Origin of the sequence: Pontibacter mucosus, assembly GCF_003054055.1 — a bacterium.
In the GTDB taxonomy this organism is placed as follows: Bacteria; Bacteroidota; Bacteroidia; order Cytophagales; family Hymenobacteraceae; genus Pontibacter; species Pontibacter mucosus.
The window spans coordinates 1-55,508 of the sequence record NZ_QBKI01000015.1; the positions used below are offsets into that span (position 1 = coordinate 1).

The following is a 55,508-nucleotide window of genomic DNA, read 5'->3' on the forward strand; positions in this document are numbered from 1 at the left end:
AAAGTGTGGCCCTGTTGCTGTAAGGATTCACACCAGTACACCAACAGGGCCAGTAAATGGAAATATAGAAATGACACAGTTTAAATTACATTCCCGACTTGCGCCATGAATGAGGGAAAGGCACAAGACATAAAGTATTAACGCTATCAAAGTATAAAAGATCACATCACCCTAATGCTGCAACGCAAACACATAGAACCCCTTATCCATACTATCCTCTGGCTGGCCGGTTACCTGGCCATTATACTTTGGGTAAACACGCTGGGGTCTTTCCGAAGCGCCGACGGCAGTATCCTGCTGCCCGTGACCATTGGCACGCTGCTCAACATCTGCCTGTTCTACACAATAGCCCTTGTCCTCATTCCGCGTTACTCTACGGATAAAAAGGCTGTTAAATTTCTATTGAGTATCCTGTTGCTTTGGGTGGGGCTGACGGTGCTGGAGACAAGTATAGATTACCTGGTTTTTATCAACTACTACTCTACCGAAGACGAGGGCTTTGGGGGGCAATTGGTGATCAACCTGCTGTTCAACTTCATCATTTTCTCGATGGCGCTGGGGTATGGTTTTACCAAAAACTGGCTCCGCAACGAGAAGCAACGGCAGCAACTGAAGGAGGAGATGCTGCAGGCTGAACTTAACTTCCTGAAGGCGCAGGTAAATCCGCACTTCCTGTTCAACGTGCTCAACATGGCCTACGCTAGCGCGGCAGGCAACGGCGACGAACGGACGGCGGGCATTATCGAGAAGCTAGCCAACCTGATGCGCTACATGCTCTACGAAAGCAACGTGGCAAGTATAGAACTGTCGCGGGAGGTGGAGTACATGGAGAGCTTTATCGAACTGCAGAAAATGCGCCTCTCGAAGGAGATACAGGCAGCTGTAAGGTTTTGTGTGGAGGGTGACTACAGCAAGTATAAAATCGCGCCGCTCATCCTTATCCCTTTCGTGGAGAACGCATTCAAACACGGCATTCGGCTCGATAAACCATCCGACATTTTAATTAAATTAAAGGTGGAAGATATGGATTTATACTTTGAAGTGGAGAACAGCATTGCCCAAGCCAAAAATGAGCTGGGCCGAAAAGCAGGAGGAGTAGGACTGGAGAATGTGAAGAAAAGGCTGGCTCTGTTATATCCCAACAACCACCAGCTGCAAATCTCGCAAAAAGATGATACCTTTCATACAAAGCTCATGCTCCGGCTGGATTGAGTTTCGGTGACAGAATTTTGAATGAGTGACTGAGTGAATGAGCGAATAGAATTCCCCCTTTTTAACTTTTTAACCTTCTAACTTTCTAACTCCCAAACTCTCTAACTCTCAAACTCCCAAACTCCCAAACTCATGAATTGCATTGTAGTAGATGATGAGCCTTTTGCTTTGGAGCTGGCGGCGGATTATGTCCGGAAAACGCCGTTTCTGGAGCTGGTGGGCACGTTCAGTAACCCGGTGAAGGCGCTGGCTTTTCTGATGGAGCGGGAAGTGGACCTCGTGTTCCTGGATATCAACATGCCGGAGCTGTCGGGGATGCAGTTGCTGCACGCGCTGCCACGCAAGCCGATGGTGGTATTTACCACGGCCTACCCCGAGTTCGGGGCCGAAAGCTACAACTATGATGCGGTGGATTACCTGCTTAAGCCCATCAACTATGCCCGTTTCCTGAAAGCGGTAAACAAGGCGGTGGAGCTGCAGAACCTGAAGAAAAAAGACAAGCCTGCGCCTGTAGAGCCAGCTATACCCACACACGATAAAGCGCATGTGCTGATTAAAAGCGGTACGCAGACCTATAAGGTAAAGCTGGAGGATATCTTGTATGTAGAGGGAGCCGGTAATTACATGGCCTTCTGCACCAAAGGCAAAAAGATACTCTCGCTGCTGACGATGAAGGAGGTGCTGGAACTGCTGCCAGCCGACCAGTTTGTGCGGGTGCACAAGTCCTACATCGTCTCGTTAAACCACCTCGACGTGCTAGAAAGGCACCAGGTAACCATCGCTGGCAAAGCCATTCCCATTGGCCTGACCTACCGCGAGCAGTTTCTGGCGAAGGCGGACAACGTATAAAACGCACAACAAGCTCCCGCTATATGGGAGCCTGCTGTGCGTTAACACCAACCACAAAGTATAAAATTATAACCTAAACAGTCGCGCCGGCCACAGCGGCGGCGGCCACTTTTCTCTGCACGAGCTTATCAATAGCCAGCACGCTGAACATGGTTACCAGGGTAGTGATTATCACTACGTAGCCAATTACGTCGTAATGCAGCAGCGCCCCGCCCGGCGACTGCACCACAATCAAACCAGCCGCCATCGTAGCCAGACCGCCCGATACCTGCTGCACCGACGATTGGATGCTCATGTAGGCACCGCGGTCGGCAGGGTCGGGTACGGCGCTCATCAGGGCGGTGGCCGATACCATGCGGGAGGTGATGCCGATGAACATAATTACGTTTAGCAGGAGTACCAGCCAGAGCGGCGAAGGACCGAGATTGCAGTAGAACGCTATCACCACTATCGAGATCACGGAGCCCCAGAAGAAGACTTTATACTTGCCCAACTGGTCGCTGAGCTTGCCTGCGAGTGGCCCGGCCACCATAGCGCATAAGCCGGTTACCATGTAAATCATGGGCAGCTGCTCCAGGCTGATGCCCAGGTTATAGACGGTAAAGGTGCTGGCAAAAGGCATGAGCATAAAGCCGCCGGTAGCCAGCAGCACGATGGCCCCAAAGCCCTTCAGGTAGTGCCGGTTCGAGACTACCCGCACCAGGTGCCAGACAGCTTTGCTTTCCGTTTGCAGCTTCAGGTGTGCGTCAATCGGCTTCATGTAAAGTATAACCGCTGCCGCCACCAGCACGCTCACGCCCACCAGCAGCAGGAAGGGCGCATGCCATCCCCAGAGGTTGGCTAAGTATAAGCTCAGAGGAATTCCCATTACCTGGCTCACGGCAAATGCCATCTGCACAAAACCCATCACGCGGCCCCGCATCTGTAGTGGAAACAAATCGGTGATGATGGCAAAGGAAATGGAGCCGATAACCCCGCCGAAAATACCCGTCACGATTCTGGCGATGAGCAGCGAGTAATAGTCCGGGGCGAGGCCGCAGAGCAGCGTGCCGAGGATAAAGCCGCTGTAGAAAACAAGCAGCAGCTTTTTACGGTCGAACCTGTCGGCAAAGCCGGCGGCCAGCAGACCCGAGGCGCCCGCACTGAACGCATAAGCCGACACGACCCAGCCAAACTGCTGCGGCGTAATGGCAAGCTCCTGAATCAGCTGCGCGCCCAGCGGGGAGAGTACGATAAAGTCCAGGATGATGGTGAATTGCAGGATAGCCAGGATAGCTACAATAAATACCTGGTACCGCGAAAAGTTTTGCGCTGCGACCGGGACTTGGCCAGCTGTCGCGGTTGTGGGTATATGTTCTTTCATAGTTGTCTGATAGAGTATTTTTGTTAAACGCTGGCACCAGCAAAGCGGGCGCGACTTCAGAAGCTTTTCCGTCGTGCCGTTGCCGTGCTCAGGCGCAATATTTTATACTTGGTTTACATGTTTTACCGGATTGGAGCTAAACTGCCATACTTCCGGAAAGTATAATGGGCGGCCATGGCGGCTGTCGTGCCGATGAGGATGGATGCGAGCACATCGCTGGGGTAATGTACCCCGAGCGCCAACCTGGAGTACGCCACCAGAACGGCCCAGGCCAGCACCGTGATGCGCAGCGGGGCATTCCGGAACATCAATGCCAGGGCTACGGCAGCGGTAAAGGCAAAAGCCGTGTGACCCGACGGAAACGAAGGGCTGCTGGCCTCCGCTATCCGCTCAATGCTGTGGTGGCCGATAAAAGGCCTGGTCCGGTTAACTGTATACTTGAGCGCGCCAATCACCCCCACCATCAAGCACATGGCCAACACGTACTGGAAGGCCTTCAGGCGCAGCGCGGCGCTTTTCCGGATATGCCCTAGCAAGTATAAGGCAACCGGAACAACTGCCCCCAGGCCATAGGCACTCATGGTTAAGGCCAGCAGAAGGATGTCCAGGTCGGTGACTCTGCTGCTGTTCAGGGCTTCGAGCGTAGCCAGGTCCACGGCCTGAAATGTATCGGTGATGGTGCTTACAAAAAGGTAAAGTAAAAGATGTTGCAGGAGAAACATGGTAAATCGTAAAATCTTCTTTTTAGCGAAGGCAAGTATAAACCAGAAGGGTTCACCTGACATAGGTGCCCTGGTGCCTTATAGCCAATGATGTAACTTAAATTGAGACAAGGGCAGGCCGCGAAAGGGAGCGGCAAAGCAGTTACCCTGCTCCAGGCATAGGAACAGGGATACTTAGAAGAACTGCAAAATTCATGGTTTTATTTTGTGTGTCGTACTTACGCGTGTTTATAACCAATTAATGCTTTAACCTACAGAAACCGGTGCCCGATGCGCTGGAGCAGCGCTTCGCGCTGGCTTCGGGCCAGGGGCAGAAGGCGGCTCCCGATGCGTACGCTGCTGCCGTCAAGTGCCTGCACCTGGCTCAGGTTAACAATGTAGGACTTGTGGATACGGAAAAACTGCTGTTCCGGCAAACGCTCTGCTACGGCTTTAATCGTCTGGTGCACCAGTAGCTTTTGGGTGGTAGTATGAATCTGCACATAGTTCTGCATGCCCTCTACATAAAGTATGTCAGCAAGTAACACCTTTTCCAGCGCGCGGTTGTGCTTCACGAAAAAGTAGTCGGCCTCAGCGGGCTGTTGTGGCGCCTGCTGCTGTTGCCGGAGCAAGTATAAATCCCGCGCCTTGTTCACCGCTTTCAGAAAACGCTCCAGCGACACAGGCTTGAGCAGGTAATCCACCACATCCAGCCGGAAACCCTCTAGGGCAAAATTGGGGTAGGCCGTGGCCAGAATAGTGAGCGGCGGGTTGGGCAGCAGCTCCAGCAGGTTCAGTCCGGTGAGGCGGGGCATGTTGATGTCCAGGAACATGAGGTCTACGGGGTGTTGTTGCAGGGCATTCTGGGCGGCCACGGCACTGTTGTAGCTGCCCACCAGCTCCAGGTAGTCCACCTCGGCCACGTAGCTTTCCATTCCTTCGCGCGCCAGCGCCTCGTCATCCACAATAATACACCTCATGAGTTTAAGAGTTTGGGAGTTAGAGAGTTTAGGAGTTTAAGAGTTAGAAAGGGTGATTTCTATTCACTCATTCACTCATTCAAAATTTGATTAACCAACGCGGCATGCAGTGTAGGTTGCTTCGTTGTTTTTGCTGGGCTTATACTTTCCGAAAGGTCTAAGTCCAGCTTCGCCCGGAAAATGCCGAACTCCTGCTGAAACTGTAAGGTATGCCGGCCGGGGTAGAGTAGGTCCAGCCGCTTTTTTACGTTTTCCAGGCCCAGGCCTCCGGCTTTGTTTGGCTGTACTACCTCTGCAGGCTCGTCGTAGCTGTTCCATACTTCCAGGCGGAGGTGCCCTTGCTGCTCTGTGCTTAGCCGGACCTGTATAAAATTGCCTCCGGCTGCCGCGCGCGATACGTGCTTAAAGGCGTTCTCCACAAAGGGAGCAAGTATGAAAGGGGCGATGGTATGCCCATACGTATGGGTGGCCCAGTCGGTATCGAGGCGCAGCTCTTTGCCATGGCGCACCTGCTCAATCTGCACGTAGTTTTGCAGGTAGCTTATTTCCTGCTCCAGCGGAATAGCCGCCTGCGAGCACTCGTAAAGCTGGTAACGCAGCAGGTCGGCAAACTGAAACAGCACCTGCGAGGCCTTCTTCGTGTCTTTGTTCATGAGCACATGGATGCTGTTGAGTACATTGAACAGGAAGTGCGGATTAATTTGGTCGCGCAGCAGTTTAAGCTCTGCCTCCAGGTGCTCGGCCCGCAGCTGCTGGTGCTTTTTCTCCATTCGGCTGTGCTCGGTGTAAAAGCGGATGCCGCAGATGGCGCTGCTCGTAAGCAAGAGCCCGGTAAACAGGCCCAGCGCCCGCGGCACAAACTCCAGGTGCCCGCCATCGAAGTTGAGGAGGCGGTAGTGCAGCAGCTGCTCCAGCCACAAATCCACAAACGCCAGTAACACCGACATGCCCGCACAGGCCAGCAACACCAGTAGTGAGAAGCGGAACATCTGCCTCCGCAGCATAAAGCGCGGCAGCGCCAGGTCGGCCAGCAGGTGGGCACAGGCGATATGCGCCGGCACCAGCACCGCCACATAAAGCAGGCTGGCCCCGAAAGGCATAATGGCCGTCATGTTGATCTTCAGCAGAATGGCGGCGGCCAGTATGCTCCAAATAAAAGCGATCAGGTGCCGGGTTGTCAGCATGGGTTTACTTATTAATTCTCCGACAAAGCAAGGAAAATAATTTTACTTCTCTCCTCTAAAAACCATAGGTTGGTGGATGAAAAGTACCGCCAGGCCCGGTTGGTGTTACCGTTCGTCAATTAAAAAGTACTGTTGGTCAAAATTTATACTTGGGAAATGGAAAGCTGGCTGAGTTGTAACCGCCAATTTGTTTATACTTAATTATTTCACCTGCCGAGGTGCAGAAATGTTTAAGATGAAAAAATGGGAATAAAGTATAAAAGGCCATTGAGGGGAGTCAACATGGCCTTTCATACTTTATTGAAGCTTAACTTAGTTTCTTATTTTTTTCTCTTTTTCTTGATTCATCACAATCCACCATGCAAATCCTTTATCCTGAAGTCGATAAGTGCCATTGGTGCCCTCCTTAGATAAAATTATACCTCTACTTCTTAGAGCACTAATAGCATTGTTTAGTGTAATTTCAGTGCCTTTAAACTTACTTTTAATATATTTTTTTGTGACCCAGTCGTCAAGCTTCTCTGCCATTATAGTTAATACTTGCCGATAGCTTTCTACCTTTATTTTATTGTAATAATCATCTCTATAATACTTATCCCCAATCTTTTCAATTGCGCCATTACTGCCAAAAGCTCCATTTAAAACGTTCTCCTCAGTAATAGTTTTACCATCTGATAAATCGAATGCGCAATAGCCGTATTGATGTATAAAATGAGGGAAACCTTCGGATAATTTTATTAATAGATCCTTAGCTGGATCAATTATGACTGTTTCATCACTATTGATTTCTTTGGAATGTTCTAAAACTCTATTTAAAACATAATTAATATCACTATCTGACAACCTGTCCAAATATAACTCTTCAAATATCCTTAAAGATGAAGGATGACTCTCAATTAAAATCTCTTTTGTTTTTGGAAGACCAGCAATACCAATCATAAGTTGCTGCACCCCTTCTTTTTGCAGGCGTTCATAAAGTAGTTTAACAAAACTACCTAATTGAAGTTCCTTGTTAGCATTATCAGCTTCATCAATAATTAATAAAATCCCATCAAAATTTGAGTCAAATCTTGAATTAGTATGCTTGTTTGTTACTCGCTTAAGTGTATCAGCTAGAGAGTATGAGAATTCTTCAAATAGCAGCTCTTCATCAACATCTTTAGACGTATTTATCTTGATTCCTGCCGCTTCAATTTTTCCAAGGAAGCTCCATATATCATTGAAAAGTTTTCTAGTAGGCTCTGTTCGGGCTAATTTCCTTTTTAATGCTAATTCAATTTTCTTAATTAAACTATATTGGCTTGTTTCCTTTGTTATATCAATCTCAATAACGAGGAAATTCAGTTTTTCCTCGTTAATTGTTGTAATTGAACCCTCCCCTTGATACTTAAGAAGATTAAGAAGAGATGTTTTTCCTATACCTCTCTGACCAAGAAGTAAAAAGCCATGCCCTTTGTTAGCTCTAGTTTGTAAGAAGATTTTTTCAACTGCAAAGATCTCATTAATGCGACCTGCAAACATTCCAGGACCTGAAGGTGAGTTTGGGGTAAAGGGGTTTATTTTCATAAATGAGTAGTGTTTTGTGTAAATATATATAATTAAATATATTATTTTAATGAATAAAATCCTGCAACACTTCGCTAAAATTCTGTAACACCTCCACCCACTCCACCTGCTACTTTTGTCCTATTCAACATCCTTAATTAAAGAATAGAACATGAAAGAGCTACAATTCAAAACCAACATCAACTGCGGCGGCTGTGTGTCTAAGGTAACGCCGGTGCTCGATGCCGCCGAAGGCGTGTGCGAGTGGAGCGTGGATACCGCCAGCCGCAACAAAACCCTCACCGTCAAAACCGACTCCCTTTCTGCCAGCGAGGTAATTGCCACCGTAGAGAAAGCCGGCTTCAAGGCAGAGGCGCTTTAGCAAGTATAATCATCGAGAGTACATCCTAAAACTATGAAAAAACAGCCCTGCTGCTGAGGCAGACGGGGCATTTATACTTTAAACTATGGGACACCATCACCACCACGGACACCATCACCACCACGGACATCACCACCACCACGCCACCAACAACATCGGCTTTGCTTTCTTCCTGAACCTGGGCTTTGCCGTGCTGGAGCTGATTGGAGGTTTTTTTGTGAACAGCGTGGCCATTATGAGCGACGCCCTGCACGACTTTGGCGATGCCTTCGCGCTGGGCGTCAGTTATTTTCTGCAGCGGAAGTCGGAGCAGGAGGGGAACGCCACCTACACGTATGGCTACAAGCGCTATTCAGTGGCCGGCGCCCTGCTTACTTCGCTGGTGCTTATACTTGGCTCCGTGTACGTGCTGCAGGAGGCGCTGGAACGGCTCTTAAACCCCGAAATGCCGGATGCGCAGGGCATGCTGCTCTTCGCGCTGCTGGGCCTGGCCGTGAACGGAGCCGCGTTCCTGAAACTGCGCGGCGGGCATAACCTCAACCAAAAGGCTGTGTCGCTGCACATGCTCGAGGACCTGCTGGGCTGGGCAGCTGTACTGGTGGCAAGCGTAGTGCTCATATTCTTTGAGTTGCCTTGGCTCGATCCGCTGCTGTCGATAGGAATAGCGGTGTTTATGCTTGTGAACGCTGGCAGGAACGGCAGGGCGGCTATTAAGGTGCTGCTGCAGGCAAACCCACTTCATACAAAGTTAGCAACCCTGCGTGAGCAGGTGCTTTCGCTGGCCAGCGTGCAGGATGTGCACCAGGTGCGGGTATGGTCGCTGGATGGCGAGCACCATGTACTGACGGCGCATGTGGTGCTGCAGCAAGAGCAGGAGTGGCCCCTTATCAAGAAAGAGGTGAAGAAAAAACTAAGGCCGTATGGCATACAGGAGGTGACGCTGGAGCTGGAGCGTGTGGGCGAAAAATGCCCGACTTCTTAACCCAGCTTAGCCATACTTTAAAAGTATAAAACGCCCTTAGCCGCAGGCTGGGGGCGTTTTATTTGGACAAAGTATACTTCACCATTTCTCTTCTCCCTTCATATCGAACACACGGGAGATGTTAAAGCCGAAGTAGATGTCGCCATCGGACCAGTAGCCGGTGTTCTGTGGTACGAAGAACTTCTCCACCATGCCCTGCGCGTTGGTAAAGATGAGCTGGAACACGTGCCCGCCCGTCTCAATATCGAACCCGAGGGAGAGGGCGTTCCGAAAATCCTCGCGCGTTTGGCTGGAGAGCAGGTAGTAATACTCGGCGTTAAACGAGGTATGTTTGGTGATTTTAAAGCGGCCCCCGGCCCCCAGGGCGTACACATCCGTATCGTCGTGGCGGGTGGGAACGAGGTTGCGGTGCACCAGCGTGGGGGAGAGCTGCAGCGAGAGCCGTTCGGTAAACTTGCGCGCAAGCAGTGCCTGGTAAGTATAACTGAACCGGTGTTTGGAGTCGAAGTTGCCGCCGGATTCCTGCGGCCAGTCCAGGGTGCGGATGGCGGCGCTGGTAAACAGCGTGAGGGTAACAGGCATGCCCATCCCTTGCCGTTGCTGCAGGAGTTTATACTTTAAAAAGCCGTCGTAGGTCTTCTCGAGCGAGCTGCGCCCGATGCCCACGTTCAGCCTATCGGTGAGGCCATACTCCAACCCCAGCCGGATGGTGGCCTGGTCGAGCCCGAAGAACTCGTAGGCGCCGCTGTTGAGGGTGCCGAAGCGGTGGGAGATCAGGAAAAGCAGCACGCCCGCCCCATTTGTCTCCACCGAGTGCCCATTTGCCAGACGCGTAGCCTTAAAGGTGCCTGTTACCAGCTCCGTGGCTGCGCTGTCGCTGCTTTCCGCCAGCTGCAACAGGTCGTCTTGCGCCTTTGCCGTGTGCAGGGCCAGGCAGCAAAGTATAATCAGAACGTATCGCTTTCGCATAACTAGAGGCTGTTGCCCTTTAATGGTTCGTAAGTGATATCCACATAAATGTCAATGCGCCGGGCGATGTTGTTGCGCACCAGCCTCGGTATCCTGATATCGAACTCCTGCGGCGTTACCGAGAAGGTGGACTTGCCGTACAGCCGGCCGTCTTTCACCTCCAGCACCCCCACCGTGTCGATGTCCTTGTTCCGGCCATGTATGTTGAGCACCCCCTGCACCCGCACTTTGTAGGCTGCGTTCTGCTGCAGGTTCACGTCCTTTATGTTGATGACCTTGCCCTTGAAGGAGGCCTTCGGGTACTTGTCCGACTCCACGTAGTTCTCGTTGAAATGGGTCTGCATCAGCTTCTTGCGGAACTGGAATTCGTTCATGGGCACCGAGAAAACCAGTTCGCCGGAGTTCGTGTCTAAAATGGAAACGACCTTGCGGTTGTGCGCCTCAATGTCCTCTAACGGGGCATCTGAGAAGAACCAGATGTGGCCTGTTTTGGTAGCGTACCGGGCCTGCGCCAGTGCCTGGGTTTGAGTGCCTAGCAGCAGAAATAAAAGTAGGAGCAAGGGCTTCATAAGTAGTTGATTAATTGTTCGGGGCGCCGGCATCCACCCATTTGCGGATTTTGGCGATGTCACATTCCGCTAGTTTGGGCGCGTCCTGGGGCATGGGGATAAAGCCGGGCGCATGCGCAATCACCCCAACCAGGTGCCCGTGATGGGCCTCCTCGATTACACCCTCGTAGCTATCCAGCACCACCCCGCCCTCGGCAATGTTGGCAGCATGGCATCGGTAGCAGTTGGCAGCAAGGATGGGCACAACAGTACCCGAAAACGTAACGTCGTCCGTGTTGCACTGCGCCAGCGGATCATCTGGCATCAGGTCTTCTTCGTTGTCGTCGGTGCAGGAAACAGCGGCAACAGCCAGCACGAAAGTCAGTACCGACAGGAGTTTTATACTTTGGCGAATCATAGCAGCTGTATGAGGTGGTTTGAAGAAATACAGGACAGGGGGGAGAGACCTGCCCGACTGCCAGTGAGCGTGCAGCCGGGCGGGTAGCTATGAACTATTGTGGCAGTACCTGTGCCCTGATCTCTCCGTCAGGGAAGGCGCTGCTGTGGATGTTGAGGAACCAGCCGCCGCTCAGCAACTCTGTCTCCTGGTCGGCTGTAAGCGCCGGGGTAGAGCCGGAGAGTGGGCTTCTGAAGGGGTTGGTGCCTGAGTAAGGGTCAGAACCCGGGTTAATCGGAATCACGATCGGGCCGGGTGAGCCCACGGCGCCCCTGTGGAAGTGCATGGCGGTAGGCGTAATGCCCTGGAAGGTGATGTTGTAGGTCATCACGCGGGTGGTCTTGTTGTAGGTGCCCCGGAAGGTGCCAGTTGCCTCCGAGGTGTTGGCAGGCACTTCCTGGGCGCCGGTCAGCGTCACCTCCTGCAGCTGGATGATCTCATCCATCGGATTCGGGTTGCCGCCATCATCGTCGTCGTTGCAGCTGCTCATGATAAACAGCAGGGGTAACATGATGGCGAACAGGGTTTTTATTGAGATTCGGTATGTTTTCATCTCATTAAAAATTAAAAGTAAGAATTGAAATGTGTGGGCAATATGCTTCTTCCTAACACACAGGGGGGCTGTGTTATCGTGGTGGTGTATTAGTGGCCGAGATTTACCTTAAAGTATAGCCTGCCTTAAAAAGTATCCCCGCACTTGTCAGTTTCACGCGTCCCGCCCCGATATCGGCAAGTGGGATCTTGGCAAAGGGCTCTGCCCCGACACTGAAGGCAGGACTCAGCTGGTGCGTGTAGCCTACCGAGAGGTTCTGCACCCCAAACCAGTGTTTGTTCTCGTTTTTCACTTCCAAATCCCGGGTGTAGGGGCGAGGCCCGCCGTAGCGGTAGGTATACTTCTCGTTCAGCATGAGGTAGCTGGAGAGCCCCGCCTGCACCGAAACCGCGTGTTTGCCGCGCGCCAGTACCATGTACTGCAGGTTCAGGGGGATGTCGAGCACCTGGCATTTGGCCACAATGGCATCAGGCGTGTGGCGTCCGTCCCAGAAACCGGCGTAGGGCTCGTATTCCCGGGCGTTGGTGTTGTAGCGCTTGGTGGCATTTACCGCCCCGGTTACCAGGCTCAGGCGCTCGGTAAGCGGCAGGCTGACCAGCAGTCCGGCGTTCATACTTACCGCATCGGCATTTTTGAACCTGACAGTGGTGAAGTCCGGTGCTACCACCAGGGCCAGGGTAATATTCCGCAGAAACACCTTCTCACGGGGCAGTTCATCTTGCTCAACCTCTGCTGGCTGTGTGGTGGAGTCGGGTGTAGTTGCCGCCGGCTTATACTTTATGACCAGGGGGGCGGCGCTGCTTTCAAGGCTATACTTTTCTATAGTCGGCGCTGTGGCCGCTATCACCGGGGAAGTGCTTTTCAGGGGCTCTGCCAGGTTGGCTTTAGGCGATGCAGGGCCAGGCGCAGCCGAAATGCTGCGCTGTGGGGAGGCGGGTGCCGCCGGGGTAAAGGAGCGGGGGGATGCAGGTAGCCTGGATTCGGGTGAAGCTATTCGTGCTCCGGCATCCCCCCGCCCCGGCAGCTCAGTTGGTGGTGTAATCAGCGCTTGTTCTTTTGTTGCTGTGCCAGGTTTCAGCTCCGCTGTGGGGGCAGCCATTTCTGTCAGTTGCCAAACGGTTACCACGCCAAGTAGAAGGCCGAGCAACAACACCGTTAGCCAACGCCTGAGGCCAGCCCCCATACCGGCCTTTCCATCCAGCCTGCGGTCCATGGCCTTCCAGGCTTCCGGGTCAAAAGGAGGCTCGTAGCCCTCGGCTGATCTTCTGAACAGGTTGTCAAGTTCTTCGTCAGACATATTGCTTATACTCTTCTATCCTGCTTTTTTTTAGCGCCTCCCGTAGGTTAGCCCTGGCCTTGGCAAGGTTCGATTTGGAGGTCCCGACCGAGATGCTGAGCATCCGGGAGATTTCCTCATGGTTATAGCCGTCTAACACGAACAGGTTAAACACCGCCCGGTAAGCTGGCGAAAGCCTTTGCACCAGCGAGATCAGGTACTCGTAGTTGATCTGCTGCACTACATCGTAAGGGTCTGCCTCCGGCTCTGCCGTTTCAAGGTTCTGGAGGTGGTATGTCCGGAGGTTGTGGCGGTAGTTATCCAGCGCGGTGTTTATCATAATCCGCCGCAGCCACAGCTTAAAGGGCTTGTGCGGGTCGTACTGTCTCAGCCGGGTGAATACCTTCATAAAGCCGTCGTTCAGCACTTCCTTTGCCTCCTCCAGGTTCTGGGAGTAGCGGGCGCAGATGCTCAAAGCGTAGCCGAAGAAATGCTTGTACAGCTTTCTCTGTGCTTCCCGGTCCTGTTTCAGGCACCCCCGAAGCATTTGGTCCAACTCTTTGCCTTCTGTCTCGCTCACTGTTCCAGAATTTGCGCTCCCATCACGGACGAAATGCCGCTACGGTTGCCTTGGCCCGAAAAAATATTTTAGCAGCTGGTTTATACTTTGCTGCACGGGGTGATCCTATACATTTATACTTGCTGCCAATGGCAAACGACCTGCATGGCAGGCTCAGCAATTACTAAACTCGCCGGAGGCCAGGTGGTATGATTGCCCTTTTGGCAAGACGTGTAGGATAAGGTTCTCGATGCAAAGTGCCTCCTCTGCTTTCGCCTTTTGATAGTTGTTTCGCAGCACCTGCCGCCCGTCGATGATGATGACAAGCCCGGAGCCGATTGTTTCGATGCAGCTGTTCTGCCGGATCAGGATACCCGTGTCTTCGCCCAGGCCTATGCCGATGTGGGAGGTGGTGGAGGCCACGGCCTCGATGAGGCGCGGGATGCGACGGCGGTTGACAAAGTGCGTGTCGATGATGATTTGCTGCAGCAGGCCCAGCCCCTGCCGGAGCTCCACGGTTCCCTTCAGCAGCGGGTCTCTTTCCAGCGAGCCGTTTATCATCAGGCCCGACAAAGCCATGGCCCCGGCGCTGGTGCCCGAAATCAGGAACATCTCCTCCTGTTCGTAGCGGTTTCTGATGATTTGCAGTGCTTTCGTGCCGAGTAGCACGTGGGGCAAACGGCTCTGGTCGCCGCCACTGAACATGATGCAGTCCGTTTTCCGGAGACGTTCCAGGTAGTCGGGGCGGACGGTGTCTTCCCGGTCCTGAAGGGGCAGGATGCCCACGTTGTCGCAGCCCAGTTTCAGAAAGGCATCGGTGTATACGTTGCCCACCTCCTCGGGAAAGCGGGTGGCCGTGGTGATAACCTCGATGCGGGTGCCGGGGCCGTAGAGCTCGTCGTGGATGCGCTTGAGGATGCCCTGGTTGAAAAAGTGCGAGGGTTGTTTGAGTTCCACGGCTTCCGGAGAAGGGGCGATGCCTTTGTCCTCGTTGCCGCCGATGGCCACAATCCTTCCTTTGGGTGATTTCATACTTTGGGGCTTTTATACACTTATACGCTTTTTCTTACTCCACCTTCACCTCACCTTTCATGGTGGGATGGAAGCTGCAGTAATAGGCAGCGCTTTTGGTGATGGCCATGCGCCAGCTGTCGCCGGAAGCCAGGGTGGGCGACTTCCAGGACGTTCCGGATTGCTCGGTGGCGTTGTGAGACACCATGTCCCTGTTTACAAACACAAGGGTATCGCCGGCGCTGACCACCAGGGTAGCGGGCTTGAACTGCATCTGGCTGATCTCGATGGTGTGTACCTTTGGCTTGGGCAGGGGCGCAAATGTCGTGCAGAGCAGCATCAGCCCCAGCAGCGACAGGTCAACCGGTAGCAGTTTCAGGGATTTCATTTTTCGTTGAGTTGATTTTGCAGCATCTGGGCGTGCTCCAGGTGGGTTTGCAGCGCCGGAACGATACTTTCCAGCAGGCCGCGCAGCTCCTCGTTCTCCGACTCCGGTATCAGCAGGTCTTCCACAGCCGAAATAACCGCCTGATGGTACGCCACCTCGTTCTCGACATAGGCTTTGTCGAAAGCGGCGCCGGATTTAGTCTTGAGCATCTTGGCTGTTTTAGCTGCGTCGTCCTGCAGTTGCTTGCCTACGGCGTTCTCCTGTGGGGTTACGCCCAGCTTCTGCACCAGGTCTGTGGCCTGCTTAATCACCGCTTCGTGGTCATTTATCATGGTTTGGGCAAACTGCAGCACAGCCTCGTTCTCAGACCGTTCCTGCGCCAGTCGGGCCTGATCGATGTCGATCTGGTTGGCGATAACGGCTACCGAGGCTACTTCGGCGTCCGATAACTTGGGGCTTTCCTGCGCGGAGGCAGGTGCCGCGAGCAGGGCAACGAATAAAAGTATACCCGTGGCCCAAAGCGTTGTTGAACTGACTGCTTTCATAGTTGTAAATAGTTTGGTTTATACATTAGAGACAGATTTCGCCAGGTCGTTACAAAAACGGTGGAGTATGTTTTCAGCCGCCATAGAACAGTCCCAGCACACCGCCATAAACCAGGTGGGCCAGCAACGTGACCAGCGGGGTGCCGCGGCCATAGTTCAGGGCCAGGAAGCCCGGCGGCTCCAGCTGGCGCGTGGGAGTCGGCCCCTGGTAGGGGCTGGCCACGCGGGGGTGCAGGGTGGTTAAAAGTTGCAGGCCAACCGTGAGCACAAAAGCACCGTGCACAAAGCCTACGGCCATCCCAAACCACCAGGTGTTCAACTGGCTGCTCTCGAAGGCAGCCCCATAGATAAAGGCAAAAAGCCAGCCCATGACCAGGTGTACCGCAAAACCGAGCAGGGGGGCCTTGTTGCGGTTCGGGGTGAAAAAAGTGCCCAGCAAAAAGGGCAAATCCATGCGCGTAAGGCCCAGCGGCCGGGAGGCGGCCATCAGCACCGTCAGTATAAGCGTGGCCGCGAAGCCCCATAATAATAGATCACTTGTATGCATAGGGCTGTTCCTGTTGCTGGTATACTTCATTCAGGGCAAGTGCCGCGTTGATAAGGCCAATGTGCGTGAAGCCCTGCGGGTAGTTGCCCAGCAGCGCCCCGGTTTCAGGGTCCATTTCCTCAGACAGCAGCCCGGCGGGGCTGGCGTGGGCGAGCATGGTATCGAATAGCTCCCTGGCTTTTTCGGGCTCACCGGACCGGGCCAGTACTTCCACGAGCCAGAAGTTGCAGATGCCGAAAGCGCCCTCACCGCCCTCCAGGCCGTCTGTTACGCCACGGTAACGGTAAAGCAGTTTGTGCTTCAGCAGCTGTTGGCAAATCGCTTTGGTGGTGGAACGCATGCGTTCAGCCGAGGCCGGGCAGTAGCCTACCAGGGGCAGGGTTAGCAGGCTGGCATCCACGTCGTTTCCATGGAAGGCTCTAGTATAGGTATGCAGTTCCTGGTTATACCCGGCTTCCTCTATACTTTCCCGGATGCGGTCTTTCGTTTCGCTGAACTTCTGCACCGGCGCATCTTCCCATTTATACTTTCGGGCGAGCTTTAGCAAGCGGTCCAGGCCTACCCAGGCCATTACTTTCGAGTGGGTGTGGTGGGCCATGTCGGCGCGTATTTCCCAGATGCCGTTGTCGGGTTGCTGCCAGCTGCGGCAGATAATTTGGCCCAAGCCCAGCAGGAAATGACGGGTGTCGCGGTCGAAGGTTTCCACCAGGGGCGCATAGGCATGCACGGCATCGAGCACCTCGCCGTACACATCGAGCTGGAATTGCTTGTCCGCCCCGTTGCCAATCCGGACAGGGGTGGAGTTCTGGTAGCCTGAGAGCCAACCCAGTACTTTCTCTTTCAGGGAGGCGTGACCGAACACCGAGTATACTACCTGCAGCTTGGGCCGGGTGAGGCGCGTGGCGTGCAAAATCCAGTTCATGTAGGCGTGTGCTTCCTCGGTGTAGCCCAGTTTTACCAGCACCCTCACGGTAAAGGAGGCGTCGCGGATCCAGCAGTAGCGGTAATCCCAGTTTCGCTCCCCACCCGGCTCCTCGGGCAGGGAGGTGGTGGGGGCCGCGACGATGGCACCGGAGGGGGCATGCGTGAGCAGCTTGAGGGCCAGCACGCTGCGCTTCACTTCTTCCTTGTACAGCCCCTCGTAGCGGCACCGGCTGCTCCAGTTCTGCCAGTAGTTTATACTTTGCAGCATCCGCTGAAAGCCGGTTTCCCTTAGCTCGGGTAGCACGGCGGGGCTTTGGCTGGAGTAGCTGAGCGAAAAGATAGCCTGCGTGCCGGGCTCCACCGTAAATTCTGCGGTGGCCATACTTTCAGTTACCCTAAGCTGACCGGGCTCCAGGGTGCTGAGCAAGGTATAGATGTTTTCGTGCCAGGCAAAGTGGACGCCCAGCTGCTTCCTATCCTGCAGGCGCGGTGTGTTTTTGCCGTAGTAGGTCCGGGGCATATACTCCAGCTGGAAGGTTATACTTCCGGAAATGGCCTCCACCACGCGCAGCAGCTCATGGTCAGGGAAAAGCGCGCGGCCTTTATCCTCCTCCGACTGCACAACGAAGGCATCCAGCAGCCGTGCCTGGCCATCGGCCGTCTCGAAAACCGTCTCTACTACGTTGGTGCCCTCCAGGTAGCGTTGCCGGGAAGTATACTTTCCTACAGGGCGTATGCTGAAGTAGCCTCCGCGTTCCCCATCCAACAGGGCGGCAAAAATGGCGGGCGAGTTGAACTCCGGCAGGCAACACCAGTCTATGGCGCCCGTGTTGCTGACCAGGGCAGCAGCGCGGGCGTTGCCTATCAATGCGTAGTCCGACAGGGGCAGGGCCATGGCAGGTTTATACTTGCTTATCGTGGGGGAGCGCCTGCAGCACCCGTGCCACCAGGGCATCGCAGCGCTTGTTGCCAAATTCAAACACATCCTGGCTCACCGACAGCTTAAACAGGCTTTCTTTTAAGTGCGCTTTGGCGCGGTGCAGCCGTACTTTCACGTTGCTTTCCGACAGGTCCAGGCACTGGCTGATCTCCTGTACCGGCATGTCTTCTACCTCGCGCAGCGTGTACACAATTCTATACTTTTCGGGGATGTTGTCGATGGCTTTTTCCAGTAGTTGCTTTACTTCCTGCCGTATCGCGAGTTGCTCGGGGTTCATAGGGTTGGTCTGGTTTAACAGGTGTGAAAAATCCTCTGGCTGGTCTACCAGAAGCGAATGGGGCGAGAGCCTTTTCTGCTCGCGCAGCCGTGCCAAGGCATTGTTTATCCCGATCCGGATGAGCCAGGTGGAGAACAGGGAATCGCTGCGGAACTGGTGGAGCTTCTCAAAAGCCTTCAGGTAGGTGTCCTGCATGGTATCCTCCACCTCCTGCTCCTGTTTAAGGTAGCTCCGGATTACGCGGTAGAGCTTCTGGTTGTGCCGCCGCATCAGAAGTTCATACAGCGATACTTCCCCGGCAAGTACCCGCTCGATGACCGCTGCATCCGGGAGGGCTGTATTTTCGGCTACTGTGGTTTGCTTCATGATTGAAAGGATGGTTTTGTGAGTTAGATGCGCTGTTTGCCAATGCGTTACAATATTTTGTAACGTTTTTGCCGGGATTTCATCTAACCATCAGGATTTAAACTTAAAGGAGGATAAACCATGGGAACATTTGCATCAACAACCAGTGCGCACAGGGCGGAACGCCCCGCGTACGACCGCGTGGCCACCGCCACCAACCTACTCAAGTATACCTACGGCCTGGTGCCCATCATAGCGGGCCTGGACAAGTTCACGCACCTGCTCACCGACTGGAACAAGTACCTGGCGCCGGTGGTGGCGGACATCCTGCCCTTCAGCCCAGGCACCTTCATGAGCATGGTAGGCATCATTGAGATTGTGGCCGGCGTGCTTGTGTTTATAAAACCAAAAATCGGGGCGCTGGTCGTGAGCCTGTGGCTGGTGGGCATTGCCCTGAACCTGCTGCTCACCGGCGAGTATTTTGACGTGGCCGTGCGCGACCTGGTGATGGCCATCGGCGCGTTTACCCTATACTTGCTCTTGCCCGACGATAAGGCGTAGCAGTGCGGCAGCACGGGCTTGAAGGTTTCCTGATATCCAGGAGTTCGGGAGTTTATTTTCAAATGACGCTGTGTGGGAAGGCAGCCCGGAGCGGTGTCCGTTCCTAAGAGAACTTACGTACAACGTACTGTTCAACAGGAAGTATAGGCACCCCAAGCAGTTTCAGGTTACTGGGCCAGGCAACTTGTTTTAAATAACTTTAACCGGTTTATAGCAAATGCCCGTGTCTATACTTTTACCCGGTCTGAAAGTATAGACACGGGCATTTGGCGTTTGTCCTCCCCATAAAGTATAGCAGGTTCTATGATGCACGATCGGCTGCCGTTATTTCTCCAGAGCTCCGGCCACGTAGGCCAGCGGGAGGCAGGTGAGATCGCTACCCACTTTACACGAAAGGAGTTCGCGAAACATGACTTTTTTCTGAAGGAGGGGAGGGTAAGCCAGGGGTACCTGCTTCTGGAAGAAGGAGCGATGCGGGCTTTTGCCTATGACACGGAGGGCAACGAGGTGACAACCGGCTTTTTTACGAAGAACCAGGCGGTGTTTGAAGTTTCTTCCTTCTTCAACAGAGTGCCCTCCAAGGAAAACATCCAGGCACTATCCGACTGCGTGGGCTGGTGCCTGACCTTTGAGCAGTTAAACCACCTGTTTCATACTATACCGGCGTTTCGGGAGTTTGGCAGGTCGGTGTTGGTGAAGGGATATGCCGCCCTGAAAGACAGAATGCTGTCAACGATTACAGAAACAGCGGAAGAACGCTATGCCCATCTTCTGGAAACCAAACCAGAGCTTTTTCATTTTGCCCAACTCCGGCACATTGCCTCATACTTAGGTATAACCGATAGCTCCCTGAGCCGCATCAGAAAAGAATTTTTAAAAAAGTAGCTGGTTCACAGTTTCTTGTCATTTGGCAAGTGGAATGTTGGCAGGCTGTTCTTCCTTTGCATCGTCACCATTACTTAATAATGCTATGGAAAACTTACCGCTCTATGTCTCAGTTGTTTTCGCGCTCACTGCTTTACTGGCAGTCTGGCTGTTTTTCAGGGCAGCACACCGATCCAAGTATGTGCTGGCTCTTAGCTTAGCCTGGCTTGTCGCCCAGGGTGGCCTGGCCCTGACGGGGTTCTATACTGTAACCAACACGCTTCCTCCCAGGATGCTGCTGTTGATTCTGCCGCCCCTTCTCCTCATCGCCATTCTGTTTGCCACCAGCAGGGGCAGGCAATTTATCAGCGGACTGGACACCGGCGCATTAACCTTGCTGCACCTGGTGCGGGTACCGGTAGAGGTGGTGCTTTTCTGGTTGTTTCTGGGGGGAGTGGTGCCGGAACTGATGACCTTCGAAGGCCGGAACTTCGATATTCTGGCGGGCCTGTCTGCGCCGCTTGTTTACTATTTTGGCTACCGTAGGAACAGCGGCGTGCCCAGAGGCTTTCTGCTGGCCTGGAACTTCATTTGCCTGGGGCTCTTGCTAAACATTGTCGCAAACGGAATTCTCTCCATTCCCTCGCCCTTTCAGCAATTCGCCTTCCAGCAACCCAATGTAGCTTTGTTATACTTTCCATTCGTATGGTTGCCTTGTTATATCGTGCCGGTAGTGTTTTTCTCGCACCTGGCTACCATTAAGCAACTGCTGGCTTACAAAGGCAAGGCAGCCGGAAAGGGAATTGATAAATCCAGAAGCCCGTTTTTACGTTCTGCTTAAATATGTAACAGATGTTCCTCCAGGATTGGTATGATGAAGCAGAAATTCAAGAAAGGCGACCACGTGCGCTGGAACTCCGAAGCTGGCTACGTGTCAGGTACGATTATCAAAGTGCATACGTCCGACTTCGACTACAAAGGTCACCGACACCGCGCCAGCCAGGAGGAGCCCCAGTACGAAATTAAAAGCGATAAAACGGACCACATCGCCGCCCATAAAGGCACAGCCCTTTCTAAAACTAAGTAAGAGCAGCGCTACGGTCCGCCACCTGATATGACAGCAAAAAGCCCTACCATCTGGACTTTCGGGCACTCTACCCGCAGCCCGGAAGAATTCGTAGCTGCCCTGCGTTCCTTCGGGATAGAAGTGTTGGCAGATGTGCGTCGGTACCCGGGATCCAGAAAGTATCCGCATTTTAATGTGGAGGCACTGCAAGCCCTTCTGCCCGAAGCCGGCATCGATTACATGCCTTTCACAGAACTCGGCGGCCGGCGCAAACCCCGTCCCGACTCTACCAACACCGTGTGGCGAAGCGAATCTTTCCGGGGCTATGCAGACTATGCCGAAACAGCGGAATATGCCGCAGGCATCGCGCGGCTAACAGAAGTGGCTACCCGGAAAAAAACGGCCTACATGTGCTCAGAAGCTGTGTGGTGGCGCTGTCACAGGGCCATTATCTCCGATTACCTGAAGGAGCGAAACTGGCGCGTGATGCACATCCTAAAAGAAGAAGTCGCCACGGAGCACCCCTATACTTCGGCCTATCTGAAAGTGCATTCCTGAGAGCAAAGTATAAGTATGAAGCTTGCATAAATCAGCTTTATACCTATACTTATACCTATACTTATACTTATACTTTGCTCCCTATTTATACTATAATTACCTTAAGGCCTTGGTAACCATCTATCTAGGTTTGGCTCCCGCTGCCGGTTGCGAGGACCTGTATGGCAGCGTTCGGGCAATCTCTTCCGATAAGTTGTTGACATGCTTTACCGATCATCTGAAAAAAGAAGAGCCTGCTGCCGAAAGTAGTATGGCTGTTAAATAAGTTTTTCAGTAAAAGGATAAGTGCTGGCACAAAGCGCTTGTATAAGTATAAAAAAACCAACTATGGAAGTAAAAAACATCAAAGCATTTGGCACAACGGCAGCCGAAGCGCCGTTAAATCAGCTAAACATCAACCGCAGAAAACCTACGCCGCATGACGTGGAGATTGACATTCAGTATTGCGGGGTTTGCCACTCCGACCTTCACACGGCACGAAACGAATGGCACGGAACCGTCTATCCCTGCGTACCGGGCCATGAGATCGTCGGCAGGGTCATACGTGTCGGCGAGCATGTTACCAAGTATAAGGTAGACGACCTGGTGGGAGTAGGCTGTATGGTGGACAGCTGCCGCGAGTGCCAGTACTGCAGAGAAGATCTGGAGCAATACTGCGAGAAAGGAAACATCCAGACCTACAACTCACCCGATAAACACCTGGGCACGCAGACCTACGGCGGGTACTCTGAGAGCATTGTGGTAGACGAGGATTTTGTGTTACGTGTTCCTGAAAACCTTGATCTGCCAGCTGTGGCGCCATTGCTGTGCGCGGGCATCACGACGTACTCGCCCCTGAAACACTGGCACGTAGGGCCTGGTCAGAAAGTAGGCGTGGTTGGGCTTGGCGGCCTGGGGCACATGGCGGTTAAAATTGCCAAGGCGATGGGCGCCGATGTGATTGTATTTACCACTTCCCCTTCGAAAGTAGAAGACGCTAAGCGGCTTGGTGCTGATGATGTGGTGCTCTCCAAGGACGAGGCCCAAATGCAGCGTTACGCCGGAAAGCTGCACTTCGTCCTGGATGCCGTTTCCGCCCAGCACGACATCAACGCTTACCTGAACCTGTTACGGGTGGACGGAACCCTGGCTTTGGTTGGGGCACCGGAATTCCCGCTTCCGGTGGCGGCCTTCAGCCTCATCCCGGCCCGAAGAAGCTTTTCCGGGTCTTTGATTGGCGGCATCGCTGAGACGCAGGAAATGCTGGACTTCTGTGGCAAACACAACATCGTGTCAGATATAGAGCTGATTAGCATTCAGCGGATCAACGAAGCCTATGAACGTTTGCTGAAAGGGGATGTGAAGTACCGTTTCGTTATTGACATGACTTCGCTGAAGCAGTAGGTATAAAGTCAGATGGTATAGGTGGCTGAGAGTTTATACTTCACTTATACCCGCTACCTGAAAACGTGAAAAGACAATGGCTTAAAATAGAAGACCTCCTGCCGTAGCTACAGCAGGAGGTCTTTGTTTATACTTGTTTATACTATAGAGAATTCAGGTCAGAAGATATGCCCGTACCTCCTTAGTTTCCATTTTCCTCCAGCCACTTTCTGGCATTCACGAAAGCCTCCATCCAAGGCGACACTTCATCGTAGCGGCCTTTCGGGTAATGCGCCCACTGCCACTGCAGGAGCGAGCGCTCGATGTGCGGCATCATCACCAGGTGGCGTCCTGTTTCGTCGCAGATCATGGCGGTGTTGTAGTCCGAACCATTTGGGCAGGCAGGATAGGTATCGTAGGCGTACTTAGACACGATCTGGTACTTATCCTCGGTGTGTGGCAGGCTAAAACGGCCTTCCCCGTGCGATACCCAAACACCCAGTGTACTTCCTGCCAGGCTGGAAAGCATCACGGATTTGTTTTCCTGAATCGTCAGCGAGGTAAAGATACTTTCGTGTTTCTGGCTGGTGTTATGCAGCATTTGTGCCTTTTGCTCATGGCCCATGGTAATGAAACCTAGCTCCACGAACAGCTGACAGCCGTTGCAAATACCTACCGAAAGCGTGTCTTCCCGGTTAAAGAAGTTCTCAATGGCTGTTTTGGCTTTCTCGTTGTACATAAAGGCACCGGCCCATCCTTTGGCCGAACCAAGTACGTCGGAGTTAGAGAAACCGCCCACTGCACCGATGAAGCGAATGTCTTCCAGCGTTTCTCTTCCGGAAATCAGGTCCGTCATGTGCACGTCCTTCACGTCGAAGCCAGCCAAGTACATGGCGTTCGCCATCTCGCGCTCGGAGTTACTTCCTTTCTCACGGATGATGGCTGCCTTTATTCTTGGCTTAGAAGGATCTAAAACAGGCTTCTTGCCGTCGAAGCTAGCCGGGAATTTATACTTCAGTTCGTGCTTCTTATAATTGTCGAAACGCTCTTTGGCACTTACCGGTCCGCTTTGCTTGATGTCCAGCAGGTACGAAGTCTTAAACCAGGTATCACGCAGCTGAGCAATATCGAAGCTGTAAGCATCCACACCGTTTTTCAGCTCCAGGGTGGCAGCGTTTGTGCTTGTGCCTATCTTGTGGAAAGGAACGCCATTCGCATTCAAGGTAACCTCTACGTCTGCCGAGGCCTGGAATACCACGCCAATATTTTCAGCGAACAGTACTTTCACGCTGTCCTCCTCGCCCAGTGAAGTCAGATCGATGGTAGCACCTAGGTTATTGTCGGCAAAGCACATTTCCAGCAGGGTGGTTATCAAGCCGCCGCTGCCAATATCGTGGCCTGCTGCTATTTTTCCTTCTTTGATCAAGCCTTGCAGCGTATCGAATGCCTTGCTGAACAGCTCGGCATCTGTAACATCCGGCGTTTCGTTGCCAATTTTGTTGACGATCTGCGCAAAAGAAGATCCGCCTAATTTATAGGCATCGTTGGATAGGTTGATGTAGTAAATGTTGCCACCGTCGCGCTGCAGCACCGGCTCCACCACCTGCCGCACGTTGCTGCAGTTTCCTGCCGCAGAAATAATCACGGTACCCGGTGCGATAACCTCCTCGTCCTTATACTTCTGCTTCATCGAAAGCGAGTCTTTGCCGGTCGGGATGTTAATGCCCAGGGCAATGGCAAAGTCCGAACAGGCTTCCACCGCCTGGTATAGACGGGCGTCTTCTCCCTCGTTCTTGGAGGCCCACATCCAGTTGGCAGAAAGCGACACGCTCTTCAGGCCATCCTTAAGCGGAGCCCACACGATGTTAGACAGAGACTCGCCAATAGCGTTGCGGCTACCAGCGGCCGGATTAATCAGCGCTGAAATAGGGGAGTGGCCAATAGAGGTTGCGATGCCCTCTTTGCCCTGGAAGTCCAGCGCCATCACACCGCAGTTGTTGAGCGGCAATTGCAGCGGGCCAGCGCACTGCTGCTTGGCCACACGGCCACCCACGCAGCGGTCTACTTTATTGGTGAGCCAATCTTTACAGGCCACGGCCTCCAGTTGCAGCACCTGCTCTAAGTAGGTATGCAGCTGGTCTTTATCGTAAGTTACAGGCTGGTACGTTCTTTCAATTGTCTGGTCGGTCATCACCATTTTGGGCGAACTGCCGAACATGTCGCTTAGCTCCAGGTCCATCGGCTTTTCGCCGGTAGAGGCTGATTCGAAGGTAAAGCGGTGGTCTCCGGTAACCTCACCCACCGTGTACATAGGGGCGCGCTCGCGTTCCGCTATCTTTTGCAGGGTGGCAATGTCTTTTTCGCCTATTACCAGGCCCATGCGTTCCTGCGACTCGTTTCCAATGATTTCTTTGGCAGAAAGGGTAGGGTCGCCGACAGGCAGTTTGTCAAGATCTATTTTACCACCGGTTTCTTCCACCAGTTCAGAAAGGCAGTTTAAGTGGCCGCCGGCGCCGTGGTCGTGGATGGAAACAATTGCGTTGTGCTCGCTCTCCACCATGCCACGGATAGCATTAGCAGCGCGTTTCTGCATCTCAGGGTTAGAGCGCTGGATGGCGTTCAGCTCAATACCGGTGCCGTGCTCGCCGGTGTCGGCTGAGGATACGGCAGCTCCGCCCATGCCGATGCGGTAGTTCTCACCACCCAGAATAACAATTTTATCGCCAGGTTTCGGATGCCCTTTTTGCGCCTGACTCGCTTTGCCGTAGCCAATGCCACCGGCCAGCATGATCACTTTGTCGTAGCCTAGTTTCCTAGGGGCCTCCATCTCATCAGACTTCTCGTCGTGCTCGAACGTTAAAACAGAACCAGTGATAAGCGGCTGCCCGAACTTGTTTCCAAAATCCGTAGCACCGTTAGAGGCCTTTATCAGGATATCCATCGGGGTTTGGTAGAGCCACTCTCTTTCCTGCGTTGCCTTCTCCCAAGGGCGGTCCTTCTCCAGGCGCGAGAGAGCCGTCATGTAAACAGCTGTCCCGGCCAATGGAAGCGCTCCCTGGCCACCGGCCAGCCTGTCTCTAATCTCACCTCCGGAGCCAGTGGCGGCACCATTGAAGGGCTCTACTGTCGTCGGGAAGTTGTGTGTCTCTGCTTTGATAGAAATAACCGATTCAAATTCGCTTACCTGATAGAAGTCAGGCACATCGGCGCGCTTAGGGGCGAACTGCTGCACAACGGGTCCTTTCACAAATGCCACGTTGTCTTTGTAGGCAGAAACGATACCGTTCGGGTTTGCCTCCGATGTTTTGCGGATTAACTTGAAGAGCGAAGTGGGTTTCTCCACGCCGTCGATGACAAACTTGCCATTAAAGATTTTGTGGCGGCAGTGCTCCGAGTTAACCTGTGAAAAACCGAATACTTCAGAGTCGGTTAGCGGTCTGCCCAATCTTTCAGAAAGCTTGTTCAGGTACTCCACTTCTTCCTCGCTGAGCGATAGTCCTTCCTGCTTGTTGTAGGTGGCAATATCCGTTACCGGCAGCACAGGCTCCGGCTCGATATGGATAGTATAGATATCCTGGTTCAGCCCCTTATACTTTTGGGAAAGCATCGGGTCGAAGTCCGTGAAATCTTCTTCTACAATTTTAAACTCCTCAATCCGGATGATTCCCTGAATGCCCATGTTCTGGGTGATTTCCACGGCATTGGTGCTCCAGGGGGTAATCATGGCGGCGCGCGGACCAACAAAATAACCGCTCAGGGCTGTTTCTTGCTTTAAGGTGGCGTTGCCAAAAAGCCATTCGAGTTTCGGAATGTCTGTAGAGCTCAGTTGCCCCTCAGATTGCAGGGCGTAAACTGTGTTAGGCTGACTATAAAAGAAGTGAAGCATGCTTATTTTGTTTCAAGGCACTAAGTTAGGTTTTAAATTTTAAAAATAGGAAAGGTGGCGAGCAGGAAAGGCATTTTTCGCATCCATTTCAGCATAAGCAGGAAAGCCGGATTGGCCAGACTATTTCTTATATCAACCTGAGAACACCGGATTTAATTCCGGAGAGGCGTTCCAGTAGGCGCTAAAATCTGCCGTTAGCACCTTGCTGGCGTTTTAGCTCCGGCAGTTAAAGTATAAAATACCGGCCAAGTCCCGAACCAGATAAATAAGCCGCTCCGGTTTTACCTGAAGCTGTTTTTGTAGACCAGAGTCTGGAATTATTAAATCATTCCCTCAGAGCCAGGTTACTGTTTATGATTATTTATTGCGAAGAGAAGCTGCTTTAAACTAAATGTTGAATTTTATAAAACTTTCAATAAGTATTGAAAGTATAAAAAATAACACTACATTTGAGCATGCAACTGGAAGAAGGAAAAGAGAAGTTCATACAGGCCTGGGGTACTTTGGGGTCGAGCTGGGGCATTAACCGCACCATGGCACAAGTGCATGCCCTGCTGCTGATTTCCCCGACCTCCCTGAGCACCGAAGATGTGATGCAGGAGCTGAGCGTGTCAAGGGGCAACGCGAACATGAACCTGCGCGCCCTGATGGATTGGGGGTTGATTAGCAAGGAGCTAAGGCCAGGGGAGCGGAAGGAGTATTTCGTTGCTGAGAAGGATATGTGGAAAGTTGCCAAACAGGTGATTCGGGAGCGCCGCAAACGTGAACTAGAGCCGATGTTGCGCATACTGGAAGAACTGAAGCAGGTAGAGGGAAAGAAAGGGGATAGGGATGCAGAGGCATTTACGCAGGCCATCAACAACCTCCATGATTTGTCGACAAAGGCAGACAAGACGCTGAACACGATGCTTCGGGCAGATGAGCATTGGTTCCTGAGCTCTTTCATGAAATTGATGCGCTGATATTTTTTTGCCTTATATGTTTCAATATTTATTGAAAATTCTATAAACTAAATCACTTGAGCAATGGAAAACAAGTTGATTATCTACGACGGCAACTGCAAGGTATGCGTGGGGCTTCGCGACATGATGCTGGCACTCGGTTTGGTGGAGCAAAAGGAGTGCATCGCTTACACAGCACTGGATGCGGAGCTAAAGCAGCAAGTGAGTGCGGAACGTTTCCGCAACGAAATGGCCCTAATCGACATCAGGGGAGGGGAGACCCTCTACGGTGCAGATGGAGTGTCCTTTGTTTTTGCAGATAAGATTAAGCTGCTGCGTCCCTTATTTCGCTTCAAGCCCTTCTACCAGGTATTCCGGTTCCTTTACAAAACACTGGCTTTTAACCGCTATTTCATTGCCACGCCCAGGCAGCAAGCCATCGCCTGCGACTGCTATCCGGATTTAGCCGCGAAGTTCAGGGTCAGCTTTATTGCGATAGCCATTCTTATCTCCGTTTTCCTGACAGCGCTGTTTGGTGTCTCCGTACATGGGGCACTTGGTGTTGAACCTCTGGCCGGAGCCGTGCAACTGCTGCTTATTGCCGGCACGGGGTGGGTGGTGCAAATTATACTAGCCGCACTTAGCCTGGAGCGGCAGCAGGCACTGGATTATGTGGGCCATCTGGGTACTATCATGGTGGCAGGGCTTCTGGTGCTTGTCCCTTCCATTATCTTATACTTTATAAGCGGAGTGCTCTTTTACTCCTTGCCTATACTTAGCGTGGTTTGCAGCAGCGGCCTGATGCTCTACATGCATTACCAACGGGTAGCGTACCTGGGTTTACATCAGCGGTGGACCCTGCAGTGGTTCCTGCTGCTTCAGGCAACAGCAGTGGGATGGTTATTATACTTCAACCTTTAATGCCGGTATCATGGAAATGCTAAAGAAACTGCCCATCGAGTATGTCGGGGAACTACACCAGGTGCGGCTGATCAACTTCTCGGTTGAGAAGGAAGAGGTTTTGCCGTACCTGCCAAAAGGCCTGAAAACGCGCGACTTCCATGGTAGGGCCCTCATCTCTATGGTAAACGTGAAGTTGCGTAACATGCGGCCCGACTTTGTGCCGAAGCCACTTCATTTCAACTACCAGCACATCGGCTTCAGGCTTTTGGTTGATGATGCACCCTATAGCAACGGTGCGGCGAAGGGAATATACTTCATGCGCTCCTTCACCGATAAGGCGCTAATGGTGCAAGGAGGGAGCTTGCTCACGAACTATAGGTTAGAGAAAGCTAATATCAGAAATAAGGAAACCGACTTTGAGTTGAGGCAGGGAGAGAGCTACTTGACGTATACCCTCCGGGATGAGCCGCCGGCACAGGTAAATCAGGAACTACAGGAGATGGTGGGGGCGCTGGACAGGGCTTACTCCTATATTAACGGGGAACTGGTCAGGGTACAGATTATGCGCGAGCGCTGGCCAATAGAATGGGTAAGCTGCGAGGGCTTTAAGACCAACTACTTTAAGACAGCCCGTTTTGAAGGAGCCTTTCAGGTACGGGAGGTCATTCATTACCATTGGTTACCGCCTAAGCCAGTAGTGCCATGCGTATCGTAGTGCTCGGAGCCAACGGCCAACTGGGTACCCCGGTGCTAAAGCGCCTGTTGCAGGACTATCCTCAGGCGCAGGTGGTAGGCTGTGTCAGATCTGAAATTATGGCATCAGTACCAGGCGGAAGCAACTATGCACAGCACCTGCTTCCCTTCAACCCCTTTACAGATGAGTGGGCCAGGCTAGGCAAGGTGGATGTGCTGATCAACTGCATTGGCATCATCAAAGAGACTGCTGCACTTGATTTTGTGCAGGCGCACATTGGCTTAACCGAGCTGATGCTGCAGCATCGGGAGTTACTTGGAAACCCGAGGCTGATACAACTGTCCGCACTGGGCGCAGACCTTGGCAGCCCTTCCAGGTTTCTGAATACAAAGGCGCAGGCCGACGTGCTGCTGTTAAAGCATGACAATGTGGTAGTGGTGCGGCCGTCTATTGTCTGTACCCCCAATACCATGCTGAGCAGGAAACTGCAGATGCTGAAAAAACTTTGCCGGCTGTCGTTTGGGGTACTGCCTTTCCCTGATAGGTTACTCCATACAAAGCTGCAGCCCGTGATGGTAGAAGATCTGGCGGAGCTGATTTCCCTTCTATGCCTGCAAAGCCGCCATGCAGGTATCATTGAGGTGGGAGGGGCAAGTGTTTTTACTCTGCAGCAACTGTTGGTGATGGTGCCGGCCTGTAGTAAAGTTATACCTGTCCACCATACTTTTTTTGATGCCTTGCTACCATTGGTAATCACGCTTTTTCCGGCTTTACTGGATAAGGAGCAGCTACTGCTTCTTCAGCAGGATAACACAGCGGACAATAGTATAAGTGAATGCGTATTGGGCAGGAGAATGGCAGACACAGCCATGTTTTGGAGGGAAGAGTTGGAGAAGGAAGAAAGGGTAAACCGAAAACACGTAAAACAAAAAAGCCGCTCCAGTTTTGGCTGAAGCGGCTTTGGTAGCCCGTAGGGGAATCGAACCCCTGTTACCAGAATGAAAATCTGGCGTCCTAACCCCTAGACGAACGGGCCGTTCTGTCTGATTGTGGTGCAAATATAGCCGGTGTTTTTGAATATGCAAAACCAAGCAGCAAATATTTTTGTCTTACAGGTGTAAGTTGTTAGATGTCAGGGTGGAAAAAAATGTTGGTTTTACACTATCCTAAATCGTAACTTAGCAGCATTAACATAACTCTCAATATCTAGATACCATGTCTAAAATTAAAGTTGCAATTAACGGCTTTGGCCGAATCGGCAGACTTGCCTTTAAGGCGCTGCTTCAGAAGGAGAATGTGGAGGTAGTTGCCATCAACGACCTGACAGATACCAAAACACTGGCACACCTGCTGAAGTATGACTCCGTGCATGGCAAATTTAACGGTACGGTAGAGGCCTCTGAAAGCGGCATCATCGTAAACGGCAGCGAAATAAAAATCACAGCGGAGCGCGACCCCAAGAACCTGCCATGGGGCACGCTGGGTGTAGACGTAGTGCTGGAGTCTACTGGCCGTTTCGTGGATGAAGCCGGTGCCGGCGGACACCTGGAAGCAGGTGCCAGAAAGGTAGTAATCTCGGCGCCTGCCAAAGGCAACATTAAGACAGTTGTGCTTGGCGTAAACGAGGATGTGCTGACAGGCGAGGAAAGAATCATCTCCAACGCTTCCTGCACCACAAACTGCCTGGCCCCAATGGCCAAGGTACTGGACGATGCCTTCGGTATTGAAAAAGGATATATCACGACAGTACATGCCTACACTGCTGACCAGAACCTGCAGGACGGTCCGCACAAAGACCTGCGCCGCGCCCGCGCTGCCGCTTACTCTATCGTGCCTACCTCTACCGGTGCTGCCAAGGCTGTTGGCCTGGTGCTGCCCCACCTGAAAGGCAAACTGGACGGCGTAGCGATGCGCGTTCCAATTCCGGATGGCTCTCTGACAGACCTGACTTGTATCCTGAAAAGACCGGTAACGAAGGAGGAGATCAATGCGGCCATGAAAAAGGCTGCCGAGAACGAACTGAAAGGAATTCTGGAGTACACAGAGGATCCAATCGTTTCTATCGATATCGTGGGCAACACACACTCTTGTATTTTCGACGCCGAGATGACTTCTGCCAACGAAACACTGGTAAAAGTGGTAGGCTGGTACGATAACGAGGCTGGCTACTCTAACCGCGTTGCCGACCTGATTGCACGCATCGGTTAAGTATAACCTTTTTTAAAGTATAGAAGGGGCTGCGCTGTTGAGGTGCAGCCTTTCTTTATTTAATACAAACTATGCAGTTGCCTTGAAAGTATAATAATGATGAAGATCATGGTTTATATTAATTAAACGCTATACTTTTACAGGCAAGTATATATCTTACAGAAAGCGTGTCTGTTTCAGTAGCTGCTGCGCCGGATACCATACTTTACTGACGTTACATCATCCATCTAAACCGCACAAACATGAGAAGGATTTTAGTACCAACTGATTTTTCGGAAGAAGCCCGCAACGCCTACGAGGTAGCTGTGTCGATTGCACGCCGTACCGGTGCTGCCATTAAACTGTTGCACGTAGTGGAGGCGCCTTACTACGGGCCGGGCTTTAGCGTAACCGGCGATGCCATGGTAGGCTCCAACGGCATGGAACAGGTATACATGCTGCGCCTGCTGGAGCAAACAAAAGCCAGGATGAACGAGATGTTGAACAGTGTGCCGCGCGACGGGGTGGATGTGGTGGAGGAGGTAACGGTAGAGCGCCCAATCAACAAAATCAGAAATACTATAAAAGAGGATGCAGTGGATCTGGTGGTGATGGGATCAAAGGGCTCGAGCGGGCTGGATGAGTTCCTGATCGGCTCGAACACCGAGAAAGTGGTGCGCACCGCCGAATGCCCCGTGCTGACCGTGAAGAACCGCATGGCAGACTTTAACCCGCGCGAGATTGTGCTGGCCTCTGACTTCAGGCGCGAGATACGCGGCGCCATGGAGCAGTTTAAGCAGTTTCAGCAGCTGTTCGGTGCGCGCCTGCACCTGGTGTACATCAACACGCCGGGCGCTTTTGAGTCGAGCTCTAACCTGCGCAGCAAGCTGCAGTACACCGCCGAGAAGTATGGCCTGGAGAACTATACCATCAATATCTACAACGATGTGATGGAGGAGGATGGCATCCTGCATTTTGCCCACGACATCAGCGCCGACATGATCATGATGGCCACGCACGGCAGAACGGGCCTGTCGCACCTGCTCAGCGGAAGTATAGCCGAGGACCTGGTGAACCACACCCGCATACCGGTGCTGACCGTACAACTGAAGTAGAAAGTATAAAACTATACGTAGAGCCTGATGCCTTCCCGCGTCAGGCTTTTTTTATTCCGGGCCGAATGAGGTAATTTTGCCTATATGAGCCAACGCACCAAAGTCCGCTTTATCATCAACCCCACCTCCGGCACCCGAAGCCGCAAGGACGTGGAGGCCCTTATCCACCAGCACCTTAACCAGGACAAGTATGCGCACGACATCGTGTACACGGAGCGGGCTGGCCATGCACCAGACCTGGCGCATGAAGCTGCCAACCAGGGCGTAGCGATAGTGGTGGCCGTAGGAGGCGACGGGACCGTGAACGAGGTGGCACGCGGGCTGCTGCACACCGAAACGGCCCTGGCTATACTTCCGAAGGGCTCCGGCAACGGATTGGCGCGCCACCTGGGTTACCCGATGGGGCTGGATGGGGCGCTGCGCGTCATCAACAAGGCCAACATCACCACCATCGACAGCGGGCAGATAAACGGGCATCCTTTCTTTACCACGGCAGGCATCGGCTTTGACGCCTACATCAGTTCGGTGTTTGCAGGCAACAAAAAGCGTGGCCTGCAGACCTATGTGGAGCTGGTGATGAAGGAAGTACTCAACTACAAACACCTGCCCGTGATAGCAAGTATAAACGGCAACACCCTGGACACCGATTGCTTTGTAATGGCCTTCGCCAATGCCGCACAGTATGGCAACAATGCCTATATCGCGCCCAATGCCGACATTCAGGATGGCTTGCTGGACGTGTGCCTGGTGCGCCGCCTTGACCTTATTAAAGCGCTTAACCTGAGCTACTGCATGCTTACCAAGCAGCTGGCCAATGCCGACAGCGCGGAGTATTTCCAGACCGAGCATGTGAACGTGCAGGCAGAGGAGGAGATGATGTACCACGCCGATGGCGATTACCTGGGCAAAGCGCAGACATTTGACGTGCGCATGGTGCCGCAGTCGCTAAGGGTGCTGGTGCCGTAAAGCTAATGAGTAATGTTTAATGATTAATGAATAATTAAAAAGGAGCATCACTACTAATCATTGTTTATTACTCATTATTAATTAAAAAAACATGAAAGATAAAAATAAGAAAGGCCGCCAGGGGGTAGTATACTCCACGAACGAGGATTTTAACTACGAGTATGAGCAGGAGAGCGAGCAGGAAACCTTGCCGCCACAGCAGCAGAACCTGAAGGTGATGCTCGACAAGAAAGCGCGCGCCGGCAAGCAGGTGACGCTCATCACAGGCTTTGTGGGTACCGAGGACGACCTGAAGGAGCTGGGCAAGCTGCTGAAAAACAAATGCGGCGTAGGCGGCTCTGCCAAAGACGGCGAAATCCTCATCCAGGGCGACTTCCGCGACAAAGCCCTGCAGGTACTGCAAGCCGCTGGCTACAAAGCCAAAAAAGCGGGGGGATGAGGGGAGTTTGAGAGTTGGGGAGTTTTGGAGTTAGAGAGTTAGAAAGTGGAGGAGGTATGCCGCAAGTTTAGCGCTAGCGTAACTTGTGGCTACCTATGGCAGCAGTTTGTAACTGCTTTGCTTTGGAAAAGCAAGGTCACGAGGGCTTTGGCTATACTTTATACTTTGTTGATTTCATTTAGAGTTCGCATCTAAAGTTTGCCAAAGTATAGCTTGTTGATGATAATACCAGCAATGGCGGGAAATGGGTGTAGCTATACTTTTATACTTTGGCTGTAGCTAATCGAAGTCTAGAGAAACTCTTAATTTATACTTTTCTGCTCACGCAGAAAGCAAGTTACAAACTTGCCCCATGCGCAGCCACAAGTTACACTCCGCTAAACTTGCGGCAGGAAACGATAAAGTATAAACGAGAACGGCTGGTGCTACTTATAGCACCAGCCGTTCTCGTTTATACTTCAGAAAAGTTAACTTTCTAACCTTCTAATTAAAAAGACGCAACGTATGGCGTCTCTACAACTCTCTAACTCCCAAACTCCCAAACTCCCTAACTTTCCAACTTTCCCAGGTATTTCTTTGGTCCTTCCAATAGCCAGAAGTTGGCGGTTTGCTGCACGAACACGTTGCCGGCCAGGGCAGAGGCTTTGGGCGGGGTAGGTTTGTACACCTGTAGCGGCTGCTTCTGCTCATTTGTCTTGGTAAAACCAATCTCCTCCAGCCGCTGCTGCAGTTGTTTGGAAGTATACTTCTGCACAGGTAACCGCACCAGTGTGCGGCGGTAAAGTATAAGCATTGTGATGCTGAACACCAGCGAGAAGAGCGCTGCATTTATACTTATCTCCCGAAGCAGCTGCGTGGTATCCATCTCCGAAAAGCGCCCGCTCAGCCCATACCAAACCGCCGTCAACGCGAAGTACATCACGAAGAAGTATAAATTAAGCCGCACGAAGCGCATCAAAGTATAATTCCGCATTTTAATGAATAATGATTAATGACGAATTAATAATTTCCAATTGCTCAATTCTCATTAGTAATTCCTCATTACCCATTATTAATTACTTTTTCCAGGTCTTCCGGGGTGTCTATGCCGATGGTTTCGTGGTGGGTGAGGGCGGTGGTTATCTTGAAGCCGTGCTCCAGCCAGCGCAACTGCTCCAGCGACTCGGCCAATTCCAGCGCAGAGGGCGGTAGCTGCGTGATCTGCTCCAGAATATCGGCGCGGTAGCCGTAGATGCCGATGTGCTTGTAATAAGTATGCTGCTTGTGCCAGATGTCGTTGGGCACGTTGCGGCAGTAGGGGATGGGCTGGCGGCTAAAGTATAAGGCCTCCTTTGCCTGATTGATGACCACCTTCGGGGAGTTGACGTTGAAGAGCTCCTCTGCCGTCTCCACCTGCTTTATAAGCGTGGCCAGCTGGGTTTGTGGCTTCTCAAAACAGGCCGCCACCAGGTCAATCTGCTCGGGGTGGATGAACGGCTCGTCGCCCTGTATGTTGATGATGTACTCGTACGGTTGGTTGTTGAGTTTGTAGGCCTCAAAGCAACGGTCGGTGCCGCTCTGGTGCTGGCTTCCGGTCATCACGGCCTTGCCGCCAAAGCCCTGCACATGCTCCAGAATGCGCGCGTCATCAGTAGCCACCAGCACTTCCGCCAGGCCCGACTTCTTCGCCTGCTCGTACACGCGCTGAATCATACTTTTACCATGGATGTCGGTGAGGGGCTTGCCGGGGAAACGGGTGCTGGCGTAGCGTGCCGGAATGATGCCAAGTACTTCCATACTTTTCAGGTTTGGGATGAGCCTCAAAGGTACATAAGTATGGCCACTAATCCAGCGGGCGGTTTTCTTTTTGCTAGCGAGGGCTACTCCTCCTGCTGCTCCTCCCGTGAGGTGATAAAGAGCAGGTTCGAGAGCAAAGCAAGACTGATGTAAAATAGTTTTTTCATAGTAGGAGGCAAGGGCTATACTTTACAGAGCCTCCTGAACTTGAAAAGGTTGCATTCGAAATGTGAAAAAGTATAATTTTATTTATAAAGCCTCCACCGAAAGTATGCGGATGGCCGGCATCACCCGCGGCTGTGGCAGCATGCCGCAACGGCGGTCAATAGGGTCGGAGAGGCGCGCGTACGTGAGCTGGACGCGGCTGCTGTCTTCCTGCTTAAAAGACTCGGGTATGGCATTTTCGTTCTCGGGCAGGTACCGCTTGCCCTCAATCTCGACTTCAAAACCACAGCCATCGGCGGCAATCTCGCCGGTCCAGTAAAGCGTGGCGGTGGTGCGATGGTTCAGCTCAGCCAGTTCGTCCTGCCGGGTGTTGTTTTGGCAGGAAGCCAGCAGGAACAGGGAAGCAAGGAGGAGGAAGGTTTTCATAGGTATACGTTATTGAAATTAGCGTTTACGGATTTCCACAATTTTGATGGTGTTGATACCTGTTTGCGCCATGCAGTATCGCTGCACTTTGTGGTAGTTGATGATCGTAGCCTCCACTTCCGTCGGGGAATTTTCCCGGAAGGAGCTGCTGATGTCGTCTTCGTTAACAGGCTTATGCCTGGTGTCGCCGATTTGCAGCATAAAGCCGCAGCCATCCACGGCATAATCCCCCGTCCAGTGCAGGGTAGCGTCCACGGTTTCGACAGAGGTAGATCTGTCCTCATCCATTTTGCAGCCGGAGCAGAGGAAAATCATGCTTGCCAGCAGTGGAAGCAGTGCTTGTTTCATGTGATCTCTTTTAAAGTAAGAGTCGGATTTGGGTGTTAGAGTTGCAGCGGCGATGGTTTACTTCGCCTGAATAATTACTCTGGACCAGGAAGGAACATATTTTACTCCAGCTATAGAATCAGGTTCCAAGTGTTCTTTCTGAAGTATAAACTCATTATCTGCCAGCCATTTTAGGTCAATTGGGCCCCAGTTTCTGATGTATACTTTCATCTGCTCCGACAGGCTATCATCCTGGTTTAAAAGCAGCTGTATACCTGTAGGATTATAACCTGCTTCCAAGTCAGAGCTTAATGTTGCTATGTATTTACCAGAAGGGGAGAAGTACGGCTCTCCAAAAACATACTTTTTAAAGCCATTTTTCCTGTTGATTAACATAAAACCATTCCCTTCTCCAAATTGCACCCTCACCAAGTAATATTCTTGTTCAGGGAAGTAGTGATGAAGCGTATAAGCGTAGTCGTCAAAGTTATAGACTGCCTTGTTTATACTGTCTTTTAACATTAACTCCTGCCCGTTTTGAAGAAGGAGCCAAAGTGTGTCCCCGCTGCGCCTGAATTTATCTTTATAGTTCGGTTGCTTAGTACTCTCTATAAGCTGTGCATATTCATACCCGTTACTGGTGCCTTCAGGAAAAACCGATGTAGAGTCTTCTGTGAACAGGGACTCAATCTCTGTTTCTTCAACGGGGCTAAAGTATAAGGAATAGCGATCAGCCTCAATACTATCAGTCTCTCCTATCTCAACTTCTTCCGGGAGGGAGTTTGGGAGTAGTTTATTGGCGGTAGCGTATTGAGTAGGCTGGTTTGAACCGATACTATTGTTTGTAATTTCCTCCTGCGGCTGGCAACCGGCAAGTATAGCTACGGCTACAAGTACAAAGTATAGCTGCTTCACACTTTCGGCTCGATCTTCTTCACCCGCAGGGCAAAAGTGCTCTGGTCTATCACCTGCACTACGTCGCCTTTTTCGATGAAGCCGTCGCGGGCCTGGGCGTCGTAGATGGTATCGTCTATCATCACGCGGCCGGAGGGGGCCATGCGGGTATGGGCCACGCCGGTTTTGCCGATCAGGTGCTCGGCGCTGTCGGCGGAGCGGTAGCCTTCCTTGCTGTTAAACTTGTTCTGCAGCACCACCCCCTGCATGTGCCGGCTGTTCAGCATACGGTTCCAGGTCAGGGCAATCAGCACGGCGGCACCCACCATCCCTATCACCACCGACACCAGGCTACGCATCAGGTTTTCCGAAGGCACAAAGGTAAAATCGAACAGGTGGTTGTTCACCATAATCAGTACCAGCGACACGAACGTGAGCACAATGCCGCTGATGCCCGCCACGCCAAAGCCCGGAATTACAAACACCTCCAGCATGATAAGTATGATGCCGGCCACAAACAGCAGGATTTCCCAGTTCTCGGCCAGCCCGTTGAGGTAGTAAGGCACCAGGTAAAGTATAGCGGCCACGACGGCGGCTGCCAGCGGGAAACCGACGCCGGGCGTTTGCAGCTCAAAGTATAAACCGCCGATGATGATCAGGAGCAGGATGCCGCTGATGATCGGGTTCAGGAAAAAGGAGATGACGCGGTCGGTGGAGCTGAGCTGGTAACGGATGATCTCCGCCTCCTGCAGGTTTAGTTTGGCCAGTACGTCGTTTACGCTGGTGGCCTCTCCCTCACAGAAGCCATACTTGATGGCCTCCGAAGTGGTCAGGCTGAGCACCTGGCCGGCGGCGAGGGTGCTGTCCACGCTGGCCTCTACCATGGCCTCGGCCATGCTTGGGTTGCGGCCGTTTGCCTCCGCCGTGGAGCGCATGATGGAGCGCATGTAGCTCTGGTATTTGCCCGGCGCTGCCTGTCCGTCGGCACCCACCACGGTAGCGGCCCCAATGTTAGCGCCAGGTGCCATGTAAATGCTGTCGCAGGCCAGTGAGATAAGGGCGCCGGCCGAGGCCGCATCCTTGTTGATGAACACGTACACCGGCTTGGGGTACTCCAGGATGCGCGTCCGGATTTCGTCTGCATCGTTCAGCGCTCCGCCATAAGTGTCCAGCTCCAGCAGCACGTGGTCTACCTCCCGGGCAGTGGCCTCTTGCAGCGCCAGCTCCACATAGCGGTTGGTGCGCGGGTCAATTTCGGCCTTCACCTCCATCAGCAGCACCTTTGGCCGGGCCTTGCTGCCTGTTTGGGCAAGGGTGCAGAGGGGCAGCAGCAGGCAGAGCAGCAAAAAGTATACATGCCGGTGGTTTGGTGATATTTCCATAGCTTTGTAGCAGAATTTAAGGTTTCAGAGGATAATATACAAAAATCCAAACGCATATCATACCGCTACTTTATACATACGACTTTAAGGCCCCTGTGTGGCGGATGCGCCTCGACAGCAGCACTGCTCGCCTTGCCCTGGAGGTGCGCAACCCGGACCTGCTGCTGACACGGTTTTATACTTTTGATACCCACACCCATGCCCTGGATCAGTTGCCGCTGCCGGAGGCGAAGGCATGGTGGCAGGGGCTGGAGGACGCTGAGTTCGGGAACCTGTACCTGCACGGCTACGGGAACCGGCAGATAGGACAGCACAAAGGCATCTCGGCTTACAAGGCGGCCGAACAGAGCAAGCTGTGGGAGGCACCGGATATGGCTTTTTACGGGATTGCGGCCGATGGTGTGCTAGCTTATCACCCGGACTGTCCTGAACTCCCGTTGCAGCTCCTAAACCCGCAAACAGGTAAGCCCACAGGCTCCACTTGTAGCCAGCAACAGGCGGCCGAAGCGGTGGCGCGCTACAGCCGGGAGCGTTTCCTGGATTGCCAGTACCCGGTGCTGTACCGGCTGGGAGAGGCGTATTTCGCGCAGGTGCAGGCCTTTTTGCAGGAGCAGCTGCAGGTGCAGGCGGTGCTGGCCCTGGAGTACGCCGAAACGGAGGCGCACCTGGTCATCAGCTTTTATACTTCCGACGATTCAGGTAAACTTAAGAACGAGTTAGCTGTTTTCGATCTGGACGGAAAATTGCATCAAAAGATGGAAATTGCCAGCCAATTAAATGGGTTTGGTTCAGATACTTTTTTTATCTTTAACCACAAATTATATTTCATCCTGAATAAAGACATTCTACAGGTTTTCCAACTTTTAGCCTAGCCCTTATGTTACGAACCTTTTTACTTTCCCTTGTAGCAGTGCCTGTACTTTCCCTTTCGGCTAATGCTCTGGACCTCAGTGTTGTGCGCGATTCTGTAGGCATAGAACGTAAGAATGGGAAGCTCTTTGTGCAGCACAAAGTGGAACCTAAGGAAACACTATACGCCCTCTCCCGCAAGTATGGGGTGCCTGTTGCGCAGATCGTGGAGGCTAACCCAAGTGTGCAGAGTGCCATAAAGATTGGGGAGATTGTGCTGATCCCGCGCGGCTATACTTCTGTAACGGCTTCGGCCCCTGCCACTACCAATGCTCCGGCGGCCAGCAACCGTACCTATACGGTAAACAGCATCGGCAACAAGCTGCATAAAGTGGAGCCAAAGCAGACGCTGTACTCGGTGTCGCGCATGTATGGCATATCGGTAGAGAACCTGAGGTTCTGGAACAAACTGCCTGACAACACCATTGAGATTGGGCAGGAGTTGATTGTGGGGATAGGGGAGCCCACGCCTACGCAAAAGCCTGTTTATGTGCCGGAGCGGGATGATGAAATGAGCAGGAGCACAGATGCCTCTGCTGTTGCCTCTGCCGGGCCTACTACGCCTTCTGCGTCTGTAACCCCAACACCGGTAACCGTCACCATTAAGGAGCGCGTGGGCGAGGAAGAGCCGGAAGCGGATGCCTCAGCAGGCATGAACAAGATGATTGAGACAGGCATGGCCGAGTCGATAGATTCTAAAACCATTGATACGAACAAGTACCTGGCCCTGCACAAGACCGCTCCGGTGGGCACCATCATGCAGGTTAAAAACGTGGTGAACGGCCAGGTGGTGTACGTGCGTGTTATCGGCAAATTGCCCGAAACCGCTGAGAACGACAAAGTGATTGTGCGCCTGTCTAAGAAGGCTTACCAGAAGCTTGATGCCTCAGACCCACGTTTCAGAGTAGAGCTGTCTTATATGCCATAAGCGGTAGCAAAAGTATAAGGTATATAAAGGGGTAGGTAGCATTGTGCTGCCTACCCCTTTTTTGATCTGCTTCTTGGTGCTATACTTCGGAACAGGCTGGTCTCGACAGCAAGAGTCTGCGGTATTGCTTTCAACTAAACACTCGCGGTGTCCGGAGGTTCCGCGAGTGTTTAGTGCAGTACCGGGTCCAACCACCCCTAACCCCTCCTTATCTAAGGAGGGGAGTCTGTAGTTACTTTGGCTGAAGTGTAAGTGCTGTAGCTTAAGCCTTTGCGCGGACAGGTCGCGACCTGTCCCTACAAAGTATAAACTCAGCAAGCGAATACACCCCTAATGAGCGAAGCTCGCAAGTTTCGAACTCCCGTTCTCACTTGTCCTCAAGGGGACAGTCTATACTTGCTACTTTCCTGTTATCTCGAGCAGCGCGAGAGATCTATCGGGAATTCTAAAGAGATCTCTCCCAAAGGTCGAGATGACAAAAAGCAGCGGCTATCGACCTTAACCCAGCCTTTGGGTTGAGCGCCTTCTAGATTTCCGGTGCCCTGAAAGGGCATTGCGACGTCAGGAGCAAAGGAAATGTAGACAGCGCGATGCCCGAAGGCGAGGCCTCCCGGCCTTGAGGGCACCAAAGTATAGATGCAACTGTAGGTATGTAAGTCTGGAGGATGAACGGCAGCTAGTAAGGATAGCTTAGTTCCAGTTGCGGGAAGTAGTTGCTATGAAAGCATAAGCTGGCAAGTATAAAAGTATAGTTTAATGCGGACAAGGAAGTCCGAATCAGAAGTGGTTCCGGACATGGATGTCCGGAACAGCGTTATCAAAGTATAAAAGTATAGCCGAAGTATAAAGTTTTAGCTTTTCAAGCCAGTCGGATTGCAAATCCGACATTATAGGTAGGCACGAGTTGCAAACTCGCGCCAGCAAGGGGGGACCATCTCTGCCACGCTTGGCAAGAATGCAAAGGCTAGCTTTATGTGAGTCTCGAGACTCGCACCCACTGTCCGTAACCGGGTAGATACCGGCACCAGAAACTATACTTTCAGCTCATACTACAGCTGTCCATTCTGCAGCAACTGTATTAAAAAAGGCGGCCCTGTTTCCGGAGCCGCCTTTACATTATCTACACTTTATACTTGTCTTACTTCGGATCGTAGGCCCACTTCAGGTAAATGGCGCCCCAGGTGAAGCCGCCACCGAAGGCGGCCAGGATGATGTTGTCGCCTTTCTTTAGTTGGTTCTCATACTCCCACAGGCACAGCGGAATGGTGCCGCTGGTGGTGTTGCCGTACTTTTGGATGTTGAGCATCACCTTTTCGCTGCTCAGGCCCATGCGGTTGGCCGTGGCCTCTATGATGCGCTTATTTGCCTGGTGCGGCACGAGCCATGCCACATCCTCGCCGGTCAGGTGGTTTCGCTCCATGATCTCTGCTGAAACGTCTGCCATGCCCTTCACGGCGAATTTAAACACCTGCTGCCCTTCCTGGTAAGCAAAGTGCTCACGTGCCTGCACGGTCTCGATAGAGGCTGGTTTGCGGCTGCCACCGGCTTTCATGTGCAGGAACTGCGCGCCTGTTCCATCCGACTTCAGGATAGAGTCCTGGATGCCCAGCCCTTCTGTGTTCGGCTCCAGCATCACCGCGCCGCCACCGTCGCCGAAGATAATGCAGGTAGCACGGTCGGTATAATCTACAATGGCAGACATCTTGTCGGCACCCACTACGATTACCTTCTTGTACTGCCCCGACTCGATGAATTTGGAGCCGGTGGCCAGGGCGAACAGGAAGCCGGAGCAGGCTGCCTGCAGGTCGTAACCGAAAGCGTTTACAGCACCCACCTCAGCGGTAATCAGGTTGGCCGTAGCCGGGAAAACCATGTCCGGGGTGGTGGTGGCGCAGATAAGCAGGTCTACTTCCTCCGGCTTGGTGTTTGTTTTTCTGAGCAGTTCTCTTACTGCCGGCACTGCTATGTGCGATGTACCCTTGCCTTCGCCCTTCAGGATGCGCCTCTCTTTGATACCAGTGCGTGTCGTGATCCACTCATCGTTCGTATCAACCATCGTCTCAAGCTCCTTGTTGGTGAGCACGTAGTCTGGTACATAGCCACTTACACCTGTAATGGCAGCAGTAATCTTACTCATTTGTCAATTCGGTTAAGGTGATAAAGATTAAGGCAGGCAATTTAATAAAAAAAAACTTGGCATCACCCTGTCAGTTTCTTTAAAAAGAATCTTTAGACAGTTGATGCCAAGTTTGAAAACGCCTTTTACAGCTACGAAGCTGCTATGTTATGCGCTGTAGTTTTTCTTGAAGCGCTCCCATACTTTAGAAGAGATCATTTTCTGGGCCTGCAGCACCATGTTGCATATGGCAACCGGGCTGGATACGCCGTGGCCAATCACCACGTTCCCGTTCACTCCCAGAATCGGGCTTCCGCCTTCCGCTTCGTAGTTAAACTTTTCGAAGAAAGGATCTTTCATGCCTTTCTCGTGCAGGATGTCGTAGAGCGACTCAGCCATTTTCAGGATGATGTTGCCTGTGTAGCCGTCGCACACGATCACGTCTGCCTTGTCATTAAACAGGTCACGCCCCTCGATGTTGCCGATAAAGTTGATATTGACATTGGCCTTCAGGCGCTGGTAGGTCGCCTGAATAACGGTTGTGCCTTTACCTTCTTCCTCACCCAGGTTCATCAGGCCCACCTTCGGGTTCTGAATGTCGAGTACATACTTGGCGTAGATAGAGCCTAGTTCGCCAAACTGCTCCAGCACTTCCGGCTTGCAGTCGGCGTTTGCCCCCACATCAAGTATAATACCGTACCCACCGCTCAGCTTCGGAACGAAGTTGGCGATAGGGGGCCTCAGAATTCCCTCGATTGCTTTTACGCTGAACATGGCTCCAACCAGCATGGCTCCGGTATTTCCTGCACTGCAGAAAGCGTCTGCCTTCTGCATTTTCATCATACTAAATCCTACTGCTATGCTCGAGTCGGGCTTTTGCGTCAGGGCCTTGGTGGGGTGTTCCCCCATCTCAATTACCTGGCTGGCGTTTACGACAGTGATATTGCTGCCCGTGTACCCATATTCCTTGAGTAGACCATTAACCACATCCTCCTTGCCAATCAGCACGATGGTTGCGCTTTTGTCTATCTCCTGCGCGGCCAATACAGCACCCTTCACAATGGCTTCAGGTGCATAATCACCGCCCATGGCGTCTAAAGCGATTCTCATTTACGGGGGTGTTTAGAAATTATACTGAACTATAATTTAAAGCAGCGGATGCTTACTGTGCGTTCGTTGTATAATTTTTGATAGCCAGCTTGCCTTTGTGGTACAGGTCGCCGTCTACCACGTACGCGTGGTGGAACAGGTGTGGCGTGTCTGTAGTTGGGCAGATGGCAATAGCTTTCTCAGAAAGGCCTTGGTGAGTTCTTCTCTTATCTCTTCTGGTCTTCGAAATCTTGCGTTTAGGATGTGCCATTTTTAGTTAATGATTTACTTGCGTTTATACTTTATACTTCTGAAATTCTGTTAGTTAAGGTTTCGGAGGGCGTCCCAGCGCGGGTCTGTATCGTCCTCGTCGTCATCCTCGTCTGTGCCGGCATCGGTGCGGGAAGTATAGATCAGGATGTCCTGGTCATCTGCTTCCTCTTCCTCGTCTTCCTCCACAAAGCGGGGGTGCAGCTTCTTCATTGGCAGCGACAGCCCGATATAATCGTAGAGGTGCTGCGCAATGTTGATTGTCTGCGTGTTTGGCGTTATCTGCCACAGGTCATCGTCCAGCTCCGCGTTCTCCTCACCGTATTTGATGCGGAACGTGGCCTGCACATCCACCGGGTGGTCAAACTCCTCCAGGCTTCTGTCGCAGGTCAGGCGCACGTGGCCTGTAATGTCGAAGCGGAAGGTAAGCAGCGACTCTGTCTTATCCAGTTCCACATCCGCCTTTAGCTCGCCGCCAAGTATAATTTCCTTGCCGAACTCCTCAAAAAAGTCGTCGTTCAGCGTAAACTCATACTTGTGTGTGCGGTTGCTGAGCTTGGCAATGCCGATCTCGTAATCTTTTAGCTTCTTCACACCAATCGACTCTTTATTGCAAGGTTGCAAAATTAGAACATAATTCTGATAAATAAAATACCCCGCCTTAATTATAGTGCAGGATTTGCCTCCAGCTGGCGCTTGCGGATAATGTCGCAGGCAAGGAACAACGCCTCCCGGAAAGAGGTTTCATTCGCAACGTGCTTTGCCGCAATATCATAGGCGGTGCCGTGGTCGGGGGAGGTGCGCACAATAGGCAGGCCGGCGGTGTAGTTCACGCCGCTCTCAAAGGCCAATGTTTTGAACGGTATCAGCCCCTGATCGTGATACATGGCCAGCACGGCGTCCACTTGCCTGTACTGCTGCATCCCGAAGAAGCCATCGGCCGGGAACGGGCCGAACACCAGGTGCCCGCGCTCCTTCATCTGCATAATCGTGGGGCGGATGATCTCCATGTCCTCGGTGCCCAGCAGACCGTTTTCGCCGGCGTGCGGGTTGAGGCCCAGCACAGCGATGCGCGGCTTCAGGATGCCGAAATCGTTGCGCAGCGACTGCTGCAGGATAGTGAGCTTACGGATAAGCAGCTGCTCAGTAATGCGGTCCGAAACATCCTTGAGCGGCATGTGGCCCGTTACGGTAGCCACGCGCAAATCGCCGCTCACGAGCAGCATCAGGCTCTCGGGGGCGTCAAAGTAAGAAGTCAGGAACTCAGTATGGCCCGGGAACTGGAACTCCTCGCTCTGGATGTTGTCCTTGTCGATAGGGGCCGTTAACAATCCGTCCAGAAAACCGGCTTTCAAATCTCTCGAAGCCGCCAGCAGCGAGTCCAGGGAGGCCCTGCCTGATTCCGGGGTGGGGGTACCGGGCGTATACTCCAGGTCATGGTCCCAGCAGGAGATAAGGTTTACCTTGCGGGGCGCCAGCGCCTGCACCGAATCCACCTGCTGGTAGTTGAAATGCTCCGAGTGCAGCGCCTTGCGTACTTTGTTAAGTATAGCTGCCGCCCCGTAGATAACAGGGGTGCAGTAATTCAGGATGCGGTTGTCGGACAGTGTCTTCACGACCACCTCCGGCCCGATGCCGTTGGTGTCGCCGATGCTGATGCCTAATTTAACTTTATACTTGTTGTCCATGTGTGCTTATCGTGCCAGTGCGCTTAGGTAGTTGTAAACAAGGCGAACGCAGGTGCCTGTGGCCAGTTTGCCGCGGTAGGAGTCCTCGCTCAGCAGGTAAGCCGTGCCGGCAATATCGAAGTGTACCCAAGGGTAGCTCGTGAAAACTTCCAGGAACTTGCCAGCCGTGATGGCCCCGGCGTCCACACCGCCGATGTTCTTCAGGTCAGCCACGTCAGACTCCAGTTGCTTTTTATACTCATCCCACAGCGGGAACTCCACCAAACGCTCGTGCACTTCCTCGCCGGCTTTCTTCAGGGCGCCCATCACCTCGTCCCCGGCGGTACCCATTACCACAGAGGCCTCTTTGCCGATGGCGCGCAGGGCTGCCCCGGTAAGGGTGGCGAAATCCAGCACGAGGGCGGGGTTATACTTTTTGGCAAAGCAAAGGGCATCGGCCAGGATGAGGCGTCCTTCAGCGTCGGTGTTCAGTACCTCCACCGTCATGCCATTATACATGGTAATCACATCCCCAGGGGCTACCGCTTGTCCGCCGGGGCGGTTGTCGGTGGCGGGAACTAGGCCAATCACGTGCAGCGGCAGCTTGTTTTTGGCCACGGCGTAAAGTATACCGGCCACGGCGGCAGCGCCAGCCATGTCAGACTTCATGTAGTCCATAGAGTTTGGCGTGGGCTTCAGGCTCAGGCCGCCGGTGTCGTACACCACGCCTTTGCCCACGAGCACGTAGGGCTGCGTGTTGGTGGAGTTTTCCGGTTTCCACTCCATAATGGTAAAGGTGGCCGGTTCCTCGCTGCCCTGGTTTACGGCCAGCAGGCCGCCCATCTTCAGCGATTGTATTTGCAGCTCGTCGAGCACCTCGGTCTTAAAGCCAGCCTCATTTCCCAGCTCCACGAACTGCTCGCCCAATTGTGTGGCCGTCTGGTGGCTGTGGGGCTCATTTACCAGGTCACGGATTTTCAGCACGGCTTCCAGCACATGGGCCAGTTCCTGCACCTGCTGCTCCGTTACCTGCGCGTCGGCAACGGTTATACTTTGCAGCGGGCTTGGCTTGGCATCCTTGGTTTTATGCTTCAGGTAAGTATAGTTGCTCAGGTAAATGCCTTCGGCTAAGTATAAACTGGCGCCGGTTCCGGTTTTATCCAGCAGGGCGATATGCGCTACTTTATCGGTTTTGAGTTGCTTCAGCAGCGCATGGCCCGCCTGGCGGATAGCTTCCTTGCGCAGGTTATCCGTTTTTGCTTCGGGAGCCACCACCACATACACGCGGTGGGAGTAGCGGTTGAGGAGTATAAATTTTGCCTCCTGCTCCACCTGCTGCTGCACATAGGCCTGCTCCTCGGGCTGCAGCTCTGGCAGCTGCGCCGCCTTACCGGCCTCTACCAAAAGGGCCAGATCGGTGTTTTTTGCTAAGCTTATATCGTATTTAAGTTGTGTAGGCATGTCTGGTTCGTATCTTTGAGACCGCAATATAGTAAGTATAAAACGTAATGCGAAAACCGGAACCTGACGGGCGGTTTACCGGAATTGCATCCAATTAAAGTATAACGGTTTTGGGCAGAAAAGTATACTTTGCGCCACCAAAACCATAAGCAACAGAACGTGAGCAACGTAAGACCCAAGAAGCACCTGGGCCAGCATTTCCTGGTAGACCAGAATATTGCCCTGAAGATAGTGGCGCAACTCACGCTGCCCGGCGGCGTGCAGGATGTACTCGAAATTGGCCCCGGCATGGGCGTGCTTACGCAGTACCTGTTGCAGCACCCGGAATACCGTACCACGGTGGTAGACATCGACCGGGAATCGATTGCCTACCTGCAGCAGCACTTTCCGCAGCTGGGCAACCGCATCATCTCCGCCGACTTCCTCAAAACCGACCTGAGCACGCTCTTTCCGGGCAAGTTTGCCATTATCGGGAATTTTCCTTATAATATATCCAGCCAGATATTTTTTAAAGTGCTGGAGCACCGCGATGTGGTGCCGGAGGTGGTATGCATGATACAGAAGGAGGTGGCCGAGCGCATCGCCGCGCCTCCGGGGTCTAAAACATATGGCATCCTGAGTGTGCTGCTGCAGGCTTTTTATACCATCGACTACAAGTTTACGGTGGGGGAGAAGGTCTTTAACCCGCCCCCGAAGGTGAAGTCGGCCGTGATAAGCCTGGTGCGCAACCAGGTGGAGCGCCTGGCCTGCGACGAGAAACTTTTCCAGCAGGTGGTGAAATTAAGTTTTGGAACCCGCCGCAAGACGCTGCGTAACTCCCTCCGAAGTTATAACTTGCCACCCGAAGTGCAGGCCCTGCCCGTTTTCGACAAGCGTGCCGAGCAGCTTTCGGTGCAGGACTTTGTGGAGTTGACCCAACTGATTGAGCAGAATATAAAGCAATAGTATGCAGGTAGAGATTACACGTGAGTATATTGAGCAGGTAGAGGAAGCCATTCAGCGCCAGGACCGGGAGTTTATCCTGAGTACCATGGACGAGATGCACCCGGCCGATATCATCACGGTGCTCTACGAACTGGACGCCAACGAATCGCGCTACGTACTGGACCAACTGCCAGCGGAAATCGGCGCCGAAATCCTTAGCGACCTCGACAACGACATCCGCAGCGAGTTCCTCGATAAGTTCACCAGTGAGGAGATTGCCCGCTACATCAACCTGATGCACTCAGACGATGCGGTGGACATCCTCAACGAGCAGTCGGTGCAGCGGCGGGAGGAGGTTATCGCGCACATCGATAACAACGAGCAGGCTGCCGCCATCCTGGACCTGCTGCATTACGAGGAGGATTGCGCCGGCGGTCTGATGGCCAAGGAGTTAATTAAGGTGAACCTGAACTGGCGTGTGCGGCAGTGTATTGAGGAGGTGCGCCGGCAGGCCGAGCGGGTGGCCCGTATCTATACCGTGTATGTGGTGGATGACCGCGACAAGCTGCTGGGGCGCGTCAGCGTGAAGCGCCTGCTGCTGTCCAAGGACGACACGCTGGTAAAGGACATCTACAGCGAGGACGTGATCTCGGTGGAGTCTTACAAGAGCGAGAATGAGGTGGTGAACCTGATGCAGCGCTACGACCTGGAGGCCATTCCTGTGGTGAACATACAAGGGCGCCTGCTGGGCCGCATCACCATCGACGACGTGGTGGACGTGATGCAGGAGCAGGCCGAACTCAGCCGCCAGCTCATGACCGGTATCACCGAGAACGTGGAGGAGGACGACAGCGTGCTGCGTATCTCTCGCGCGCGTCTGCCCTGGTTGATCATCGGCATGGTGGGTGGCTTGCTGGCGGCGCACTTCATGGGTTTTTATGAGGATGACATCGCCCTGCTGCCGGCCATCGCGCTGTTTGTGCCGCTCATCACGGCTACGGGTGGTAACGTGGGCATTCAGTCCTCTTCCATCATCATCCAGACGCTCTCCTCCAACGAAGTGATGTTTGATAACATTGCCCAGCGTATGCTGAAGGTGTTTCTGGTAGCCTTGCTGAACGCCTTTATCATCTCCATACTTGTTTTTTCGGCCACGTACCTCTTTAAACAGGATTTTACCTTGGCTATGGTGGTGTCGGTGGCGCTGTTCTCGGTGGTGATGTTGGCCTCGCTGATGGGCACCATCACCCCAATGATTCTGGACAGGTTTGGCATTAACCCGGCCGTGGCAGCAGGCCCCTTTATCACCACCGCCAACGACTTATTGGGTCTTGCCATATACTTTGGCGTGGCGCATCTGCTGTATAGTTTGTAGTTATGGCAAATATTAGGTACTAAAATTTCAGTAGAAAGGGATGTCAAGGTTTCTAGAAAGGGAATCAAGAGTCAAACAGACTAAGCTTTATATTCTTGAGAACACCTCCGCAAGTTTACTGAATAACAAAAAATGGCATCGCATCTTAGGGAAGCTTCTGAACGAAGGACAAAGCTTTAAAATTAAACTGCTTTTATCAGACCGCATCTTAACGTGTGACTTTATCAGAGAGATTGAAGTTACATCAGCATTGTTCGACGAAACTGGTAATTTTATTGAATATCTGGAGAGTGAATTTATTACCCTAAACAGGACTGAAGAAATGATAGGATTTCTTAATGAGTTAAATATTAATTACTTAGAGAGCTCAAGTCAAATTATAATTATGGGTTACCTAAAATAAAAACTGGCTATAATCTAGCTCATAAACCATGCTGTAGCTACGCCTTGCTCGCTTTATTTACTAACCAGTGTGCGAATAACTAGTAACGAACAACTATCACCCGTGTCTACAAAGCCTTCTACATCCACCGTACTGATTATCGACGAAATCCACCCTAGCATTTTTCCGATGCTGGAAAGTATAGGCGTGGAAGCAGATTACCGGCCAGATATAAAACCAGAGGAGGTGCCCGCGGCGCTGCAGGGTTTTGATGGGCTGATTGTGCGCAGCAAAATGCGTATTACGGCAGGCACGCTGGCGCAGGCCGATAAGCTAACGTATGTGGCCAGGGCCGGGGCCGGGGTGGATAACATTGATGAGCAGGCACTGCAGGAGCGCGGCGTTATACTTTTGGCGGCCAACGAGGGCAACAGCCAGGCCGTGGGCGAGTTTACCGTGGGGCTGCTGGTGTCGCTGCTGCGCAATGTATCGCGGAGCCACAGCCAGGTGCAACAGAAAGTATGGCTGCGCGAGGAAAACCGTGGCGAGGAGATCAGCGGCAAAACAATCGGCATCATCGGGTACGGGAACATGGGGCAGAGCTTTGCACGGACCGTTTCTGGTTTCGGCTGTCGTCTGCTGGCCTACGACCGCTATGCACCCGAGAAAATCAACCTGCCGGTAGAGCTCGTTTCGCTGGAACAGCTACAGGCAGAGGCCGACATCGTGAGCCTGCACATCCCGTTTATACCGGAGAACCTGCGCTTTGCCAACGACGCCTTCTTCAGTGCGTTCCGCAAGCCTATCTGGTTTCTAAATACCTCGCGCGGCGAGGTGGTGGATCAGCAGGCGCTGGTGCGGCACCTGCAGTCCGGAAGTATAAAAGGCGCTGCCCTGGACGTGCTGGAGAATGAGAAACTTCAAACACTAAACCCACAGCAGCAACAGGATTTTGAGTACCTGGCGTCGGCCCCCAACGTCATCCTCACCCCGCACATTGCCGGCTGGACGCACGAATCCTACGTGAAGATAAACGAGGTGCTGGTGCAGAAAATAGGGCAGGTGCTGGCAGGCTGATTTCGTTGCTTGTTTCTTACAGAGCAGGGGCGGTATAAAATTTTGCCCGGAAAAAATTTGGGTAGTGTATCATAAATATTTTTATCTTTGCCTTAGATGCGCACCGTGAGGGAGGAGCCCTGCGGGAATCGGAAATACAAGAATCAGGCTTATGCTAAACTCGGCACCTCTATAGAAAGTATAGGGAGGCCACCCTGGGAAAGAATTAAATAAGTAACATATTTAGCAAGAAGAACGGTTATGCAAGCCATAGCCGTTCTTTTTGTTTTTGTGTTTTAAAACGTGAAAACCGAATTATGAGCAAAATCAATTATTACACTGCTGAAGGGCTGCAAAAGCTGAAAGATGAGCTGGCGGAGCTAAAGACAAAGGGCCGCGCCGAGGTGGCACGCCAACTGGCCGAGGCCCGCGACAAAGGTGACCTGAGCGAGAACGCTGAGTATGATGCGGCCAAGGACGCGCAGGGACACCTGGAGCTGAAAATCGCCAAGATGGAGGAGATTGTAGGTAACGCGCGCCTGATCGACGAATCGAACCTGGACTCGAGCAAGGCGCTGATCCTCTCCAAGGTGAAAATCAAGAACCTGAAGAACAACATGGTCGTTGATTATACTTTGGTAGCCGAGGAAGAGGCCGACCTGGCCGCCGGAAAAATCTCTGTGAAGTCGCCAATCGGCAAAGGCCTGCTGGGCAAATCCGTAGGTGATAAAGCGGAGATAACGGTGCCCGCCGGCAAGTTGCAGTTTGAGATACTTGAAATAAGCCGATAAACATGGAAGCTTCGATATTTACCAAGATTGTAAACGGGGAAATACCTGCCTACAAACTAGCGGAAGACGACCGCTACCTGGCCTTCCTGGACGTATTCCCGACCACGAAGGGTCATACGTTAGTAATACCGAAGCAACAAATCGATTACATCTTCGACCTGGACGACGAGCTGTACCTGGGCCTGATGGCCTTTGCCAAGAAGGTGGCGGCAGCAGTGGAGAAGGCGGTGCCGTGCAAGCGCATTGGCGTGGCGGTGGTGGGCATAGAGGTGCCCCACGCACACGTACACCTGATCCCGCTCAACAGCATGCAGGACATGAATTTTGCGAACAAAAAGCAGTTCAGCAAAGAAGAGTTTGAAGATGTAGCCCAAAAAATCAGAGCGGCTTACGACGCTTCATAGCAGACATCTGGAAAGAAAATTAGCAAGAGCCGGTGCGAAAGTACCGGCTCTTTTGGTTTCTATAGGTTTGCTGTTGCAGCGCTATTTAAGGTAATAGGATTTAGTTACTGCTATTTGTGTGGGGGAGTTTCTAAATTACCGGGTCCAACCACCCCTAACCCCTCCTTATCTAAGGCGGGGAACTCTGTGATTACTTTGGCTGAAGTATAAGCTCTATAGTCAAATAGTAAACACCCCTATGGTCCCCTCCAGGGGACAGTAGTAATAGCCGTAGCTATCGAATGTTTCCCAGCCTTTGGGTTGAGCGCCTTCTAGATTTCCGGTGCCCGAAGGGCATTGCGACCGAAGGGCAGCAAAGGAAGCGAAAGCAGCGCGATGCCCTTATCGAGGGCCCCTACCCCCAAGGCGAGGCCTCCCGGCCTTGAGGGAGCCAAGTTGGATGTGAAACGAGCCGCTTGTGGGAACTGGAGGATGAACGGTGGCTAGTAAGGATAGCCTGGTTCCAGTTGCAGGAAGCGGCGGCTAAAAGCATAGAACGGCAAGTATAAAAGTATAGCTGGAGCAAGTTTAGAAGTATGGCTTTTCAATCCAGTCAAGTTGCAAGCTTGACACCATATAGTTGGATACAAGTCTGAAGACTTGCGCCAGAGAAGTATAAAGTATAGCAGCTAAACGCCCAGTACCCCTACTTACTCGCTAACCGATCCGGATTATCCGTCAGGAAGCTCTTCCACGACTTGCCGCCTTGCTTGGCGTTATTGCCTTTCTGGTAATGGTGGCAAAGCGCTACACCCAGGGCGTCGGTGGCGTCGAGCAGCTTGGGCACCTCCTGAATCTTGAGTATCTGCATGAGCATGGCGGCCACCTGCTCTTTGGAGGCGTTGCCGTTGCCGGTGATAGACTGCTTTATCTTCTTGGGGGCGTACTCCACGTAAGGGATGTCGCGGGAGAGGGCGGCGGCAATGGCCACGCCCTGGGCGCGGCCCAGCTTGAGCATACTTTGCACGTTGGTGCCGTAAAAAGGCGACTCGATGGCTAGCTCGTCAGGCAGGTACTCGTCGATGAGCTGTATCATCCGGTCAAAAATTTTCTTTAACTTGATGGCGTGGTTGCTGTAGCTTTTGAGGTGGATTACGCCAAACTGCAGCACCTGCACCTTAGTACCAGTCACTTCAATCAAGCCATAGCCCATTACCTGCGTGCCGGGGTCGATGCCAAGAATGAGTTTGCTGGGTGGAAGTGCAGTGGAGTAAGCCATAGGGTGCAAAAATAGACATTATCTTGAACATTAAGCGGCATAAAAAATTCCTTTTGCTCCTGGCAAAGTCGCTGGTGGTGGGACTCACGCTGTGCCTGCTCTACCAGGCTATCTTCACGGCACCCGACACTTTCCTGAATTGGGGAGACATTTTACGCCAGGCCCTGCATAGCCCCCTGAGCTTTCTGTTTATAGTTACCGCCCTATTTATACCCGTGAACTGGGGCTTTGAGGCACTTAAATGGCAGCTGCTGGGGCAAAAGCTGGAGCTTATGTCGATCGGCCAGGCCTACCGGGCCGTGATGGTGGGGCTTACGCTGGGCTTTATTACCCCCAACCGCCTCGGCGACTATGCCGGGCGCGTGCTCGAGCTCAGGAGCCGGCAGCGCTTGGAAGCCATCGGGGCAATCTTCATCGGCAGGTTCTGCCAGCTGGTGGCCACCGTGCTGGCCGGCTCAGGCGGGCTGCTATACTTTATACTTGTATTTGGCTGGCAGGAGTACCCCGCGGTAGCCTTGAGTCTGTTTATACTTTTGGTAGCCGTTTGCGTGGCCATGCTGCTGTTGCTCTACAATGCCAATGCTATGGTGGCCGTAGTGGCTGCCATTAAACCGCTCCGCCCTTTCGTGCCTTATCTGTCCATTATGGGGACCTATACTTCCGCGGAGATGACGCGGCTGCTGTGGCTATCGCTGGGGCGCTATGCTGTGTTTCTGGTGCAATTTATACTGCTGCTCATACTCTTTGAGGTACGACTCAGCCCGCTGCAATACCTGAGTGGCGTGTCGGGTACCTTCTTCCTTAAATCGGTGGTGCCGTCGGTTAGCCTGATTTCAGATTTAGGGGTGCGGGAGCTGTCGGCGATGTACCTGTTCGGGCTGCTTGGGCAGGAGAGGTTGCAGGTGCTCAGCGCCAGCCTCAGCCTGTGGTTGCTCAACATCGCGGTGCCTAGCGTGGTGGGTTTATACTTTGTGCTGCGGATGCGGCTGGCGCGGAAAGGAGTGCCGGCATGAGGTGGCTGCTGCTGTTTTCAGTCTTCTGGTACAGTTGGATTATTCTGAGGAGGTGGCTCGCCTGGAGGCGCATGCCTGTCACCGCACCGCCGGCTGCTTTTCAGCCCTCCACCGCCATCACCGTTATCATACCTGTCCGGAATGAGGCGGAGAATATCCTGCACCTGCTGCACGACTTGGAGCGCCAGCATTACCCCCGCGAGCTGCTGGAGGTGCTGGTAATAGACGACCATTCCGACGATGAGACAGCCACCCTGGTGGAGCAGTTTATACTTGCGTCCGGTCTTCAGATTAAGTGCCTTCAGTTAGAGAATTATGTAAAGTATATAGGTAAGAAAGCAGCCGTTCAGGTGGGGGTGGAGCAGGCGCGCGGCGAGCTGCTGGTGTTCACCGATGGCGACTGCCGGGTGGGACCGGAGTGGCTGCGCAGTTATACTTTCGTCTACGAAACCGATCAGCCATACTTTATCAGCGGACCCGTGAGCTTCCATAACACGCACACCCACTTCGAGCGGATGCAGCTGGTGGAGTTTGCTAGCCTAATCGGGATTGGGGGAGCCTCCATTGCCCTAGGCCAGCCGAACATGTGCAACGGGGCCAACCTGGCTTACCGCAAGGATATTTTCGGGCAGGTGGGCGGCTTTGCCGGCAACGAGGCCATCGCCAGCGGCGACGATGAGTTCCTGCTGCACAAGGTGCACCAAGCCTTTCCGGGGCGGGTAAAGTTTCTGAAATCACCTGAAGCAATCGTTTATACTTCGGCGCGTAAAACACTGATTTCCTTTTTTCAGCAGCGTGTAAGGTGGGCCAGTAAAT

General features: G+C 52.7%; 58 protein-coding genes and 1 tRNA gene (1 of these 59 running past the window's edge). 27 read left to right on the forward strand and 32 right to left on the reverse strand.

All coding sequences use genetic code 11. The features are described from left to right. Window positions 1-174: 174 nt before the first annotated feature. Both C8N40_RS21130 and C8N40_RS21135 read left to right on the forward strand, forming a co-directional pair. Complete coding sequence (locus C8N40_RS21130; RefSeq protein WP_108213806.1) at window positions 175-1,212, forward strand: sensor histidine kinase; 1,038 nt, start codon at window positions 175-177, stop codon at window positions 1,210-1,212. 132 nt (window positions 1,213-1,344) lie between these two features. Continuing rightward, a complete protein-coding gene (locus tag C8N40_RS21135) occupies window positions 1,345-2,061 on the forward strand; it encodes a LytR/AlgR family response regulator transcription factor (RefSeq protein WP_108213807.1) in 717 nt (238 codons plus the stop codon). 73 nt (window positions 2,062-2,134) lie between these two features. On the opposite strand, the gene C8N40_RS21140 is transcribed toward C8N40_RS21135, so the two are convergent. The 5 genes from C8N40_RS21140 to C8N40_RS21160 all read right to left on the reverse strand — a co-directional run bounded on the left by C8N40_RS21140 (window position 2,135) and on the right by C8N40_RS21160 (window position 7,855). Beyond that, window positions 2,135-3,424: an MFS transporter gene (locus tag C8N40_RS21140; RefSeq protein WP_108213808.1), complete on the reverse strand. Its 1,290-nt coding sequence runs from the start codon at window positions 3,422-3,424 to the stop codon at window positions 2,135-2,137. Between the two features lie 122 nt (window positions 3,425-3,546). After that, window positions 3,547-4,209 carry a phosphatase PAP2 family protein gene (locus C8N40_RS21145; RefSeq protein WP_108213809.1) on the reverse strand — a complete coding sequence of 221 codons (663 nt, stop codon included), beginning with the start codon at window positions 4,207-4,209 and terminating at the stop codon, window positions 3,547-3,549. Between the two features lie 188 nt (window positions 4,210-4,397). Next, window positions 4,398-5,105, reverse strand: a complete 708-nt coding sequence (locus C8N40_RS21150) for a LytR/AlgR family response regulator transcription factor (RefSeq protein WP_108213810.1) — start codon at window positions 5,103-5,105, stop codon at window positions 4,398-4,400. Between the two features lie 71 nt (window positions 5,106-5,176). Continuing rightward, on the reverse strand, window positions 5,177-6,289 hold the full coding sequence (locus tag C8N40_RS21155) for a sensor histidine kinase (protein ID WP_108213811.1): 1,113 nt from the start codon (window positions 6,287-6,289) through the stop codon (window positions 5,177-5,179). Between the two features lie 312 nt (window positions 6,290-6,601). Then, entirely contained in the window at window positions 6,602-7,855 is a 1,254-nt protein-coding gene (locus tag C8N40_RS21160) for an ATP-binding protein (protein ID WP_108213812.1), read from the reverse strand. A gap of 151 nt (window positions 7,856-8,006) precedes the next feature. On the opposite strand from C8N40_RS21160, the gene C8N40_RS21165 reads away from it, so the two are divergent. Both C8N40_RS21165 and C8N40_RS21170 read left to right on the forward strand, forming a co-directional pair. Beyond that, window positions 8,007-8,216 (forward strand): heavy-metal-associated domain-containing protein, encoded by a 210-nt coding sequence (locus C8N40_RS21165; RefSeq protein WP_108213813.1) that lies wholly within the window; start codon window positions 8,007-8,009, stop codon window positions 8,214-8,216. An 85-nt stretch (window positions 8,217-8,301) separates the two neighbouring features. After that, window positions 8,302-9,198 carry a cation diffusion facilitator family transporter gene (locus C8N40_RS21170; protein ID WP_108213814.1) on the forward strand — a complete coding sequence of 299 codons (897 nt, stop codon included), beginning with the start codon at window positions 8,302-8,304 and terminating at the stop codon, window positions 9,196-9,198. Between the two features lie 78 nt (window positions 9,199-9,276). Here C8N40_RS21170 and C8N40_RS21175 read toward each other — a convergent pair whose 3' ends face one another. The 12 genes from C8N40_RS21175 to C8N40_RS21230 form a co-directional block, all read right to left on the reverse strand. Next, on the reverse strand, window positions 9,277-10,167 hold the full coding sequence (locus tag C8N40_RS21175) for a DUF5777 family beta-barrel protein (RefSeq protein ID WP_108213815.1): 891 nt from the start codon (window positions 10,165-10,167) through the stop codon (window positions 9,277-9,279). Between the two features lie 2 nt (window positions 10,168-10,169). After that, window positions 10,170-10,736, reverse strand: a complete 567-nt coding sequence (locus C8N40_RS21180) for a YceI family protein (RefSeq protein ID WP_108213816.1) — start codon at window positions 10,734-10,736, stop codon at window positions 10,170-10,172. 10 nt (window positions 10,737-10,746) lie between these two features. Then, window positions 10,747-11,133 carry a hypothetical protein gene (locus C8N40_RS21185; RefSeq protein ID WP_108213817.1) on the reverse strand — a complete coding sequence of 129 codons (387 nt, stop codon included), beginning with the start codon at window positions 11,131-11,133 and terminating at the stop codon, window positions 10,747-10,749. Window positions 11,134-11,227: 94 nt separating this feature from the next. Then, on the reverse strand, window positions 11,228-11,725 hold the full coding sequence (locus C8N40_RS21190; RefSeq protein ID WP_108213818.1) for a CHRD domain-containing protein: 498 nt from the start codon (window positions 11,723-11,725) through the stop codon (window positions 11,228-11,230). A gap of 103 nt (window positions 11,726-11,828) precedes the next feature. Next, window positions 11,829-13,022 carry a hypothetical protein gene (locus C8N40_RS21195; protein ID WP_108213819.1) on the reverse strand — a complete coding sequence of 398 codons (1,194 nt, stop codon included), beginning with the start codon at window positions 13,020-13,022 and terminating at the stop codon, window positions 11,829-11,831. Continuing rightward, window positions 13,015-13,581: an RNA polymerase sigma factor gene (locus C8N40_RS21200; protein ID WP_108213820.1), complete on the reverse strand. Its 567-nt coding sequence runs from the start codon at window positions 13,579-13,581 to the stop codon at window positions 13,015-13,017. Before C8N40_RS21200 ends, C8N40_RS21195 begins: the two co-directional genes overlap by 8 nt. Before the next feature lie 153 nt (window positions 13,582-13,734). Continuing rightward, entirely contained in the window at window positions 13,735-14,592 is an 858-nt protein-coding gene (locus C8N40_RS21205) for a cyanophycinase (protein ID WP_108213821.1), read from the reverse strand. Window positions 14,593-14,626: 34 nt separating this feature from the next. Beyond that, window positions 14,627-14,959 (reverse strand): plastocyanin/azurin family copper-binding protein, encoded by a 333-nt coding sequence (locus tag C8N40_RS21210; RefSeq protein ID WP_108213822.1) that lies wholly within the window; start codon window positions 14,957-14,959, stop codon window positions 14,627-14,629. Next, window positions 14,956-15,504: a DUF4142 domain-containing protein gene (locus C8N40_RS21215; protein ID WP_108213823.1), complete on the reverse strand. Its 549-nt coding sequence runs from the start codon at window positions 15,502-15,504 to the stop codon at window positions 14,956-14,958. Before C8N40_RS21215 ends, C8N40_RS21210 begins: the two co-directional genes overlap by 4 nt. A 73-nt stretch (window positions 15,505-15,577) precedes the next feature. Continuing rightward, on the reverse strand, window positions 15,578-16,051 hold the full coding sequence (locus tag C8N40_RS21220; protein WP_108213824.1) for a hypothetical protein: 474 nt from the start codon (window positions 16,049-16,051) through the stop codon (window positions 15,578-15,580). Continuing rightward, complete coding sequence (locus tag C8N40_RS21225; RefSeq protein ID WP_170114178.1) at window positions 16,038-17,870, reverse strand: glycoside hydrolase family 15 protein; 1,833 nt, start codon at window positions 17,868-17,870, stop codon at window positions 16,038-16,040. Before C8N40_RS21225 ends, C8N40_RS21220 begins: the two co-directional genes overlap by 14 nt. 7 nt (window positions 17,871-17,877) lie before the next feature. Continuing rightward, window positions 17,878-18,558, reverse strand: a complete 681-nt coding sequence (locus tag C8N40_RS21230) for an RNA polymerase sigma factor (RefSeq protein ID WP_092105502.1) — start codon at window positions 18,556-18,558, stop codon at window positions 17,878-17,880. A 120-nt stretch (window positions 18,559-18,678) separates the two neighbouring features. On the opposite strand from C8N40_RS21230, the gene C8N40_RS21235 reads away from it, so the two are divergent. From C8N40_RS21235 to C8N40_RS21265, 6 genes are all read left to right on the forward strand, one after another. Next, a complete protein-coding gene (locus C8N40_RS21235) occupies window positions 18,679-19,098 on the forward strand; it encodes a tRNA (5-methylaminomethyl-2-thiouridylate)-methyltransferase (protein ID WP_108213826.1) in 420 nt (139 codons plus the stop codon). A gap of 303 nt (window positions 19,099-19,401) precedes the next feature. Further along, the gene (locus C8N40_RS21240) at window positions 19,402-19,983 is read left to right on the forward strand and encodes a Crp/Fnr family transcriptional regulator (RefSeq protein ID WP_108213827.1); all 582 of its coding nucleotides are present in this window, start codon (window positions 19,402-19,404) and stop codon (window positions 19,981-19,983) included. Window positions 19,984-20,068: 85 nt separating this feature from the next. Continuing rightward, window positions 20,069-20,803 carry a hypothetical protein gene (locus tag C8N40_RS21245; RefSeq protein ID WP_108213828.1) on the forward strand — a complete coding sequence of 245 codons (735 nt, stop codon included), beginning with the start codon at window positions 20,069-20,071 and terminating at the stop codon, window positions 20,801-20,803. Between the two features lie 30 nt (window positions 20,804-20,833). Beyond that, a complete protein-coding gene (locus C8N40_RS21250) occupies window positions 20,834-21,049 on the forward strand; it encodes a hypervirulence associated TUDOR domain-containing protein (protein WP_245905214.1) in 216 nt (71 codons plus the stop codon). A 27-nt stretch (window positions 21,050-21,076) separates the two neighbouring features. After that, a complete protein-coding gene (locus tag C8N40_RS21255; protein WP_108213829.1) occupies window positions 21,077-21,586 on the forward strand; it encodes a DUF488 domain-containing protein in 510 nt (169 codons plus the stop codon). Window positions 21,587-21,913: 327 nt separating this feature from the next. Beyond that, window positions 21,914-22,969: an NAD(P)-dependent alcohol dehydrogenase gene (locus tag C8N40_RS21265; protein ID WP_108213831.1), complete on the forward strand. Its 1,056-nt coding sequence runs from the start codon at window positions 21,914-21,916 to the stop codon at window positions 22,967-22,969. Window positions 22,970-23,150: 181 nt separating this feature from the next. On the opposite strand, the gene purL is transcribed toward C8N40_RS21265, so the two are convergent. Beyond that, entirely contained in the window at window positions 23,151-26,834 is a 3,684-nt protein-coding gene (purL, locus tag C8N40_RS21270; protein WP_108213832.1) for a phosphoribosylformylglycinamidine synthase, read from the reverse strand. Window positions 26,835-27,289: 455 nt separating this feature from the next. Between purL and C8N40_RS21275 the strand changes: the two genes are divergently transcribed. The 4 genes from C8N40_RS21275 to C8N40_RS21290 all read left to right on the forward strand — a co-directional run bounded on the left by C8N40_RS21275 (window position 27,290) and on the right by C8N40_RS21290 (window position 30,325). Next, the gene (locus C8N40_RS21275) at window positions 27,290-27,796 is read left to right on the forward strand and encodes a GbsR/MarR family transcriptional regulator (protein WP_108213833.1); all 507 of its coding nucleotides are present in this window, start codon (window positions 27,290-27,292) and stop codon (window positions 27,794-27,796) included. Window positions 27,797-27,859: 63 nt separating this feature from the next. Then, complete coding sequence (locus C8N40_RS21280) at window positions 27,860-28,696, forward strand: DCC1-like thiol-disulfide oxidoreductase family protein (RefSeq protein WP_108213834.1); 837 nt, start codon at window positions 27,860-27,862, stop codon at window positions 28,694-28,696. 10 nt (window positions 28,697-28,706) lie between these two features. Further along, window positions 28,707-29,393 carry a DUF2071 domain-containing protein gene (locus tag C8N40_RS21285; RefSeq protein WP_108213835.1) on the forward strand — a complete coding sequence of 229 codons (687 nt, stop codon included), beginning with the start codon at window positions 28,707-28,709 and terminating at the stop codon, window positions 29,391-29,393. After that, window positions 29,381-30,325, forward strand: coding sequence for a Rossmann-fold NAD(P)-binding domain-containing protein (locus tag C8N40_RS21290; RefSeq protein WP_108213836.1), 945 nt, complete (start codon window positions 29,381-29,383; stop codon window positions 30,323-30,325). The genes C8N40_RS21285 and C8N40_RS21290 overlap by 13 nt, the downstream gene beginning before the upstream one ends. 8 nt (window positions 30,326-30,333) lie before the next feature. Here the strand turns inward: C8N40_RS21290 and C8N40_RS21295 are convergent. Then, a tRNA-Glu gene (locus C8N40_RS21295) sits at window positions 30,334-30,408 on the reverse strand. Between the two features lie 179 nt (window positions 30,409-30,587). Here C8N40_RS21295 and gap point away from each other — a divergent pair. The 4 genes from gap to C8N40_RS21315 all read left to right on the forward strand — a co-directional run bounded on the left by gap (window position 30,588) and on the right by C8N40_RS21315 (window position 34,079). Beyond that, window positions 30,588-31,580: a type I glyceraldehyde-3-phosphate dehydrogenase gene (gap, locus tag C8N40_RS21300; RefSeq protein ID WP_108213837.1), complete on the forward strand. Its 993-nt coding sequence runs from the start codon at window positions 30,588-30,590 to the stop codon at window positions 31,578-31,580. A gap of 242 nt (window positions 31,581-31,822) precedes the next feature. Next, a complete protein-coding gene (locus tag C8N40_RS21305; RefSeq protein ID WP_108213838.1) occupies window positions 31,823-32,674 on the forward strand; it encodes a universal stress protein in 852 nt (283 codons plus the stop codon). A gap of 84 nt (window positions 32,675-32,758) precedes the next feature. Then, window positions 32,759-33,640 carry a diacylglycerol/lipid kinase family protein gene (locus C8N40_RS21310; RefSeq protein WP_108213839.1) on the forward strand — a complete coding sequence of 294 codons (882 nt, stop codon included), beginning with the start codon at window positions 32,759-32,761 and terminating at the stop codon, window positions 33,638-33,640. A 91-nt stretch (window positions 33,641-33,731) separates the two neighbouring features. Next, window positions 33,732-34,079, forward strand: a complete 348-nt coding sequence (locus C8N40_RS21315; RefSeq protein ID WP_108213840.1) for a translation initiation factor — start codon at window positions 33,732-33,734, stop codon at window positions 34,077-34,079. A 547-nt stretch (window positions 34,080-34,626) separates the two neighbouring features. Here the strand turns inward: C8N40_RS21315 and C8N40_RS21320 are convergent. From C8N40_RS21320 to C8N40_RS21345, 6 genes are all read right to left on the reverse strand, one after another. Beyond that, window positions 34,627-35,052, reverse strand: coding sequence for a hypothetical protein (locus C8N40_RS21320; protein ID WP_108213841.1), 426 nt, complete (start codon window positions 35,050-35,052; stop codon window positions 34,627-34,629). Between the two features lie 68 nt (window positions 35,053-35,120). After that, window positions 35,121-35,855 carry a 3-deoxy-manno-octulosonate cytidylyltransferase gene (gene kdsB / locus C8N40_RS21325; RefSeq protein WP_108213905.1) on the reverse strand — a complete coding sequence of 245 codons (735 nt, stop codon included), beginning with the start codon at window positions 35,853-35,855 and terminating at the stop codon, window positions 35,121-35,123. A 249-nt stretch (window positions 35,856-36,104) separates the two neighbouring features. Then, window positions 36,105-36,446: a hypothetical protein gene (locus C8N40_RS21330; protein WP_108213842.1), complete on the reverse strand. Its 342-nt coding sequence runs from the start codon at window positions 36,444-36,446 to the stop codon at window positions 36,105-36,107. Between the two features lie 18 nt (window positions 36,447-36,464). Further along, complete coding sequence (locus C8N40_RS21335) at window positions 36,465-36,794, reverse strand: hypothetical protein (protein ID WP_108213843.1); 330 nt, start codon at window positions 36,792-36,794, stop codon at window positions 36,465-36,467. Window positions 36,795-36,851: 57 nt separating this feature from the next. Next, complete coding sequence (locus C8N40_RS21340) at window positions 36,852-37,688, reverse strand: membrane lipoprotein lipid attachment site-containing protein (protein ID WP_108213844.1); 837 nt, start codon at window positions 37,686-37,688, stop codon at window positions 36,852-36,854. Then, the gene (locus C8N40_RS21345; RefSeq protein ID WP_108213845.1) at window positions 37,685-39,049 is read right to left on the reverse strand and encodes an NfeD family protein; all 1,365 of its coding nucleotides are present in this window, start codon (window positions 39,047-39,049) and stop codon (window positions 37,685-37,687) included. The genes C8N40_RS21340 and C8N40_RS21345 overlap by 4 nt, the downstream gene beginning before the upstream one ends. Window positions 39,050-39,153: 104 nt before the next feature. Between C8N40_RS21345 and C8N40_RS21350 the strand changes: the two genes are divergently transcribed. Beyond that, on the forward strand, window positions 39,154-39,921 hold the full coding sequence (locus C8N40_RS21350; RefSeq protein WP_245905215.1) for a DUF4905 domain-containing protein: 768 nt from the start codon (window positions 39,154-39,156) through the stop codon (window positions 39,919-39,921). Between the two features lie 5 nt (window positions 39,922-39,926). After that, window positions 39,927-40,886, forward strand: a complete 960-nt coding sequence (locus tag C8N40_RS21355) for a LysM peptidoglycan-binding domain-containing protein (protein ID WP_245905216.1) — start codon at window positions 39,927-39,929, stop codon at window positions 40,884-40,886. Window positions 40,887-42,024: 1,138 nt separating this feature from the next. On the opposite strand, the gene C8N40_RS21360 is transcribed toward C8N40_RS21355, so the two are convergent. The 6 genes from C8N40_RS21360 to C8N40_RS21385 form a co-directional block, all read right to left on the reverse strand. After that, on the reverse strand, window positions 42,025-43,023 hold the full coding sequence (locus C8N40_RS21360) for a beta-ketoacyl-ACP synthase III (RefSeq protein WP_108213847.1): 999 nt from the start codon (window positions 43,021-43,023) through the stop codon (window positions 42,025-42,027). 147 nt (window positions 43,024-43,170) lie between these two features. Continuing rightward, window positions 43,171-44,112, reverse strand: coding sequence for a phosphate acyltransferase PlsX (gene plsX, locus C8N40_RS21365; RefSeq protein ID WP_108213848.1), 942 nt, complete (start codon window positions 44,110-44,112; stop codon window positions 43,171-43,173). Window positions 44,113-44,164: 52 nt separating this feature from the next. Beyond that, on the reverse strand, window positions 44,165-44,362 hold the full coding sequence (gene rpmF, locus C8N40_RS21370; RefSeq protein ID WP_073854612.1) for a 50S ribosomal protein L32: 198 nt from the start codon (window positions 44,360-44,362) through the stop codon (window positions 44,165-44,167). Between the two features lie 50 nt (window positions 44,363-44,412). After that, entirely contained in the window at window positions 44,413-44,955 is a 543-nt protein-coding gene (locus C8N40_RS21375) for a YceD family protein (RefSeq protein WP_108213849.1), read from the reverse strand. Window positions 44,956-45,026: 71 nt separating this feature from the next. Then, window positions 45,027-46,049: a 4-hydroxythreonine-4-phosphate dehydrogenase PdxA gene (gene pdxA, locus C8N40_RS21380; protein ID WP_108213850.1), complete on the reverse strand. Its 1,023-nt coding sequence runs from the start codon at window positions 46,047-46,049 to the stop codon at window positions 45,027-45,029. A gap of 6 nt (window positions 46,050-46,055) precedes the next feature. Next, the gene (locus tag C8N40_RS21385) at window positions 46,056-47,489 is read right to left on the reverse strand and encodes a leucyl aminopeptidase family protein (RefSeq protein ID WP_108213851.1); all 1,434 of its coding nucleotides are present in this window, start codon (window positions 47,487-47,489) and stop codon (window positions 46,056-46,058) included. 159 nt (window positions 47,490-47,648) lie between these two features. Here C8N40_RS21385 and rsmA point away from each other — a divergent pair, with 159 nt between their 5' ends. From rsmA to C8N40_RS21415, 5 genes are all read left to right on the forward strand, one after another. Continuing rightward, window positions 47,649-48,434, forward strand: a complete 786-nt coding sequence (gene rsmA, locus C8N40_RS21390) for a 16S rRNA (adenine(1518)-N(6)/adenine(1519)-N(6))-dimethyltransferase RsmA (protein WP_108213907.1) — start codon at window positions 47,649-47,651, stop codon at window positions 48,432-48,434. 1 nt (window position 48,435) lies between these two features. Beyond that, window positions 48,436-49,788, forward strand: coding sequence for a magnesium transporter (gene mgtE, locus C8N40_RS21395; protein ID WP_108213852.1), 1,353 nt, complete (start codon window positions 48,436-48,438; stop codon window positions 49,786-49,788). 505 nt (window positions 49,789-50,293) lie between these two features. Next, window positions 50,294-51,247: an NAD(P)-dependent oxidoreductase gene (locus tag C8N40_RS21405; protein ID WP_245905217.1), complete on the forward strand. Its 954-nt coding sequence runs from the start codon at window positions 50,294-50,296 to the stop codon at window positions 51,245-51,247. Between the two features lie 296 nt (window positions 51,248-51,543). Further along, window positions 51,544-52,017 (forward strand): transcription elongation factor GreA, encoded by a 474-nt coding sequence (gene greA, locus C8N40_RS21410; protein ID WP_108213855.1) that lies wholly within the window; start codon window positions 51,544-51,546, stop codon window positions 52,015-52,017. A gap of 2 nt (window positions 52,018-52,019) precedes the next feature. Next, on the forward strand, window positions 52,020-52,421 hold the full coding sequence (locus tag C8N40_RS21415; protein WP_108213856.1) for an HIT family protein: 402 nt from the start codon (window positions 52,020-52,022) through the stop codon (window positions 52,419-52,421). Window positions 52,422-53,106: 685 nt separating this feature from the next. Here C8N40_RS21415 and ruvC read toward each other — a convergent pair. Beyond that, the gene (gene ruvC / locus C8N40_RS21420) at window positions 53,107-53,679 is read right to left on the reverse strand and encodes a crossover junction endodeoxyribonuclease RuvC (RefSeq protein ID WP_108213857.1); all 573 of its coding nucleotides are present in this window, start codon (window positions 53,677-53,679) and stop codon (window positions 53,107-53,109) included. 53 nt (window positions 53,680-53,732) lie between these two features. Here ruvC and C8N40_RS21425 point away from each other — a divergent pair, with 53 nt between their 5' ends. Then, the gene (locus C8N40_RS21425) at window positions 53,733-54,692 is read left to right on the forward strand and encodes a lysylphosphatidylglycerol synthase domain-containing protein (RefSeq protein ID WP_245905218.1); all 960 of its coding nucleotides are present in this window, start codon (window positions 53,733-53,735) and stop codon (window positions 54,690-54,692) included. Then, window positions 54,689-55,508 carry the 5' portion of a glycosyltransferase family 2 protein gene (locus C8N40_RS21430; RefSeq protein ID WP_108213859.1) on the forward strand. The gene runs 329 nt beyond the window's last position, so 820 of the gene's 1,149 nt are visible here — the first part of the coding sequence; the start codon lies at window positions 54,689-54,691; its stop codon lies off the right edge, out of view. Before C8N40_RS21425 ends, C8N40_RS21430 begins: the two co-directional genes overlap by 4 nt.

Excerpts from the sequence above, each read along its gene's own strand:
- C8N40_RS21130 (WP_108213806.1), top strand. The coding sequence starts at position 175 with ATGCTGCAACGCAAACACATAGAACCCCTTATCCATACTATCCTCTGG.
- C8N40_RS21135 (WP_108213807.1), top strand. The coding sequence starts at position 1,345 with ATGAATTGCATTGTAGTAGATGATGAGCCTTTTGCTTTGGAGCTGGCG.
- C8N40_RS21140 (WP_108213808.1), bottom strand. The coding sequence starts at position 3,424 with ATGAAAGAACATATACCCACAACCGCGACAGCTGGCCAAGTCCCGGTC.
- C8N40_RS21145 (WP_108213809.1), bottom strand. The coding sequence starts at position 4,209 with ATGTCAGGTGAACCCTTCTGGTTTATACTTGCCTTCGCTAAAAAGAAG.
- C8N40_RS21150 (WP_108213810.1), bottom strand. The coding sequence starts at position 5,105 with ATGAGGTGTATTATTGTGGATGACGAGGCGCTGGCGCGCGAAGGAATG.
- C8N40_RS21155 (WP_108213811.1), bottom strand. The coding sequence starts at position 6,289 with ATGCTGACAACCCGGCACCTGATCGCTTTTATTTGGAGCATACTGGCC.
- C8N40_RS21160 (WP_108213812.1), bottom strand. The coding sequence starts at position 7,855 with ATGAAAATAAACCCCTTTACCCCAAACTCACCTTCAGGTCCTGGAATG.
- C8N40_RS21165 (WP_108213813.1), top strand. The coding sequence starts at position 8,007 with ATGAAAGAGCTACAATTCAAAACCAACATCAACTGCGGCGGCTGTGTG.
- C8N40_RS21170 (WP_108213814.1), top strand. The coding sequence starts at position 8,302 with ATGGGACACCATCACCACCACGGACACCATCACCACCACGGACATCAC.
- C8N40_RS21175 (WP_108213815.1), bottom strand. The coding sequence starts at position 10,167 with ATGCGAAAGCGATACGTTCTGATTATACTTTGCTGCCTGGCCCTGCAC.
- C8N40_RS21180 (WP_108213816.1), bottom strand. The coding sequence starts at position 10,736 with ATGAAGCCCTTGCTCCTACTTTTATTTCTGCTGCTAGGCACTCAAACC.
- C8N40_RS21185 (WP_108213817.1), bottom strand. The coding sequence starts at position 11,133 with ATGATTCGCCAAAGTATAAAACTCCTGTCGGTACTGACTTTCGTGCTG.
- C8N40_RS21190 (WP_108213818.1), bottom strand. The coding sequence starts at position 11,725 with ATGAAAACATACCGAATCTCAATAAAAACCCTGTTCGCCATCATGTTA.
- C8N40_RS21195 (WP_108213819.1), bottom strand. The coding sequence starts at position 13,022 with ATGTCTGACGAAGAACTTGACAACCTGTTCAGAAGATCAGCCGAGGGC.
- C8N40_RS21205 (WP_108213821.1), bottom strand. The coding sequence starts at position 14,592 with ATGAAATCACCCAAAGGAAGGATTGTGGCCATCGGCGGCAACGAGGAC.
- C8N40_RS21210 (WP_108213822.1), bottom strand. The coding sequence starts at position 14,959 with ATGAAATCCCTGAAACTGCTACCGGTTGACCTGTCGCTGCTGGGGCTG.
- C8N40_RS21215 (WP_108213823.1), bottom strand. The coding sequence starts at position 15,504 with ATGAAAGCAGTCAGTTCAACAACGCTTTGGGCCACGGGTATACTTTTA.
- C8N40_RS21220 (WP_108213824.1), bottom strand. The coding sequence starts at position 16,051 with ATGCATACAAGTGATCTATTATTATGGGGCTTCGCGGCCACGCTTATA.
- C8N40_RS21225 (WP_170114178.1), bottom strand. The coding sequence starts at position 17,870 with ATGGCCCTGCCCCTGTCGGACTACGCATTGATAGGCAACGCCCGCGCT.
- C8N40_RS21230 (WP_092105502.1), bottom strand. The coding sequence starts at position 18,558 with ATGAAGCAAACCACAGTAGCCGAAAATACAGCCCTCCCGGATGCAGCG.
- C8N40_RS21235 (WP_108213826.1), top strand. The coding sequence starts at position 18,679 with ATGGGAACATTTGCATCAACAACCAGTGCGCACAGGGCGGAACGCCCC.
- C8N40_RS21240 (WP_108213827.1), top strand. The coding sequence starts at position 19,402 with ATGATGCACGATCGGCTGCCGTTATTTCTCCAGAGCTCCGGCCACGTA.
- C8N40_RS21245 (WP_108213828.1), top strand. The coding sequence starts at position 20,069 with ATGGAAAACTTACCGCTCTATGTCTCAGTTGTTTTCGCGCTCACTGCT.
- C8N40_RS21250 (WP_245905214.1), top strand. The coding sequence starts at position 20,834 with ATGATGAAGCAGAAATTCAAGAAAGGCGACCACGTGCGCTGGAACTCC.
- C8N40_RS21255 (WP_108213829.1), top strand. The coding sequence starts at position 21,077 with ATGACAGCAAAAAGCCCTACCATCTGGACTTTCGGGCACTCTACCCGC.
- C8N40_RS21265 (WP_108213831.1), top strand. The coding sequence starts at position 21,914 with ATGGAAGTAAAAAACATCAAAGCATTTGGCACAACGGCAGCCGAAGCG.
- purL (WP_108213832.1), bottom strand. The coding sequence starts at position 26,834 with ATGCTTCACTTCTTTTATAGTCAGCCTAACACAGTTTACGCCCTGCAA.
- C8N40_RS21275 (WP_108213833.1), top strand. The coding sequence starts at position 27,290 with ATGCAACTGGAAGAAGGAAAAGAGAAGTTCATACAGGCCTGGGGTACT.
- C8N40_RS21280 (WP_108213834.1), top strand. The coding sequence starts at position 27,860 with ATGGAAAACAAGTTGATTATCTACGACGGCAACTGCAAGGTATGCGTG.
- C8N40_RS21285 (WP_108213835.1), top strand. The coding sequence starts at position 28,707 with ATGGAAATGCTAAAGAAACTGCCCATCGAGTATGTCGGGGAACTACAC.
- C8N40_RS21290 (WP_108213836.1), top strand. The coding sequence starts at position 29,381 with ATGCGTATCGTAGTGCTCGGAGCCAACGGCCAACTGGGTACCCCGGTG.
- gap (WP_108213837.1), top strand. The coding sequence starts at position 30,588 with ATGTCTAAAATTAAAGTTGCAATTAACGGCTTTGGCCGAATCGGCAGA.
- C8N40_RS21305 (WP_108213838.1), top strand. The coding sequence starts at position 31,823 with ATGAGAAGGATTTTAGTACCAACTGATTTTTCGGAAGAAGCCCGCAAC.
- C8N40_RS21310 (WP_108213839.1), top strand. The coding sequence starts at position 32,759 with ATGAGCCAACGCACCAAAGTCCGCTTTATCATCAACCCCACCTCCGGC.
- C8N40_RS21315 (WP_108213840.1), top strand. The coding sequence starts at position 33,732 with ATGAAAGATAAAAATAAGAAAGGCCGCCAGGGGGTAGTATACTCCACG.
- C8N40_RS21320 (WP_108213841.1), bottom strand. The coding sequence starts at position 35,052 with ATGCGGAATTATACTTTGATGCGCTTCGTGCGGCTTAATTTATACTTC.
- kdsB (WP_108213905.1), bottom strand. The coding sequence starts at position 35,855 with ATGGAAGTACTTGGCATCATTCCGGCACGCTACGCCAGCACCCGTTTC.
- C8N40_RS21330 (WP_108213842.1), bottom strand. The coding sequence starts at position 36,446 with ATGAAAACCTTCCTCCTCCTTGCTTCCCTGTTCCTGCTGGCTTCCTGC.
- C8N40_RS21335 (WP_108213843.1), bottom strand. The coding sequence starts at position 36,794 with ATGAAACAAGCACTGCTTCCACTGCTGGCAAGCATGATTTTCCTCTGC.
- C8N40_RS21345 (WP_108213845.1), bottom strand. The coding sequence starts at position 39,049 with ATGGAAATATCACCAAACCACCGGCATGTATACTTTTTGCTGCTCTGC.
- C8N40_RS21350 (WP_245905215.1), top strand. The coding sequence starts at position 39,154 with ATGCGCCTCGACAGCAGCACTGCTCGCCTTGCCCTGGAGGTGCGCAAC.
- C8N40_RS21355 (WP_245905216.1), top strand. The coding sequence starts at position 39,927 with ATGTTACGAACCTTTTTACTTTCCCTTGTAGCAGTGCCTGTACTTTCC.
- C8N40_RS21360 (WP_108213847.1), bottom strand. The coding sequence starts at position 43,023 with ATGAGTAAGATTACTGCTGCCATTACAGGTGTAAGTGGCTATGTACCA.
- plsX (WP_108213848.1), bottom strand. The coding sequence starts at position 44,112 with ATGAGAATCGCTTTAGACGCCATGGGCGGTGATTATGCACCTGAAGCC.
- rpmF (WP_073854612.1), bottom strand. The coding sequence starts at position 44,362 with ATGGCACATCCTAAACGCAAGATTTCGAAGACCAGAAGAGATAAGAGA.
- pdxA (WP_108213850.1), bottom strand. The coding sequence starts at position 46,049 with ATGGACAACAAGTATAAAGTTAAATTAGGCATCAGCATCGGCGACACC.
- C8N40_RS21385 (WP_108213851.1), bottom strand. The coding sequence starts at position 47,489 with ATGCCTACACAACTTAAATACGATATAAGCTTAGCAAAAAACACCGAT.
- mgtE (WP_108213852.1), top strand. The coding sequence starts at position 48,436 with ATGCAGGTAGAGATTACACGTGAGTATATTGAGCAGGTAGAGGAAGCC.
- greA (WP_108213855.1), top strand. The coding sequence starts at position 51,544 with ATGAGCAAAATCAATTATTACACTGCTGAAGGGCTGCAAAAGCTGAAA.
- C8N40_RS21415 (WP_108213856.1), top strand. The coding sequence starts at position 52,020 with ATGGAAGCTTCGATATTTACCAAGATTGTAAACGGGGAAATACCTGCC.
- ruvC (WP_108213857.1), bottom strand. The coding sequence starts at position 53,679 with ATGGCTTACTCCACTGCACTTCCACCCAGCAAACTCATTCTTGGCATC.